The 54,810-nt window shown below is 62.4% G+C and carries 43 protein-coding genes and 3 tRNA genes; 17 read left to right on the top strand and 29 right to left on the bottom strand.

Annotation, left to right across the window (positions count from 1 at the left end):
- Positions 1 to 2: 2 nt before the first annotated feature.
- The 3 genes from VEC01_RS18840 to VEC01_RS18830 form a co-directional block, all read right to left on the bottom strand.
- Complete coding sequence (locus VEC01_RS18840) at positions 3 to 956, bottom strand: AAA family ATPase (protein ID WP_324902448.1); 954 nt, start codon at positions 954 to 956, stop codon at positions 3 to 5.
- A gap of 300 nt (positions 957 to 1,256) precedes the next feature.
- Positions 1,257 to 2,162 (bottom strand): ribose-phosphate pyrophosphokinase, encoded by a 906-nt coding sequence (locus VEC01_RS18835; protein WP_324902447.1) that lies wholly within the window; start codon positions 2,160 to 2,162, stop codon positions 1,257 to 1,259.
- Between the two features lie 116 nt (positions 2,163 to 2,278).
- Positions 2,279 to 3,640: an MBL fold metallo-hydrolase gene (locus VEC01_RS18830; protein WP_324902446.1), complete on the bottom strand. Its 1,362-nt coding sequence runs from the start codon at positions 3,638 to 3,640 to the stop codon at positions 2,279 to 2,281.
- A 491-nt stretch (positions 3,641 to 4,131) separates the two neighbouring features.
- On the opposite strand from VEC01_RS18830, the gene VEC01_RS18825 reads away from it, so the two are divergent.
- The 4 genes from VEC01_RS18825 (at position 4,132) to VEC01_RS18810 (ending at position 9,396) form a co-directional block, all read left to right on the top strand.
- Positions 4,132 to 6,081 (top strand): serine protein kinase, encoded by a 1,950-nt coding sequence (locus VEC01_RS18825; protein WP_324902445.1) that lies wholly within the window; start codon positions 4,132 to 4,134, stop codon positions 6,079 to 6,081.
- A 13-nt stretch (positions 6,082 to 6,094) separates the two neighbouring features.
- Positions 6,095 to 7,267, top strand: a complete 1,173-nt coding sequence (locus VEC01_RS18820; protein ID WP_324902444.1) for a DUF444 family protein — start codon at positions 6,095 to 6,097, stop codon at positions 7,265 to 7,267.
- 5 nt (positions 7,268 to 7,272) lie between these two features.
- The gene (locus VEC01_RS18815; protein WP_324902443.1) at positions 7,273 to 8,676 is read left to right on the top strand and encodes a SpoVR family protein; all 1,404 of its coding nucleotides are present in this window, start codon (positions 7,273 to 7,275) and stop codon (positions 8,674 to 8,676) included.
- Positions 8,677 to 8,931: 255 nt separating this feature from the next.
- Positions 8,932 to 9,396, top strand: a complete 465-nt coding sequence (locus tag VEC01_RS18810; protein WP_324902442.1) for an Rrf2 family transcriptional regulator — start codon at positions 8,932 to 8,934, stop codon at positions 9,394 to 9,396.
- A gap of 30 nt (positions 9,397 to 9,426) precedes the next feature.
- On the opposite strand, the gene serA is transcribed toward VEC01_RS18810, so the two are convergent.
- Positions 9,427 to 10,626: a phosphoglycerate dehydrogenase gene (gene serA, locus VEC01_RS18805; protein WP_324902441.1), complete on the bottom strand. Its 1,200-nt coding sequence runs from the start codon at positions 10,624 to 10,626 to the stop codon at positions 9,427 to 9,429.
- A gap of 83 nt (positions 10,627 to 10,709) precedes the next feature.
- Between serA and VEC01_RS18800 the strand changes: the two genes are divergently transcribed.
- Positions 10,710 to 11,501: a ferredoxin--NADP reductase gene (locus VEC01_RS18800; protein WP_324902440.1), complete on the top strand. Its 792-nt coding sequence runs from the start codon at positions 10,710 to 10,712 to the stop codon at positions 11,499 to 11,501.
- Positions 11,502 to 11,505: 4 nt separating this feature from the next.
- Here the strand turns inward: VEC01_RS18800 and VEC01_RS18795 are convergent, their stop codons facing one another.
- The 13 genes from VEC01_RS18795 to VEC01_RS18735 all read right to left on the bottom strand — a co-directional run bounded on the left by VEC01_RS18795 (position 11,506) and on the right by VEC01_RS18735 (position 28,254).
- On the bottom strand, positions 11,506 to 12,888 hold the full coding sequence (locus VEC01_RS18795; protein WP_324902439.1) for a hybrid sensor histidine kinase/response regulator: 1,383 nt from the start codon (positions 12,886 to 12,888) through the stop codon (positions 11,506 to 11,508).
- A gap of 160 nt (positions 12,889 to 13,048) precedes the next feature.
- On the bottom strand, positions 13,049 to 15,274 hold the full coding sequence (locus VEC01_RS18790) for an EAL domain-containing protein (protein WP_324902438.1): 2,226 nt from the start codon (positions 15,272 to 15,274) through the stop codon (positions 13,049 to 13,051).
- Positions 15,267 to 15,719 (bottom strand): response regulator, encoded by a 453-nt coding sequence (locus tag VEC01_RS18785; protein ID WP_324902437.1) that lies wholly within the window; start codon positions 15,717 to 15,719, stop codon positions 15,267 to 15,269. Before VEC01_RS18785 ends, VEC01_RS18790 begins: the two co-directional genes overlap by 8 nt.
- A gap of 189 nt (positions 15,720 to 15,908) precedes the next feature.
- Positions 15,909 to 17,987 carry a 3-hydroxyacyl-CoA dehydrogenase NAD-binding domain-containing protein gene (locus tag VEC01_RS18780; protein WP_324902436.1) on the bottom strand — a complete coding sequence of 693 codons (2,079 nt, stop codon included), beginning with the start codon at positions 17,985 to 17,987 and terminating at the stop codon, positions 15,909 to 15,911.
- 190 nt (positions 17,988 to 18,177) lie between these two features.
- Positions 18,178 to 18,756 carry a gamma carbonic anhydrase family protein gene (locus tag VEC01_RS18775; RefSeq protein ID WP_324902435.1) on the bottom strand — a complete coding sequence of 193 codons (579 nt, stop codon included), beginning with the start codon at positions 18,754 to 18,756 and terminating at the stop codon, positions 18,178 to 18,180.
- Entirely contained in the window at positions 18,756 to 19,454 is a 699-nt protein-coding gene (locus VEC01_RS18770; RefSeq protein ID WP_324902434.1) for an ABC transporter ATP-binding protein, read from the bottom strand. Before VEC01_RS18770 ends, VEC01_RS18775 begins: the two co-directional genes overlap by 1 nt.
- Before the next feature lie 81 nt (positions 19,455 to 19,535).
- Positions 19,536 to 20,306, bottom strand: a complete 771-nt coding sequence (locus VEC01_RS18765) for an ABC transporter ATP-binding protein (protein ID WP_324902433.1) — start codon at positions 20,304 to 20,306, stop codon at positions 19,536 to 19,538.
- The gene (locus VEC01_RS18760; RefSeq protein ID WP_324902432.1) at positions 20,303 to 21,595 is read right to left on the bottom strand and encodes a branched-chain amino acid ABC transporter permease; all 1,293 of its coding nucleotides are present in this window, start codon (positions 21,593 to 21,595) and stop codon (positions 20,303 to 20,305) included. Before VEC01_RS18760 ends, VEC01_RS18765 begins: the two co-directional genes overlap by 4 nt.
- Positions 21,596 to 21,608: 13 nt before the next feature.
- Positions 21,609 to 22,523, bottom strand: a complete 915-nt coding sequence (locus VEC01_RS18755; RefSeq protein ID WP_324902452.1) for a branched-chain amino acid ABC transporter permease — start codon at positions 22,521 to 22,523, stop codon at positions 21,609 to 21,611.
- 146 nt (positions 22,524 to 22,669) lie between these two features.
- On the bottom strand, positions 22,670 to 23,851 hold the full coding sequence (locus tag VEC01_RS18750) for a branched-chain amino acid ABC transporter substrate-binding protein (protein ID WP_324902451.1): 1,182 nt from the start codon (positions 23,849 to 23,851) through the stop codon (positions 22,670 to 22,672).
- Between the two features lie 367 nt (positions 23,852 to 24,218).
- The gene (locus tag VEC01_RS18745) at positions 24,219 to 25,463 is read right to left on the bottom strand and encodes a branched-chain amino acid ABC transporter substrate-binding protein (protein WP_324902450.1); all 1,245 of its coding nucleotides are present in this window, start codon (positions 25,461 to 25,463) and stop codon (positions 24,219 to 24,221) included.
- Between the two features lie 104 nt (positions 25,464 to 25,567).
- Positions 25,568 to 27,220, bottom strand: coding sequence for a 3-(methylthio)propionyl-CoA ligase (locus tag VEC01_RS18740; RefSeq protein ID WP_324902431.1), 1,653 nt, complete (start codon positions 27,218 to 27,220; stop codon positions 25,568 to 25,570).
- 257 nt (positions 27,221 to 27,477) lie between these two features.
- Complete coding sequence (locus VEC01_RS18735) at positions 27,478 to 28,254, bottom strand: class II aldolase/adducin family protein (protein WP_324902430.1); 777 nt, start codon at positions 28,252 to 28,254, stop codon at positions 27,478 to 27,480.
- 158 nt (positions 28,255 to 28,412) lie between these two features.
- On the opposite strand from VEC01_RS18735, the gene VEC01_RS18730 reads away from it, so the two are divergent.
- The 6 genes from VEC01_RS18730 to VEC01_RS18705 are packed head-to-tail and all read left to right on the top strand — an operon-like array spanning position 28,413 to position 32,787.
- Complete coding sequence (locus VEC01_RS18730; RefSeq protein ID WP_324902429.1) at positions 28,413 to 29,120, top strand: Crp/Fnr family transcriptional regulator; 708 nt, start codon at positions 28,413 to 28,415, stop codon at positions 29,118 to 29,120.
- 21 nt (positions 29,121 to 29,141) lie between these two features.
- On the top strand, positions 29,142 to 30,656 hold the full coding sequence (locus tag VEC01_RS18725; RefSeq protein ID WP_324902428.1) for a protein adenylyltransferase SelO: 1,515 nt from the start codon (positions 29,142 to 29,144) through the stop codon (positions 30,654 to 30,656).
- Positions 30,653 to 31,051 (top strand): peptide-methionine (R)-S-oxide reductase MsrB, encoded by a 399-nt coding sequence (msrB, locus tag VEC01_RS18720; RefSeq protein WP_324902427.1) that lies wholly within the window; start codon positions 30,653 to 30,655, stop codon positions 31,049 to 31,051. Before VEC01_RS18725 ends, msrB begins: the two co-directional genes overlap by 4 nt.
- 13 nt (positions 31,052 to 31,064) lie before the next feature.
- A complete protein-coding gene (locus tag VEC01_RS18715; protein WP_324902426.1) occupies positions 31,065 to 31,685 on the top strand; it encodes a septation protein A in 621 nt (206 codons plus the stop codon).
- Positions 31,682 to 31,957, top strand: coding sequence for a BolA family protein (locus VEC01_RS18710; RefSeq protein WP_324902425.1), 276 nt, complete (start codon positions 31,682 to 31,684; stop codon positions 31,955 to 31,957). Before VEC01_RS18715 ends, VEC01_RS18710 begins: the two co-directional genes overlap by 4 nt.
- A gap of 53 nt (positions 31,958 to 32,010) precedes the next feature.
- A complete protein-coding gene (locus tag VEC01_RS18705; RefSeq protein ID WP_324902424.1) occupies positions 32,011 to 32,787 on the top strand; it encodes a peptidylprolyl isomerase in 777 nt (258 codons plus the stop codon).
- A 154-nt stretch (positions 32,788 to 32,941) separates the two neighbouring features.
- On the opposite strand, the gene purL is transcribed toward VEC01_RS18705, so the two are convergent.
- Complete coding sequence (gene purL, locus VEC01_RS18700) at positions 32,942 to 36,961, bottom strand: phosphoribosylformylglycinamidine synthase (protein WP_324902423.1); 4,020 nt, start codon at positions 36,959 to 36,961, stop codon at positions 32,942 to 32,944.
- A 237-nt stretch (positions 36,962 to 37,198) separates the two neighbouring features.
- Here purL and VEC01_RS18695 point away from each other — a divergent pair, with 237 nt between their 5' ends.
- The 4 genes from VEC01_RS18695 to VEC01_RS18680 all read left to right on the top strand — a co-directional run bounded on the left by VEC01_RS18695 (position 37,199) and on the right by VEC01_RS18680 (position 42,010).
- Positions 37,199 to 38,518, top strand: a complete 1,320-nt coding sequence (locus tag VEC01_RS18695; protein WP_324902422.1) for an amidase — start codon at positions 37,199 to 37,201, stop codon at positions 38,516 to 38,518.
- Positions 38,519 to 38,659: 141 nt separating this feature from the next.
- Positions 38,660 to 39,361 (top strand): ParB-like protein, encoded by a 702-nt coding sequence (locus tag VEC01_RS18690; protein WP_324902421.1) that lies wholly within the window; start codon positions 38,660 to 38,662, stop codon positions 39,359 to 39,361.
- Between the two features lie 290 nt (positions 39,362 to 39,651).
- The gene (locus VEC01_RS18685; protein ID WP_324902420.1) at positions 39,652 to 40,905 is read left to right on the top strand and encodes a D-amino acid dehydrogenase; all 1,254 of its coding nucleotides are present in this window, start codon (positions 39,652 to 39,654) and stop codon (positions 40,903 to 40,905) included.
- On the top strand, positions 40,898 to 42,010 hold the full coding sequence (locus tag VEC01_RS18680) for an NAD(P)/FAD-dependent oxidoreductase (RefSeq protein ID WP_324902419.1): 1,113 nt from the start codon (positions 40,898 to 40,900) through the stop codon (positions 42,008 to 42,010). The genes VEC01_RS18685 and VEC01_RS18680 overlap by 8 nt, the downstream gene beginning before the upstream one ends.
- 21 nt (positions 42,011 to 42,031) lie before the next feature.
- On the opposite strand, the gene VEC01_RS18675 is transcribed toward VEC01_RS18680, so the two are convergent.
- Entirely contained in the window at positions 42,032 to 42,295 is a 264-nt protein-coding gene (locus VEC01_RS18675) for a DUF2249 domain-containing protein (protein WP_324902418.1), read from the bottom strand.
- A 193-nt stretch (positions 42,296 to 42,488) separates the two neighbouring features.
- Here VEC01_RS18675 and VEC01_RS18670 point away from each other — a divergent pair, with 193 nt between their 5' ends.
- Positions 42,489 to 43,997: an NAD(P)H-hydrate dehydratase gene (locus VEC01_RS18670; protein ID WP_324902417.1), complete on the top strand. Its 1,509-nt coding sequence runs from the start codon at positions 42,489 to 42,491 to the stop codon at positions 43,995 to 43,997.
- 52 nt (positions 43,998 to 44,049) lie between these two features.
- On the opposite strand, the gene VEC01_RS18665 is transcribed toward VEC01_RS18670, so the two are convergent.
- Positions 44,050 to 44,733 carry an ABC transporter ATP-binding protein gene (locus VEC01_RS18665; RefSeq protein WP_324902416.1) on the bottom strand — a complete coding sequence of 228 codons (684 nt, stop codon included), beginning with the start codon at positions 44,731 to 44,733 and terminating at the stop codon, positions 44,050 to 44,052.
- On the opposite strand from VEC01_RS18665, the gene VEC01_RS18660 reads away from it, so the two are divergent.
- Positions 44,732 to 45,382, top strand: coding sequence for an arylesterase (locus VEC01_RS18660; RefSeq protein ID WP_414691474.1), 651 nt, complete (start codon positions 44,732 to 44,734; stop codon positions 45,380 to 45,382). The genes VEC01_RS18665 and VEC01_RS18660 overlap by 2 nt on opposite strands.
- Before the next feature lie 130 nt (positions 45,383 to 45,512).
- Here VEC01_RS18660 and VEC01_RS18655 read toward each other — a convergent pair whose 3' ends face one another.
- The 9 genes from VEC01_RS18655 to VEC01_RS18615 all read right to left on the bottom strand — a co-directional run bounded on the left by VEC01_RS18655 (position 45,513) and on the right by VEC01_RS18615 (position 54,626).
- Positions 45,513 to 47,432 (bottom strand): SurA N-terminal domain-containing protein, encoded by a 1,920-nt coding sequence (locus tag VEC01_RS18655; RefSeq protein WP_324902414.1) that lies wholly within the window; start codon positions 47,430 to 47,432, stop codon positions 45,513 to 45,515.
- 169 nt (positions 47,433 to 47,601) lie between these two features.
- Positions 47,602 to 47,678, bottom strand: a tRNA-Asp gene (locus VEC01_RS18650).
- 29 nt (positions 47,679 to 47,707) lie between these two features.
- Positions 47,708 to 47,783: transfer RNA gene (locus VEC01_RS18645), tRNA-Val, on the bottom strand.
- Between the two features lie 97 nt (positions 47,784 to 47,880).
- Positions 47,881 to 48,153 (bottom strand): HU family DNA-binding protein, encoded by a 273-nt coding sequence (locus VEC01_RS18640; protein ID WP_324902413.1) that lies wholly within the window; start codon positions 48,151 to 48,153, stop codon positions 47,881 to 47,883.
- Between the two features lie 268 nt (positions 48,154 to 48,421).
- Complete coding sequence (gene lon, locus VEC01_RS18635; RefSeq protein WP_324902412.1) at positions 48,422 to 50,836, bottom strand: endopeptidase La; 2,415 nt, start codon at positions 50,834 to 50,836, stop codon at positions 48,422 to 48,424.
- A gap of 240 nt (positions 50,837 to 51,076) precedes the next feature.
- The gene (gene clpX, locus VEC01_RS18630; RefSeq protein ID WP_324902411.1) at positions 51,077 to 52,345 is read right to left on the bottom strand and encodes an ATP-dependent Clp protease ATP-binding subunit ClpX; all 1,269 of its coding nucleotides are present in this window, start codon (positions 52,343 to 52,345) and stop codon (positions 51,077 to 51,079) included.
- Positions 52,346 to 52,504: 159 nt separating this feature from the next.
- Positions 52,505 to 53,131 (bottom strand): ATP-dependent Clp endopeptidase proteolytic subunit ClpP, encoded by a 627-nt coding sequence (gene clpP, locus VEC01_RS18625; RefSeq protein WP_324902410.1) that lies wholly within the window; start codon positions 53,129 to 53,131, stop codon positions 52,505 to 52,507.
- A 35-nt stretch (positions 53,132 to 53,166) separates the two neighbouring features.
- Positions 53,167 to 54,510 (bottom strand): trigger factor, encoded by a 1,344-nt coding sequence (tig, locus tag VEC01_RS18620; protein WP_324902409.1) that lies wholly within the window; start codon positions 54,508 to 54,510, stop codon positions 53,167 to 53,169.
- A 29-nt stretch (positions 54,511 to 54,539) separates the two neighbouring features.
- A tRNA-Leu gene (locus VEC01_RS18615) sits at positions 54,540 to 54,626 on the bottom strand.
- Positions 54,627 to 54,810 lie beyond the last annotated feature (184 nt).

Below are 54,810 nucleotides of genomic sequence, written 5' to 3'. Positions count from 1 at the left end.
CTTCAGAAACCGATCCGGCGCCGGGCGGGATCGGTTTTCAGGCGTACGTCCTCCGGCACGAGCGCCGTGCGGCCGGCGGCGACCGCAAAGCCAAGTCCGTCGAGCAGCGTCTTGCGCATCTCGCGCGGCGAAATCGTCGACAGCTTGTCGAGCACGCTGTCCGGCAAGTCCTCATCCAGGTTCTGCAGCTTCAGTTCCTTCAGCAGGCCGGCGTACACGCGCTTTGCGATTCCCGCCGCCTCGTCCGGCGTCGGCGACGGCACTTCGTAAATCGCCATGCGCGACAGCAAGGCGGGCGGAATGCCCTCGAGGCTGTTGGCGGTCAGGACCCAGAATACCTGGCTCGCATCGAGGTCGACATCGATGAACTCGTCGTGGAAGGCGCGCGAGGTCTCGGGTTCGAGCAACTGGTAGAGTGCGGCCATCGGGTCCGACTGGGTGGACCCGGTTGCCTTTTCCACCTCGTCGAGCAGCACGACCGGATTGGCGAATTTGCCGCGGACCAGGCGTTCCGCGACCTTGCCGCACTTGGCGCCCTTCCAGGTGGAAGAGCTGCCGGTGATGACGAAGCCGGCGGACAGCGCATTCATGCTGATGAATTCGAACTCGGTGCCGAGCACCGCCGCCAGCCGCTTGCCGAAATGGGTCTTGCCGACGCCAGGGTCGCCCAGAAGCAGCACCGGCATCACGTTGAAGCCCGCGCCGCCGGCAATCGCCAGGCCGAGGTAGCGGGTCAGGTCATCCAGCACTTCGCTGAAGTTCGGGCAGTCGTCATACAGGGGCTGCAGCGCCGCGGTGGACGACGGCGTGGTCACGAAGCGCTCCGCTCCTTTTTCGAGCATGTCTTCGTAGAAGGCTTCCAGTTCTGGCGATTTCAGTGCGCGCGCCCTTTCCTGGGCGCTTTCGACTGCTTTCACGCTATAAATAGGATGAGAGCGGGCGAGTGTAATCGTCATGGTGAAAAACTCCTGTATCGCACGGCCTTTCAGCTGGTGAAACGCCGCCGCGCCGGTCTTCCTCCAATATCGGCGCTGCGTGACGCAACGACTAAACCGCGCGGCAATACTGATGCCGGTCAGACTCCAATGATGCAAACTTCGTTCCAGCAGGGGAACGAAGCGCATGAAGTTATTCCAGCGAAATTGACTTCGCCTGTCAATTAACGCGTGTGGACGATTACGCAAGTGTTGCGTGCACGCAGGAGATTGGCAACCGCGGGACAGGATTGCTGCTGCCCGCTGCGACAGGGGAAGCAGTCAGCCGTCGATCGGCAGGATATGCATCAGTTCGACCGCAGCCACGGCGAGGGCCTCGGCAATGTCGATCTCGTTCGTCGGATGCGCAATGGTATTGCAGCTGACGATCTTCTCGACGCCGGCGGCGCGCAAGTCCTCGTACGCACTCCCGGCAAACACCGGATGCACTGAAATGCAGACCGGCTTCGGCAGCCCCGCATCGCGAATGCGGCGCACCGCGGCGATCATCGTCTGTCCGGTCGAGGTGATGTCGTCCACCAGCACCGGCGTGCCGCCCTTCCACGCGGTCGTGTCGGGTGCCGACACTTCCACCTCGCGGTCGCCGCTGCGCTTTTTCTCGAGCACGACATACGGGCAGCGCACCGCCTTGGCCACCTGCGACGCCCATTGCTCGCTTTCGGCGTCCGGGCCGACGATCACCGGGTTCTCGATACGTTCGGCGATCCACTCGGCGATGGCGGGCGCGGCATGCACCACCTTGGTCGGAATGCTGTAGATTTCGTTGAGCTTGTGGTGCCGGTGCAGATGCGGATCGACCGTTGCCAGCCAGTCGCAGAAATCGGACACGAAGGCGGCGAAATGCGCCGAGGTGATGCCCTCGCCTTCCTTGAAGCGCGCGTCCTGCCGCATGTAGGCAAGATACGGCGCGACCAGGCCCACCCGGCGCGCGCCCAGCTCGCGCGCCGTCCTTGCAGCAAGATAGAGCGGCATCATTTTTTCGTCCGGCCGGTCCAGCGTGCAGACGAAGATCACGTCGCGCCCATGCACCGCCGACAGCAGGCGGACATAACTTTCTCCGTCAGGAAAGCGGCGCATCTCCATCTGGCCGACCTCGCAGGAGATGGCGCGGTCCAGATGCAGGGTAAAGGCTTCGTTGCCCGGCATTGCGAAAAGAATCGGAATCATTGTTCTCACTCCATCGTGTGCGTCATTCAGCTTGGTGTCGTCTTCGGCGGCTTCGTTGCGCCTTGTATGGTAACCGCACCGCGCTGTCCCTGCCGCCGCCGCGCTCAACGCCGATGTCAGCGCAATTCGATCTTGTCCTGGTATTCGGGCACGCTGCACTGCCAATCCAGCGCTTCCTCGATCCGTTCGCGCAGCGCCCTGGCCGCTTCCGGCTCGCCGTGGGTGATGAAGGTGTGCTTCGGCGGCGCGCTGAAGCGCGACAGCCAGGAGAGCATTTCATCGGCATCCGCGTGGGCGGAAAAGTTTTCGATCTGCACTACCTGCGCCCGCAGCGGCACGTATTCGCCATGAATCTTGATGTTTTCCGCGCCGGCCAGCATCGCGGCGCCGCGTGTGCCGCCGGCCTGGAAGCCGGCAAACAGGATGGTATTGCGCGGGTCGGAAGCAAACGCCTTCAGATGATGCAGTACGCGCCCCCCGGTCGCCATGCCGCTCGCGGCAATGATAACCATGGGCACGCGCATCAGGTTGAGCGCCTTCGATTCTTCCACGGAATTGACGATCTTCGCCACACTGCACATTGCGCGGCATTGCTCGTCGTCGAGATTATGCTCGCCGCGATGCTTGCGATACAGCGCGGTGACGTCGGCAGCCATCGGACTGTTCAGGTAGACCGGCAGCACCGGAGGGATCTCGCCCGCCTGCTTTAGCCGGTCCATGTAATGCAGCAGCGTCTGCGCGCGCCCCACCGCGAACGACGGCACGATCACGACGCCGCCGCGATTGACGGTCTCCCTGACGGTTTTCGCAAGCAGGATCATCGGGTCGGCGGGGTCATGACGGCGATTGCCGTAGGTCGATTCCACCACCAGGTAGTCGCACCGCTCGATCTGCTCCGGTGGCGCCATGACCGGATCGTTCATCCGTCCGAGGTCACCCGAGAACACGATGCGGGTCTGGCCATCGTCCAGCGTCACGTGCGATGCGCCGAGGATGTGGCCGGAGCGCCCCAGTTCGGCGTGCAGGTCGCCGGCAACGGCAAAGCGCCTGCCGAACTTTACCGGGTGGAAGTACCTGAGCGATGCCTCGGCATCCTCCTGGGTATAGAGCGGCAGCGCCGGATCATGCCTGGAGTACGCATGACGGTTGGCGTGCCCGGCCTCCTCCTCGAGAAGGTGTCCACTATCGGGCAGCAGGATGCGGCACAGATCCCTGGTCGCCTCGCTGCAATAGATCCGCCCCTGGAAGCCGTGCTTCACCAGCAGCGGAATATAACCGCTGTGATCGAGATGCGCATGCGTGAGCAGCACGGCATCGATCGCGGACGCATCCACAGGCAGGCCGGCGCGGTTGCGCAGGCGCAGCTCCTTGTAGCCCTGAAACAAACCACAGTCGACCAGTATCCTCGCACTGTCCGAAGTCACGAGATATTTGGAACCTGTGACCGTGCCGGTCGCCCCCAGAAATTGCACCTGCATATCGCTCCCTTCCAGCCGCGACAGGTGTTTTGAATCGCGGCAATCAATTACGCACACTATCACCAATACCCTTTCGGCAACCATTGACTTGGATCAAACTATCCCGAGCGGGTTTGCTGCTGCCGGCGATACGGAAAGCATCGTTCCGCCCGCGTGTAAGTTCTTCAAAGTCATCCTTTCCGATGCGCACTCGCGTGCATCGGGGGACTGGAACCGGCAGCTGCGCTACCCGCTGCCGGGCATGCATGCTGCGATTGACCGCCGCTACATATGCTTGCATGCATCTTGCTACCACTCCGGGTGTCGGGTTGCGTCATGCACTGCGACACGGGGCGAGCGGAAGGCATGCCATTCATTGACCATCCTCATCATTCGCGCTTTTGGCGACGCCCTATACTTAATTTGAGAGTGTTAATCGAGGGTGACAGAAACGTAAACCCAATTCGGCTGTCCATTCTTGGCAATCGAACTACTTACGGGGAGCACATGCAATGACGACTCATAGCGACGTCAATCGTACCGAACAGCAAGACGATCTGCTGAAAAGCCTGATCGAATTCACGAAGGACCATCGCGCAACCTACTGGTCCGGGACGGTTTCCGAGTTCCTCGAAAGGGTGATGGCGGCTGATCCCAAGGGAGCGGCGCGCACGTCGCACCAATACATGTGGGACATGATCCGCTGGATGGGCGGAGAAGATGCGGACGGCAACTTCCGTTGCAAGCTGTTCGACCAGGAATTGTTCGGCGTCGACGAATCGATCGAGCGCGTCGTCGACTACTTCAAGGCTGCCGCGGCCGGCTCGGAAGTCGGGCGCCGGCTGCTGCTGCTGCTCGGCCCGCCGTCGGGCGGCAAATCCACGCTGGTCATCCTTCTCAAGCGCGGCCTCGAGGAATACAGCCGTACCGAAGCCGGCGCAATGTATGCAATCCAGGGCTGCCCGGTGCACGAGTCGCCGCTGCACCTGATTCCGCATTCGCTGCGTCCGCGCTTCCGCGAGACCTATGGCGTCGACATCATCGGCGAGGTTTGCCCGCACTGCCGCACGCGCCTGGAAAACGACTACAGCGGCGATTTCCTGCGCATGCCTGCGGAACGCATCTTCATTTCCGAAGCCGGTCGCGTCGGCATCGGCACTTACGCGCCGCATGATCCGACGACGGCGGACCTGGCCGACCTGGTCGGCTCGGTCGACCTGTCCAAGGTCGCCGAATACGGCGACGAAGGCGACCCGCGCGCCTGGTCCTGGTCCGGCGCCGTTTATGCGGCCAGCCGTGGCATGCTGGAGATGATCGAGATCCTGAAGGTCAAGCGCGAATTCCTCTACCTGCTGCTCACGCTCACGCAGGAAAAGAACGTGAAGGTGTCGCGCTTCCCGCTGATCTATCTCGACGAAACCATTCTCGCGCACACCAACCTGGCCGAGTTCCGCAAGTTCCTGCAGGAGAGCGAGAACGAAGCCCTTCTCGACCGCATGGTGATCATCCAGGTCCCATATACCTTGAATTACAAGGACGAGGCGCGAATTTACAAGAAACTGATTTCCTCCGCGGCGCCCGCGTTCCGCGAAGTGCACCTCGATCCGCATGTGCTGCATGCGGCGGCGGTGTTCGCGATCTTCACGCGTCTGCATGAATCGGACGACAAGGAAGTGGAACTAAGCAAGAAAGTCCGCCTCTACGCTCATGAAGAGGTGGAGGGCTACGCGCATGCGGAGGCCGAGCGCATGAAGCAGCGCATGCCCGACGAAGGGCTGGCAGGAATCTCGCCGCGCTTTGTCATCAATGCGTTGTCGAATGCGATCATCCAGACCAACGTGAAGAGCCTGACCACGATGGATGTGCTGCTCGCTCTCAAGGATGCGATCGACAACGATGCGCGCATCGATCCGAAGCGCAAGCGCAAGTGGATCGACTACCTCGTTCTTGCACGCAAGGACTTCTACAACCGCTGGGTCAAGGAAGACGTGCACAAGGCGCTGTTCGTCTCCTTCGAGCAGGAGGCGCAGGACCTGCTCGACAAGTACCTGGACGAAGTGGAAGCCATGCTCGACAACCGTCAGATCAAGGATCCGATCACCAACGAGGAACGCAAGCCCGACGAGCGTTTCCTGCGCGCGGTGGAAGAAAAGATCCATATCTCCGATTCCGGCAAGACATCGTTCCGCCAGGAGGTGGTACGCAAGGCGATGGGTGCCTACAAGCGCGGCGAGAAGTTCACGCTGGACAGCCATGCGCAGCTGCACAACGCAGTACAGCAATACTTGTTCGAGCAGCGGCGCGAGGTCTTGCGCCTGGTGAGCTCGACGACGCGGCCGGACGAGGAAGTGCGGCAAAAGATTTCCGTAGTCGAGAAGCGACTGGTCGACGAGTACGGATATGACAGCCACAGCGCACGTGAGGCACTGAATTACGTGACCACGCTGATGGCACAGGAATGAGGCGGCATGCTCTATGACTGATCACCACATCACGATTTCTGCTGAAACACCCTGGTATGAGCTGTTCTCCCGGGGCTCGCGCGACTGGCTGCGGCACAACCAGAAGGTACGCGAGGCGGTGCAGCAGAACCTGCCCAACCTGGTGTCCGGGCCGGATGTCATCACCGGCTCGCAGGACCGCACCGTGCAGGTGCCGGTCCGGCTGCTTGAGCACGCGCGCTTCCGGCTCGCGGACTCTTCGCAGCAGAGCTATTCCAGCGCGGGACAAGGCAAGGGCAAGCCGGGCGACGTGCTGCGCCAGGCCCAGCCCGACATGGGCGGTGACGAGGGAGAAGGCGGCAACAACGATGGCGAGGTGAAACTGCTGCTGGAGTTCAAGGTCGACGACATCATCGACTGGCTGTGGGAAGAGTTGCAGTTGCCCGACCTTCAGCCCAAGCGCAACACGGCGGTGACCGATGACGAGTATGTCCGTGAAGGCTGGGACAAGCACGGCGCCCGCGCCCGCCTCGACCGGCGCCGTACCGTGAAAGAAGCGGTCAAGCGCCGTGCGACGCAGGAACGCTTGACCGAAAATCCGGTGCCATTCACCAACGAGGACTTGCGCTTCAAGCAACTGGTGCAGCGGCGCAAGCCGGCCACCAACGCGGTTGTCATCTTCGCGCTCGACGTGTCGGCCAGCATGACGGATGCAGAGCGCAAGCTCGCGAAGAGCTTCTTTTTCTTCGTGCTGCAGGGGATACGGCGCCGTTACGGCAAGGTGGAAACGCGGTTCATCGCGCACACCACCCAGGCATGGGAGTTTTCCGAAAGCGAATTTTTCAATGTCAGCGGCACCGGTGGCACCGGCGCCTCCACGGCTTTCAAGCTTGCGCTGGAACTGGTCGAAACCGAGTATGACCCGTCGCAATACAACGGTTACCTGTTCTACGCGTCCGACGGCGAGAACTTTACCGAGGACCGCGCGGCGGCCACCGAATACCTGGCCAGGCTGGGCAAGCTGCTCAACTACATCGGCTATGTCGAAACGGTGCCGGGTTCGCCGCGTACGTCCGAAACGGAAATGAAAATGCTGTGCGGCGAAGTCGAACGCGGCGGTGCGCCGATTGGCAGCAGCGTCCTCACGCGGCATGAAGACGTGTGGAAGGCGATCCGCAAGTTCTTCGTGCAACAGCAGGAGGGATAAAGCCCATGTGCAACTCCACCCACACCGCGGAAGCGGTCGAACAGCTGAAGGAATATTCGACGAAGATCGAGAAGCTCGCGCGCGACCTCGGCCTCGACTATTACCCGGTCGACTTCGAGATGGTGCCGAACAACTTCATGATGGAAATCGCCGTCTACGGCCTGCCGGTGCGTATGCACCACTGGTCGTTCGGCGTCCGCTACATCCATCAGCTCATCCGCCAGGGAATGGGCCACTCGCGCATCTTTGAGGTGATGTTTCCGGGCGACCCCTGCCGCGCCTACCTGGTCAACGGCAATACCCTTCCCGAGAACGCGCTGGTCACCGCGCATGTGCTTGGGCACGCGGACTTCGCGAAGAACAATCACCTGTTCGCGCAGTTCATGGAAATGGCGGGCGGCCACATCCTGGAGCAGGCGGCCGACCGCGCGCACCGGATCGAAGCCGCGATCCAGGAACATGGCCAGGAACGCGTGGAAGCAGTGCTCGACGCGGCGCTCGCACTGGAACCGCACATCGACCTCAACCGCGAACTGCACCGGCCGCTGTACCCGGTGAACACGCCGAAGGCCGAACCGGAACCGGTACTCGACGTCTTCCAGAAACGCTTCCGCAGCCTGCCCGGCGAAAAACTGCACGTCGAGGCTCCCGCCCCTGCTTCCAGGCGTGCGCCGATTCCACCGCAGCCGGAATACGACCTGTTGTGGTTCATCGCCCACTACGCGCCGGACATGGAAGACTGGGAGCGCGACATCTTCCTCGCAGTGCGCGAAGAGTCCTACTACTTCTACCCGGTGTTCGCCTGCCAGATCATGAACGAAGGCTGGGCTTCGTACTGGCATGCGCGGCTGCTGCGCGAGGCGGATTTTCTGCCGCAGGATCTCTATCTGTCCGCAATCAAGGCGCATTCGGACGTGGTGCGGCCGTATGCAGCGGAAAGACAGCTTGCGCTGGCGGTCAATCCCTACCACCTCGGCTTCTCGATGTGGGAAGACATCATCGAGAAGCACGGGCTGGCGAATGCGCGCCGCATCATGAAGGAAGAGGACGACTTCGGCTTCATCCGCAATTACCTGACCAAGGATTTGATCGAAAAACTGGAGCTGTTCGTGTACGAGGCCCGCGACGACGGCGACATCCGCATATCGGCGATCGAACCGCATGCAGTGCATGAAGCGATCCTCGCGCCGAAGTTCAATTACGGCGCACCGCGCATCGCCGCCAATCACCTGCACGTCGACGGCAGCCTGCAGCTGGTGCATGACCATCAGAGCGACGGCCGCGGCGTCGACCTCGGACGCGCCGAGCGGGTGCTGGAATACATCGGGCGCGTCTGGCGGCGTCCGGTGACGCTGCATACCGTGGGCGACCGCGGCGAAGCGCGCGTCGTCACCAGCAAACGGCTTTGACCTCCCGGGGCCCGTAGCCGGCGGGCCCCGCCAACACTTCCCCGCCGCCCGCACCGACCGGTGCGCGCGCCTCTTTTCCCCGTCTTGACGCAAGCTTGGACAGAGCCGCCGGCCCGTTCGCTCTTTTTACCGTTGCTTTTGCCTGCTGGCAAAGACAATTCGTCCCATCTGGCCCCTTAACATATATAATGAATCCATGTTATTCTGCCTCAACGCAGATATAATTGAATATCTGTCAATATTTTGATCGAAGCCATGCGCCTGACCGATTACACCGACTATTCCCTGAGAACACTGATGTATCTTGGCATGCATCGTGAGCGCCTGGTTACGATCCAGGACATCGCCGATGCGTACGGCATCTCCAAGAGCCACCTGATGAAGGTCGTGCACCAACTGGGCCTGTCCGGGCTGGTCGAAACGATCCGCGGCCGCAGCGGCGGCTTGCGTCTCGGAAAGGAGCCGGAAGAAATCAATATCGGTGACGTGGTACAGGGCACCGAACCGGATTTCGTGATGGTCGAATGCTTCGACCGGCAGACGAACGAGTGCGTCCTTGCGCCCTCCTGTGAGCTGCACGACGTGCTGCGGCGCGCCACCCACGCGTATCTCAGCGTGCTCCAGGGCGTGACCCTCGCCGACCTGCTGCGCAACAGCCCGAGCTTGCGCCGCATTACGAAGGTACAGGTCTATCCGAAGGAAAAGCTGACTGCCGCATAAGACGCGCGCCGTGTGGCGCGCACCGCCCACTCACACCAGTTCGCAGCGTATCGTCGCCGGCGATTCACCCAGCTTGCGCAGCAAGGCCGCCGGAATCGGCGCATCCACGTCGGTAATCACGTAGCCGATCGGGCCGCGCGTCTGCAGGTGCTGCGCCACGATATTCAAACCCGCTTCCGCAAAGTCCGCGTTCATGCGGGCGATGACCCCCGGCTCGTTCCGGTGCACATGCAGCACGCGGCTGCGGGCCTGCTTTTCCACATGCGCGATCTCGGGGAAATTCACAGCGCTCCGGGTGGTGCCCGCCTTGAGGAAACGGGCCAGCTTGTCCGCCACCTCGCGCCCGATGTTTTCCTGTGCTTCCTCGGTACTGCCGCCGATATGCGGCGTGAGGATCACATTGTCGAGGCCACGCAGCGGCGACTCGAATTCTTCGTTGTTGTGGCGCGGCTCCGCCGGAAACACATCGAGCGCCGCGCCCGCCAGCTTTTTCTCGCGCAACGCCTCGTCAAGGGCGCCGATGTCGACCACCGTGCCGCGCGACGCATTGATCAGGACCGCCGTCGGCTTCATTCGCGCCAGGCGTCCGGCGGTGATCATGTCGCGCGTTCCGCTGCCGCCGGGGACATGCAGCGTTATCACATCCGCCTGCTCCAGCAAGGCTTCCAGCGACGGCACAGGCTGGGCATTCCCGAGCGGCAGCTTGCTTTCGATATCGTAGTAGCACACGCGCATGCCCACGCTCTCGGCCAGGATGCCGACCTGCGCGCCGATATTGCCGTAACCGACGATGCCCAGCACCTTGTTCCGTACTTCATACGCGCCTTGCGCCGACTTGTCCCACTGGCCGCGGTGGGTGCGGGCATTCTTCTCGGGAATGCGGCGCAGGAGCAGGATGGCCTGCGCGATCACCAGCTCCGCGACCGAGCGCGTATTGGAAAACGGGGCATTGAATACGGGGACACCAAGCGATGCCGCCGCTGTCAAATCTACCTGGTTGGTACCGATGCAAAAACACCCGATCGCCTTCAGTCCAGGCAATGCTTTCAGGACTTCCCCCGTGATATGCGTGGCGGAACGGATACCGACGGCGTCGGCCTCTGCCAGTGCCGACTTGAGTTCTTCTGCAGGCAACGCACCGGTAAAGCATATGACGTCGGTAAAACCTTCTGCCGACAGGTGCGCCGCGGCGCTGGAATGAATTTTCTCGAGGAGAACGATTTTTGCCATCTCTGACTCCGATTTAAAGATTCAAATACAATACATCTTTAATCGAATCCGTGCACAAGTTGCAATCGACGGAAAGACACGCCATGCTGACGGACCAGAAAATTGCGGAAAAGGCGAGTACCGAAAAAGTACTTCATCTCCATTGGTGGAGCGACAAGCTGCTTAGTTTCACGACGACGCGTCCGCCCGGCTATTCTTTCGTCGCCGGGCAATATGCGCGACTCGGCGTGCGCGACGCCAGCGGCGTGGTGTGGCGTGCCTATTCGATGATATCAGCACCCGCCCAGGATTTCCTCGAGTTCTACGGCGTGCTTGTGCCGGGCGGTTTGTTCACTACGCAGCTGAAATCGCTGCATGCAGGCGACGGCATCCTGATTGAAAAACAGAGCTACGGCTTCATGACGCCGGATCGCTTTTCCGATGGCGAAGACTTGTGGATGCTGGCAACCGGCACCGGCATCGGCCCCTACATTTCCATGCTGCGCGACCCTTATGTATGGGGCAAATTCCGCAACCTGATCCTGGTGCATTGCGTCCGGCACCGCAATGAATTCGCGTATCACGATGAACTTGCCGGATACGCGCGCACGCCGCCATTCGCGCTCCCCTCGCCGGCACGTTTGAAACTCGTCCGGGCGCTCACCCGCGAAGCCACCGGGGACCCGAATCTGCTGCAGGGACGGATCACATCCCTGCTCGAAAGCGGCGCATTGGAACAGGCGGCGGGACAACCGCTGCATGAGCGGACTTCCCGCATCATGATGTGCGGCAATCCGGAGATGATCGAGGACATGCGGGCGCTGCTGCACCGGCGTGGCTTGCGTCCGGTACGGCGCGCCCTTCCCGGGCATTTTGTGACGGAAAACTACTGGTAGGGCATTACTTCTCGTCCGCTGCCGATTCCCGGTACGGCAGCCAGACCATGAACTCCGAACCCTGCTGCGGCACGCTGCTGACCGTCATCAGGCCGCCGTGCAGGTCGACCAGCTGCTTCACCAGCGCCAGGCCCAGCCCGGTGCCCTCGTATTTGCGCGCCAGGCCGCTGTCGACCTGCACAAAGGGACGGAACAGGCGGCCAAGGTCAGGCTCGCTGATGCCGATGCCGGTATCGGTAACGCAAATGGTGAGGTAACGCTCGACGCGCGGCAAGACGTCGTCGCCGACCTTCCTGCGCCCCGCCAGCTGGTCGCGCGACAACGCGCACATGCGCATCGTGACGCTGCCGCCCGCGGGCGTGAACTTGATTGCGTTCGACAACAGGTTGTAGATGATCTGGCGGGTCTTGCGGCGGTCGACGAAAACCGGCCCGATCGCTTCCATCTCCAGCCGCAGGCGAATCTGCCCGGCGAGCGCCTTGTCCTTGAAGACCGTCAGAGTGCTTTGCAGCAACTCCTGGATATCCGTCAATTCCAGCGCCAGCTCCATCTTGCCGGCCTCGATCTTCGACAGGTCGAGAATGTCGTTGATCAGTGCCAGCAGGTGCTTGCCGCTGTCGTAGATGTCGCCGGCCGCTTCGCTCTGCTGCGGCTCGAGCTCGCCGAGCAACCCCTCGCGCAGCGCTTCCGAAAAGCCGATGATCGCGTTGAGGGGCGTGCGCAGCTCGTGCGACATGTTGGCCAGGAACTCCGACTTCATGCGGTTCGCCTGTTCCAGCTCGGCATTCTTGCTCGCGATTTCCCGGTTGGTTGCTTCGAGCTGCGCGGCGTGATGCGCCAGCCGCACGTTGAGTTCATTGACCTGGCGTTCGCGCGCCTGCAGCTGCTCGTTCACCAGCACTGCCTGCTCATAGGTCGATACCAGCAGATCGAGGATCTGCTGACGCTCTGCATTGACGACATGCTTTTCGCCGTTCATGTACAGCGCGATGCCGCCGGTATCCGCGCCGTGCCGCAGGTTCCGGTTCATCAGCACGTGCTCGATGCGCACCAGCAGGTAATCGTCCGCATAGGGCTTGCGGATGAAGTTGTCGGCGCCGCATTCCAGTCCGCGCACGATGTCCTGCGGATCGATCAGCGCGGTTACCAGGACCACCGGGATGCCGCGCGTCTGAGGATCGGATTTGATCGCATGGCACAGGCCGTAGCCATCCATTTCCGGCATCACGATATCGGACAGCACGAGGTCCGGCCGCTGGCGCCGGATCGCGTCGAGCGCAAGCCTCCCGTTGCCGGCCAGCTGCACCCGGTATCCTTTACCTTCGAGCAGGAAGCGCAGCCGCGCCGCCTGGGTCGGGCTGTCTTCGACCACGAGTATGCTGGTCATGTCATGCTCTTTGCCACTGATGGAATCCACCACCCCTGTCCTTCTTCTTGCTGTTGTTTTTTCTGTATGATCGCGCCGCCGCGCGGACGTCCCTGTCCGGCACGTCATTGAGCCCAAGCCGTCGCGACGCCGCCTTGACCCACATCAAGGATACGCGGCATCAGCTTGCCTGCATTGCGAAGCGCCGGTATGCATCCCGCACGCAACCCAGCAACTGCCCCTCCTCCACGGGCTCGGCAAGCACCCGGTAGATTTCACCGCAGTTCACCGCATCCATCACCAGACCGGCATCGGTGCCGGCGGTCAGCAGAATGCGCACCGTGCGCGGGTACATCATGCGCACGCGATGCAGGAACGAAGTGTCGTCCGCGTCGGCTGTTTCCAGACCGGAGATCACGACAGCAATCGCATCGGCGGCGAGCAGGGACAGGGCCTCGTCGGCACTGCACGCGCGCAGCACCTGCCAGTCCGCACGCGACAATGCCTCTTGCAATGCCAGTACGCGAGGATCAGTACCGACCAGCAGGATCGCGTGGCGTTCCACGGCGGCCGCCTGCCGCGACTGCAGCCGCCGTCCTTGCGCCAGCATGTGCGCGATGTCCTCCGGCGGCACCGCCCGGCTGAACAGGAAACCCTGCATTTCATCGCAAGGCTGCTTGCGCAGGTATTCGAACTGGTCCATCGTCTCCACGCCTTCGGCGATCGTCTGCAGCCCGAGATGATGCGCCAGCGCGAGGATGCTGCGCACCAGCGCTGCGCTGCCCGCGTGCACGTTCATCTCCCGGATGAAGGATTGGTCGATCTTGATGCGGTCCACCGGATAGCGGCGCAGGTAGCTCAGCGAAGAATAGCCGGTGCCGAAATCGTCCAGCGACAGGCTCAAGCCGAGCGCCTTGAGCTCGTGCATTGCAGCGATCGTCTGCTCGACGTTTTCCAGGATCAGGCTCTCGGTCAGCTCCAGTTCAAGCCATGCGGGGTCAAGCTCCGCTTCTTCCAGCGCGCTGCGCACCAGGGCGGGCAAGTCGGCCAGCCGGAACTGCAGCGCCGACAGGTTGACGCCCATGCGCAACGGCGGCAGGCCCTGCTCCTGCCATTGCCTGGCCTGCCGGCAGGCCTGCCGCAGCACCCATGCGCCGACTGCCGGCATCAGGCCGCAGTCTTCCAGCAGCGGCACGAAGCCACCGGGACCGACCAGCCCACGTTGCGGATGCCGCCACTGCAGCAGGGCTTCCACGCCGACCATTGCGCCGGAACGGAGGCTGAGCTGGGGCTGGTAATGCAACGAGAACTCACCCCGCTCAAGCGCCCGGTGCAGCTCGGCCTCGGTACGCGCGCGCAGCTCCAGACCACGGTCGATGTCCCGGCTGTATATGCGGAAACCGCCATCGCCGGCATCGCGGTCCGCCGCCGCGCGCGCCCGTCGCAGCAGATGCGCGATATCGGCTTCGTGCAATGGGTAAACTGCGGCCCCGATGCTGGCCCGCAAAAAAACCTCCTTGTCGCCGAGGCGTACCGGCTCCTCCAGCGCCGACAGCAGCGCATGCGCGTGGCGCCCGAGGGACGCGGGCTCCGCGGCTTCCGGCAGCACGAACGCAAACTCATCCTGCCCGAGCTGCGCGACAAAGCCATCGCCGACGCGGCACGCCTCGAGACGCGCCGCGAGCATGCGCAATACATCATCCATCGCGAGGCGTCCGAACAGGTGCAGCGCGCGGTCGAGCCGGTGCAGGCGGATGTCGAGCAGCGTCACGCCGCGTCCGCGTTTTGCCAGCACCGGCAGCCGTTCGTCCAGCAGCGCGCGGTTGGGCAACCCGGTCTGCGCGTCGTAGAACGCCATGTAGTACAGCTTGGACTCGGCGGCCATGCGTTGCTGCTCGCTCAGCATGTGGCCGAGCGAAAACGCGATGTCGTCGCCGACCTCGCGCAGCATCTGCACCACGTCGTCATCGAAGCAGCCTTCCTGACCGGCATACAGCATGAACACACCCGCCGTCTTGTCGCCCTCCTGCAGCGGCATGGCGGCGATCGCGCGATAGCCCCGCCGCGCCAGTTCGGCGCCGTCCATGTCCTGCGGCAGCGCCGACAGGTCGTTGAACACCGCGAGCTGTCCAGTGCGAAGGACGTGTGCGGCGAGCGCATCATCCCGCGCCGCCGGTTCCGGCGTGCGGTCCGTTTCACCATGGCAGGCGAGCATGCGGACGCACCCGTTGATGTCGTCGACCAGACCGATCCATGCGCAGCGGAACAGTCCGCACTCCACCGCAACGCGGCACGCATCCCGGTACAGCCCATCAGGAGAATCGGCACGGATCGCCGCACGATTAATGCCGCTAAGCATCATCAGGCTGCGGTTGCTGCGCGCCACTCCGGAGGCGGCATTACTCATTGTTCCCCGCAACGCGTTTCAGCAGCGCCGACACATGCTGCGACAGCTGCCAGCGATCGACAGGCTTTATGAGGACCTCGTCGGCGCCGGCGGCAAGTGCGCGCTGGCGCGACGCGGGATCATCGAGCGAGGTCACGATGACCAGCGGGATTGCGCGTGAGGATGGATGGTTCTTCAACGCCCGGGCGACCTCGAAACCGTCCATGCCGGGCATCATCATATCGAGGAGGATCAGGTCCGGACCTTCACGCAATGCGACTGCCACCGCATCCTGTCCGCGCCCGGCTGCCAGAGTACGGTAGCCGTCGGCTTTCATGAATACGTCCAGCAACTTGCGATTCCGCTCCTCGTCGTCAACGATCAGGATGGTCGGGGGATTCGGTGCCTGCATGCGATGCGCCTGGTTATTGGTTTCCTTGGCGGCAAGCTGCGACGGTCCTGCCACGCCTTTTCGGAGGCGCAGCTCCCGTTTCACTCTGGCAGCCTGCTGCGAGCGTGCAGCCTATCTTAGCAAGATAAACAAATCTCTTCAGGACATTCGCTTTTGCAGTCCGGAATTGCACGAAGAAAAATGGAGCGACGCCGAAAAAAAACCCGGGCGCGTGCCCGGGTTTGCGCGAATACGCCCGCTGCGTTAATTGAAGGTCTTGCCTTCCGCTGCCAGTTTGGCGAGCAGCGGCGCCGGCTTCCAGGCCTCGCCGTGGCGTCCCTTCGCATATTTTTCCATCGCCATCACGACGTTCTGCAGGCCGACGGTGTCCGCGTAGAACATCGGGCCGCCGCGGAACAGCGGGAAGCCGTAGCCGGTGAGGTAGACCATGTCGATGTCGGACGCGCGCTGCGCAATGCCTTCTTCCAGGATGTATGCGGCTTCATTTACCAGCGCATACACCAGGCGCTCGACGATCTCCTGGTCGCTGATCTTGCGGCGCTCGATGCCGAGCTCGGCCGAGTGCTTGACGATCATGTCATTGACGACCTGCGACGGATACGGCTTGCGGTCGCCCGGCTTGTAGTCGTACCAGCCGGCGGAAGTCTTCTGGCCGAAGCGTCCCATTTCGCACAGCAGGTCGGCCGTCTTCGAGTAGGTGACTTCCGGCTTCTCGATGTAGCGGCGCTTGCGGATGTACCAGCCGATGTCGTTGCCCGCGAGGTCGCCCATGCGGAACGGCCCCATCGCAAAGCCGAACTTTTCGATTGCCTTGTCCACCTGCTCCGGCAGGCAGCCCTCCTCCAGCAGGAAGCCGGCCTGGCGGCTGTACTGCTCGATCATGCGGTTGCCGATGAAGCCGTCGCATACGCCGGACACGACGCCGGTCTTCTTGATCTTCTTCGCCAGCTGCATCGAGGTCGCCAGCACATCCTTGCCGGTCTTCTCGCCGCGCACGATTTCCAGCAGCTTCATCACATTGGCCGGGCTGAAGAAGTGCAGGCCGATCACGTCCTGCGGCCGCTGGGTGAAGGAAGCGATCTTGTTGACATCGAGGGTCGACGTGTTCGATGCCAGGATCGCGCCCTGCTTCATCACCTCGTCCAGCTTCTTGAACACCTGCTCCTTGACGCCGATGTCTTCGAACACCGCCTCGACCACGATGTCGGCCTGAGCGATGTCGTCATACGACAGCGTGCCGGTGATCAGGCCGACGCGCTGCTCGAACTTCTCCTGCGTCAGCTTGCCCTTCTTCATGGTGTTCTCGTAATTCTTGCGGATTGTCGCCAGTCCCTTGTCCAGCGCCTCCGGCTTCATCTCGAGGATCTTGACCGGGATGCCAGCGTTGGCGAAGTTCATTGCGATGCCGCCGCCCATGGTGCCGGCGCCGATCACCGCAGCGCTCTTGATCGCGCGGGCCGGCGTATCTTCCGGCACATCAGGGATCTTGCTTGCCGCCCGTTCGCCGAAGAACGCATGGCGCAGCGCCTTCGACTCGGTGGTCTGGACCAGTTCCACGAACAGGTCGCGCTCGAACTTGATGCCGTCGTCGAACTTCATCGTGACTGCCGCAGCCACCGCATCGACGCACTTGAGCGGCGCCGGGAACGGGCCGGCCATCGCGCGCACCGTGTTGCGCGAGAACTGCAGGAAGCCTTCGTGGTTCGGATAATCGATCCTGATGTCGCGCACCTTCGGCAACGGCCGCGCGTCGGCCACCTTGCTGGCGAAAGCAATCGCGCCTTCCATCAGGTCGCCCTGGATCAATTCATTGAACAAAGCGGTCTTGGCCAGCTTCTCGGACGGCACCGGGTTGCCGGACACGATCATGTTCAGCGCCAGTTCCAGCCCGACGACACGCGGCAGGCGCTGGGTGCCGCCGGCGCCCGGGAGAATACCCAGCTTCACTTCCGGCAGCGCGATCTGCGCGCCGGGGGACACGACGCGGTAATGGCAGCCGAGCGCCAGCTCGAGGCCGCCGCCCATGCAAACGGTGTGGATCGCCGCGATCACCGGCTTGGTCGAATTCTCGACGACGTTTATGACCGTGTGCAGCGTCGGCTCGGCCAGCGCCTTGGGCGAATTGAATTCCTTGATGTCCGCGCCGCCGGAAAAGGCCTTGCCCGCACCGGTGATCACGATGGCCTTCACCGCATCGTCGTTCTGTGCCTGCTTCATTGCCTCGACGATCGCGGAGCGCGTCGCATGGCCCAGGCCGTTGACCGGAGGATTGTTGAGCGTGATGACGGCAACCGCGCCGTTGACCTTGTATTCGGCAGTCATATCTCTTCCTTGTAAATTAGATGTCAGTGGGAGCCTGATGCGGGCTTTTTTTATTTTGGAACGCCTAACTATACCGCAAAATAGAACGATCGTATTATTTTAAGAGAAAAAAATGCGGCGGCGCCGGAAGACACCGCTGCACTGCATTGAGGCAACCTGCAATTGCGCGTTCATCGTGGAAGGCGCGGCCCTATTCTCCGGCCAGCAGCGCGCTCAGCCGCTGCATCTCGGCCATCATCTCCGCCGGGAACGCTGTGTCGTCCCACGCGCGGTAGTTGCCGGATGCGTAGGCCAGCGCGTTCTTGAAGTAGGCATACGCGTTGAGCCGGTTGCGCACGAAATTGTTTTGCGTGCGCGTGACCTTGCCCGGCGCCCCGACGACGATGGAATTCGGCGGCACGATCGTACCTTCCTTCAGGAAGGTATGGCCGCCGATGATGCTGTTCTCGCCGATCACGCAGCCATCCATGATGGTGGAGTTGATGCCGACCAGGCAGTTGTCGCCGATGGTGCAGCCGTGAATGGTGCAGTGATGGGTGATCGAACAATGGCTGCCGATGATGGTATCGGTGCGGTCGCCGATGTGCAGCATCACGAAGTCCTGGATGTTGGTATACGCACCGATCACGATCTGCTTGTGCTCGGCGCGCGCCACCACGTTGGCCCAGATCGACGCATGCTCCTCCACCGTCACCTTGCCGTACAGGTGGGCGGTTTCATGCACGTACGCTGGATTGCGCAGCACCACATCCGGTCCGAATACCGGCATCACACCTCCAGCCATTCCTTGCGGATACTGGCATTGTGCCGCAGGTCGTCCGGCGTGCCTTCGAACACGATCGAGCCGTGCCCCATCACGTAGACCCGCTGCGAAATCTCCAGCGCGATCGCCAGCTTCTGCTCCACCAGCAGCACCGAGATGCCGCGGTTCTTCAGCTCCTTCAGGTATTCCGCCACCAGGTCCACGATCTTCGGTGCCAGGCCTTCGGTCGGCTCGTCGATCATGATCAGGTCCGGGTCGCCCATCAGCGTACGGCACAGCGTCAGCATCTGCTGCTCGCCGCCGGACAGCACGCCCGCCGCGGTATGCTGCCGCTCACGCAGGCGCGGGAACAACTTGTACATGTCGTCCACGCTCCAGCGCGACTTCTTGCCTTTCTTCTCGCCCAGGATCAGGTTCTGCTCGACGGTGAGCGTCGGGAACACGTCGCGGTTTTCCGGCACGTAGCCGAGGCCCCTGTGCGCGATCTCGAAGGCTTTCAGGCCGGTGATTTCCTCACCCTTGAACTTGATCGAGCCTTCCACGTCGACGTGGCCCATCGTCGCTTTCACCGTGGTCGAGCGCCCCACCCCGTTGCGGCCCAGCAGGCTGACGATCTCCCCCTCGCCGACGTTCAGGTCCACCCCGTGCAGCACATGGCTCTTGCCGTAGTACGCATGCAGGTCCTTGATTTCGAGTATTGCCATTTTCCCCTCTCAACTGGTTATGCTGGCTCCACGGTCCGGCTGGCAGGCCGGACCGCTTCCGCGGGAGCAAGGCATGCCTTGCTAAACCCCCGCTTCAGCCACCGGTGCATGGCCGCCGAGGTAGGCTTCCTGCACTTTCTGGTTGTTGCGGATGTTGGCGGGCTTGTCGCAGGCGATCACCTCGCCATACACCACCACCGCGATCTTGTCGGCCAGGCCGAACACCACGCTCATGTCGTGCTCCACCATCAGTAGCGTCTTGCCGACGGTGACCTTGCGGATCAGCTCGACCGCCGCATCCGACTCGGAACGGCTCATGCCCGCCGTCGGCTCGTCCAGCAGGATCACGTCGGCACCGCCGGCAATGGTGATGCCGATTTCCAGCGCGCGCTGCTCCGCATAGGTAAGCAGCCCCGCCAGCGTGTCCCGGCGGCGGCGCAGGCCGATCTGCTCGAGCACCTGCTCGGCGCGCTCATGCGCATCCTTCAGGCCGTTCAGGCGATGCCAGAAGGAGTACTTGTAGCCGAGCGACCACAGCACCGCGCAGCGCAGGTTTTCATACACCGAAAGCCGGTGGAAGATGTTGGTGATCTGGAAGCTGCGCGACAGACCGCTGCGGTTGATCTCGAAGGGCTTGAGGCCAAGGATGCTCTTGCCGTTCAGCAGGATCTCACCGGACGATACCGGGAAGCGCCCCGAGATCAGGTTGAACAGCGTGGACTTGCCCGCGCCGTTGGGCCCGATGATGGCGAAGCGTTCGCCTTTGGGCACTTGCAGGTTGGCGCCGCGGATGATTTCGGACTTGCCGAAACTCTTGCGCACGTCTTTCAGTTCGAGGGCCAGCGCGCTCATGCCTCTGCCCTCCGGATCAGGTGTTCAATTTCGCTATTCACTTCGCCCCACACTCTCTGGAAAGACTTTTTCGCAAGCCAGAACGCGGCACCGCCAGCGGCGAGGAGCGCTCCGGCAACGAGCCACCCGGTCGGCTTCGCGGTATCGACGATAAAGCCGAACAGTTTCGTTTCGGTGCCGTTCACTGACTCCAGCGTCAGGTGATACATCATTTCGATCAACGCCACCAGCCCGAGCGCCGCCACCGCGCCGGTGATGCACACGGCGACCACTTGCGGCCAGATCTGCTTGTACTTGCCGTACTTGGCCACGCGCAGGTTCATCATGATGATGCTGGCGATGCCGCCCGGCGCATACATCACGATCAGGATGAAGAACACGCCGAGGTAGAGCTGCCAGGCCTTGGTGAAATCGGACAGCATCACGGTCAGGAATACGCCGATGATGGCGCCGATCATCGGGCCGAAGAAGAAGCCGACGCCGCCGATGAAGGTAAACAGCAGCACGCCGCCGGAACGCAGCGCGCTGACGTTTTCCGCAGTGACGATCTCGAAGTTGATCGCCGACAGCCCGCCGGAAATACCGGCGAAGAAACCCGACAGGATCAGGGTCAGATAGCGCGCCCACTGGGTATCGTAGCCGATGAATTCCACCCGCTCCGGATTGTCGCGCACCGCGTTGATGATGCGCCCGAGCGGGGTCTGCGTGAATGCGAACATGCCGATGGTGCTGATGAACAGCCATGCGGCGATCAGGTAATACACCTGGATCTGCGGGCCGAAGGTGACGCCGAGGAATTTCTCACCGTACACGCGATTGGTCGAGATGCCGCCTTCGCCGCCGAAGAAACCCGGGAACATCAGCGAGCAGGCAAACACCAGCTCGACGATGCCCAGCGTGATCATCGCGAACGTCGTGCCCGATTTCTTCGTCGTCACATAGCCGAACAGGATGCCGAAGAACATGCCGGCCAGGCCGCCGACCAGCGGAATCAGCGTGACCGGCATCCAGATCTGGCCGCCGGCGGCCATGTTCATCGCATGGATCGCGAAGAATGCGCCAAGGCCGGAATACACCGCGTGTCCGAAGGACAGCATGCCGCCCTGCCCGAGCAGCATGTTGTAGGACAGGCCGAAGATCATCACGGTGCCGATCTGCGACAGGATCGACAGCGACGCGCCGGAATTGAAGATCATAGGCGCGACGATCAGGATCAGCGCGAACAGGCCCCAGACGATCCAGCGCCCGAGGTTCACCGGCTTGTAGGTGAGGGTGTTTGTCATGGTCATCGTATTCATTGGATCAGCCCTCCCGCGTACCCATCAGACCGCGCGGCCTGAAGATAAGGATCAGCACCAGCAGCAGATACGGCATGATCGGCGCGACCTGCGAAATGGTGAGATTGAGCACCGGATAGCCGAAGGTATCCGGCGTGATCACGGCGCCGAAGCTCGTAAACAGCGTTGCGAAGGAGTGGTCGAGCGCAACCGCGAAGGTTTGCAGCACGCCGATCAGCAGCGACGCCAGCAAGGCGCCCGCCAGCGACCCCATGCCGCCGACCACCACGACCACGAAGATGATGCTTCCGACCGTCGCGGCCATGCCAGGCTCGGTGACGAAGGCGTTGCCGCCGATCACCCCCGCCAGGCCCGCCAGCGCGCAGCCGCCGCCGAACACCAGCATGAACACGCGCGGCACGTTATGGCCGAGCGACTCCACCATGTCGGGATGGGTCAGCGCCGCCTGGATCACGAGCCCGATCCGCGTCTTTGTCAGCACCAGGAAGATCGACACCAGCATCAGCACGGCGATCAGCATCATGAAGCCGCGGTAGATCGGGAACGTCGTCGTGTACAGGGTAAACAGCGGCCCGTCCAGTTCAGCCGGAATCGGATACGGAACCGCCGCGCGGCCCCAGATCAGTTGCACCAGTTCGACCAGCACGTAGGACAGGCCGAAGGTGAACAGCAATTCGGGAATGTGCCCGTACTTGTGCACCGAGCGCAGGCCGTAGCGTTCGACCACGGCGCCGATCACCCCCACCAGGAGCGGTGCGACGACCAGCGCCGGCCAGAAGCCGATCTTGATGCTGATCGCATAGGCAAAGTACGCGCCCAGCATGTAAAAGCTTGCGTGCGCGAAATTGAGCACGCCCATCATGCTGAAAATCAGCGTCAATCCGGAAGAAAGCATGAACAGCAGCAGACCGTAGCTCATGCCGTTCAGCAACGTGATTAAAGTAAACTCCACGAGGCACCCCTATAACTTACCTGTCACTTACGAATTCATGTACGACCGTACTATTTTTCGTCCGCAAAAAAGCAGCGTGCGGCGCCCGCCGACACGCTGCCTGCGTAGAAAAATCAGGACGGACGCTTCATCTGGCAGGAGGTCGGCTGCGCACCCACATGGGCGTCCAGCTTGACGTCGGTTTTCCAGCCAAAGCCGGTATTTTCCTGGTCATACTTCACATCCTTGCCGTTGACCTTGGTCCAGGTGGCGATGTACAACGGCTGCTGCAGCTGGTGGTCGGTCTTGCGCATCTCGACCTCGCCGTTCAGGCTGGGCACCTTCAGCCCCTCCATCGCCAGCGCCACCTTCACCGGGTCGGTCGACTTGGCCTGGGTGATCGCCTTGCCCAGCAATTGCAGGCCGGTATAGGTCTGGAGCACATAGTAGTCGTCGTTGTATTTCTTCTTGAAACCCTCGACGATATCCTTGCCGACGAACTTCTCGTTATTGACATTCCAGATGCCGACGTACTTCACGCGCTCGGCGCCGGCGGCGCCCATCGCGGTCGGCACCCCGGTGGTGGAGGCGTAATACGTATAGAAATTGGCTTCGAGGTTCGCATCGCGCGCCGCCTTGATCAGCAGCGCGAGGTCGGCGCCCCAGTTGCCGGTGATGATGGTATCCGCGCCGGAGGCCTTCATCTTCGCGACATAGGGTGCGAAGTCCTTCACCTGGCCGATCGGGTGCAGGTCGTCGCCGACGATCTGCACGTCGGGACGCTTGCGCTTCAGGTATTCCTTGGCCGCACGCGTGACCTGGTGGCCATGCGCATAGTTCTGGCCAATGATGTAGACCTTCTTGATGTTCTGGTTCTTCTCGATGAACGAGGTCAGCGCCTCCATCTTCTGGTCGGAATTCGCATCCAGACGGAAATGCCAGAAGCTGCACTTGCTGTTGGTCAGGTCCGGGTCGACCGCGGCGTAATTGATGAACACCACTTCCTTGCCCGGATTGCGCTCATTGTGCTTGTTGACGGCGTCGATCAGCGCCAGCGCGGCGCCGGAGCCGTTGCCCTGGATGATATAGCGGTAGCCCTGGTCGATCACGGTCTTGAGGACCGACAGCGACTCCTGCGGGCTTGCCTTGTTGTCGAATCCGACGACCTCGAACTTGTGCTCGCCGGCCCATTTCTCGGCGTTCGCCTTCTCGGCGATGAACTGCCAGCTCTTTAGAATGCCTTGGCCCACGGGAGCGAACGGTCCGGACAGCGGGTCGATGAACGCCATTCTTACCGTCTCCGCATGCGCGGTCATCGGCAACGCGAATGCGGCTGCAAGGGAAAGCGGGATGATCAGGGACTTGAATTGAGTAGCCATTGTCTCTTCCTTATAAATGTTATGTGGTTTACAGCATATCCATGGTTAAACCCAGTGTAAAGCGTTGATCAGCTGGTGTTCGTCATGTCTTTTCCCTCCACGCGTGGATCGATGATGTTACCTGCTGCTGCAGGAGTAAGCCCGCGCCGGGCATGGGGAAGGCCCGGGCATTCGACAGCGCGGCGGGGCATCCCCGGCCGGCGCTGCGCGCAAGGTAATTCAACGATGCTGTATTCGCTGCGCCGCAGCGAACTGCGGCATGGCCCCGCTTCGGCGCCATGCCGCGACCATCATGAACAACTGGTCAGGAGGGGCGTGCCGGACGCTTCATCTGGCACGAGGTCGGCTGGGTGGCCACGTAGCTTTCGATCTTCTGATCCATGCTCCAGCCATAGCCGGTATTTTCCTGGTCGTACTTGACCTTCTTGCCGTCCACCTTGGCCCAGGTGGAAATGTAGAGCGGCTGCTGCAGCTGGTGATCGACGGCGCGCATCTCGACCTCGCCGTTGATTGCCTTGACCTTCATGCCTTCCAGCGCGAACGCGACCTTCACCGGATCGGCCGAGTTGGTGTCCTTGGCCGCCTTGGTCACCATCTGGACGACGGTGTAGATATCCTGCACGTAGAAGTCGTCGTTGTACTTCTTCTTGAAGGCTTCGACGATTTCCTTGCCGGCGAAGGTCTCGTTGTTCGGGATCCAGTAGGCGACCTGCTTGACCATGCCCGCGGTGGCGCCGCCCATCGCGGTCGGAACACCCGAGGTGCCGGCGTAGTAGGTATAGAACTTGGCAGTCAGGCCCGCGTCCTTCGCGGCCTTGACCAGCAGTGCCAGGTCGGCGCCCCAGTTGCCGGTGATGACGGCATCGGCGCCGGAAGCCTTGATCTTCGCGACGTAGGGAGCGAAGTCCTTCACCGTGGCGATCGGGTGCAGGTCGTCGCCGACGATCTGCACGTCGGGGCGCTTGCGCTTCAGGTATTCCTTGGCGGCACGCGTGACCTGGTGGCCGTGCGCGTAGTTCTGGCCGATGATGTAGACCTTCTTCAGCTCCTGGTCCTTGGCCATGTAAGAGGTCAGCGCCTCCATCTTCATGTCGGAGTTGGCGTCGAAGCGGAAGTGCCAGAAGCTGCACTTGCTGTTGGTCAAATCGGGATCGATCGCAGAATAGTTCAGGAACACGATTTCCTTGCCCGGGTTGCGCTCGTTGTGCTTGTTGACGGCATCAACCAGTGCCAGCGCGACGCCGGAACCGTTGCCCTGGGCGATGTAGCGATAGCCCTGGTCGATCACCGTCTTGAGCTGATTCAGGGATTCCTGCGGGCTACCCTTGCCGTCGAAGGCGTTCACCTCGATGGTATGGTTGCCACCCCATTTTTGCTGGTTGGCCATTTCCGTGAACATGCGGAAGGTGTTCAGCTGGTTCTGGCCGATCGGTGCGAACGGGCCGGACATGGTTTCGATCATGGCGATCTTGATCGTGTCGGCCTGTGCCGGGGCGGCAAAAGCTGCGGCTACGGAGAATGCGAGAACGAGGGGACGCATCTTCATCATCATTTGTCTCTTTTCCTTTGGTGTAGTTGTTGAAACGATGGCTGATTGGCTTCTGTTCTTGTACATCAAACCCGCCGGGGACGTCTCCGCCCCGGCCGATATCCTTACGCGGTCGGCAGCTTGTACTCCTTGAACTGGTCACGAATGCGGTTCTTGAGCACCTTGCCGGTGGCGCCGATCGGCAGCGCGTCGACGAAGACCACGTCGTCCGGCGTCCACCACTTGGCGATCTTGCCCTCGAAGAACGTGATCAGTTCTTCCTTGCTGACCTCGGCACCCGGCTTCTTCACCACGACTAGCAGCGGGCGCTCGTCCCACTTCGGGTGGTGCACGCCGATGCAGGCGGCCTGCTGCACCGAGGGGTGCGCCATTGCAATGTTTTCCAGGTCGATCGACCCGATCCATTCGCCGCCCGACTTGATCACGTCCTTGCTGCGGTCGGTGATCTGCATGTAGCCGTCGGGGCTGATGGTGGCGACGTCGCCGGTGGGGAACCAGCCGTCCTGCAGCACATCCCCGCCCTCGCCCTTGAAGTAGCTGCTGATGATCCACGGACCGCGCACCAGCAGGTTGCCGTAGGTCTTGCCGTCCCAGGGCAATTCCTTGCCGTCGTCGCCGACGATCTTCATGTCAACGCCGAAGATCGCATGGCCCTGCTTTTCGAGCAGCGCCTGCTTCTGTTCCTCCGGCAGATCCAGGTGACGGCCCTGCAGCGTGCAGGCGGTGCCGAGCGGAGACATTTCCGTCATGCCCCACGCATGCACCACCTCGACGCCATACTGGTGGCGGAAGGTCTTCATCATTGCCGGCGGACAGGCGGAGCCGCCGATCACGGTGCGCTTGAAGGTGGAGAACTTGAGGTTGTTCTGGCCCACATAGGTGAGCAGGCCGAGCCAGACTGTCGGCACGCCGGCGGAGAAGGTCACCTTCTCCTGCTCGAACAGTTCATAGATCGACTTGCCGTCGAGCGCCGGTCCGGGGAAGACCATCTTGGCGCCGGTCAGCGGCACGGAATACGGCAGGCCCCAGGCGTTGACGTGGAACATCGGCACCACGGGCAGCACCGCATCGCGCGCCGAAACATTGAGCGCGTCCGGCATCGTCGATGCGTACGAATGCAGCACAGTGGAGCGGTGCGAATAGAGCGCCCCCTTCGGGTTGCCGGTAGTGCCTGAGGTGTAGCACAGGCTGGACGCCGAATTCTCGTCGAACATCGGCCACTCGAACTGGTCCGAGCTCTTCTCGATCAGGTCCTCGTAGCACATCAGGTTCGGGATCTTCGACTCGGCCGGCATGCGGTCGCGGTCGCACATCAGCACGAAGCCCTTGACCGTCTTGCAGTGTGCCGCGAAGGCCTCGACCAGCGGCACGAAGGTCAGGTCGAAATACAGGTACTGGTCTTCCGCATGGTTCACGATGTACGCGATCTGCTCGGGATGCAGGCGCGGGTTAATCGTGTGCATCACTGCGCCCGAACCGGAGATCGCGTAATACAGTTCCATGTGCCGGTAACCGTTCCACGCGAGCGTCGCGACGCGGTCGCCCAACTTCACGCCGAGGCCGGCCAGCGCATTGGCCATCTGGCGCGCGCGGCGGTGGCAGTCGCGATAGGTGTAGCGGTGGATATCACCCTCGACGCGGCGCGACACGATTTCGTTATCGCCGAAAAAACGGTCCGCATGTTGGATGATGCTGGAGATAAGCAATGGGCGGTCCATCATCTGGCCCATCAAGGGGCTCTTCGGGTACTGCGACATCCTGCCTCCTCGGGTGTGGTTAGAGTGTTGCCACTAAATTAGCAGTGATTTTTGAACGACCGTACGAAAACCGTCAATGACTTTCGATGGTGCGCCGCATCAATGTCACGTATGCGACGTTTCGCCCCGCACCGACAGCGTCCGGCGCTGTTCCAGAATACGTGATTACGCGGCGCAGCATCGCGTGCAGATCAAGCTTTGGTGAAAAGCGGACCGCGGGCGCGGGGAGCGCCCGCCACATGTCACGCGGCCTTCATTCAGGTCCGGTAGGACGGGTCGATGCGATCGAGACGGCGCAGCAGGCCCGGCCACGCAAGCATGCCGCCCTGCGCCTTGGTGACGGCCTTGGCCTGCTTCTGCGCCCCTTCGATGATCGCGTCGGGTATCGGGATGAGCTCGCCGCCGCCCGCCTGCGCCCTCACCTGGATCATGCACGCAGCCTCGAACACATACATGTTGAGGAAGGCATCCGCGATGGTCGGACCGAGCGTCAGCAGGCCGTGGTTGCGCAGCATCAAGAACGACTTGGCGCCGAGGTCGGCGACAAGCCGCGGCTTTTCATCGGCGTTCAGCGCCACGCCTTCGTATCCGTGATAAGCCAGGCTCGAGAGCACGAAGATCGACTGCTGCGACAGCGGCAGCAGTCCTGCCTTCTGCGCCGATACCGCCACACCGTTGACGCTATGCGTATGCAGCACGCACAGCGCGTCGTGGCGGACCGCGTGGATGGCGGAGTGGATCGTGAACCCGGCCGGGTTGACGGGGAACGGCGATTCATCCAGCTTGTTGCCGTCGAGGTCGATCTTCACCAGCGAGGAGGCGGTGATTTCATCGAACATCAAGCCGTAGGGATTGATCAGGAACTGGTCGTCGGTGCCCGGCACGCGCGCGGTGATATGGGTGAAGATCAGGTCGCTCCAGCCGAACTGCGCGACGAGGCGGTAGCATGCGGCGAGGTCGGTGCGGACCTGCCATTCCTCCGGAGAAACCCGGTCTTGCAAGGATGGGATCGCCAGCTTTTCGGGGGCGTTCATGTGGGGTCTCCTCTTCTCTGTCAAAATAAGGTGCCGGTTTCGGCAGTCGAATGGCTTTGCAGTATCGGCACACCACGTTCCGCAACACTGTCAACTTCTTAACAATCGCTATGGCTATCCGTGCTGTCACTGACATCGATAAAAGCGCCCTGCTTCGCATGTCATGGCTCTCTGGCTTCCCTGATGATGTCATTGCCGACGCCGCCGGCTGCGGCAGCCTGCGCATGTTGGAAGGCGGCACGCTGCTGCATGCGCGCGGCGCCGAGGCGGACGGCTTCTACACCATCGCCAGCGGCTCGGTCCGCTTCACGAGGACAACCGCGGACGGCCACGCGACCACCATCGGCGTGCTCGACGCGCCCAACAGCTTCGGCGAGATTTCGCTGTTCGATGGCCTTCCGCGCTCGCACGACGGCTACGCGGTCGGGCCGACCGTCGTGCTGTTCCATGCGAAGAGCGATTTCCTGCACCTGCTGGCCCGCCACCCGTCGATCTACGCGCGCTTCGCAAAAATGCTCAGCCTGCGCCTGCGCGCCACCTTCGACCTGGTGGAAGAAGCCGCGGTGTCGCCGCTGCAGCAGCGGCTGGCGCGCCGACTGCTCGAACTGGCGCACCTGCGCCCCTCGGCAATGAATGCGGCAACGAACACGCGCGGCCGCGAGGTGCCGCTCACGCAGGAAGAACTCGGGCAGCTCCTGGGCAAGTCGCGCCAGAGCATTTCGAAGACCCTGCATGTATGGGAACAAAACGGGTTGATACAGACCAAATATGGCCGTGTCTCGATCAAGCAACCCGACGCGCTGCGCAAGCTCGCCTATCCCGAAGCCGAGCGCGTACCGCGCAAGACCAGCGCCGCCGCCCGCTAGCGCGCGCAGCAAGGATATTTCATGAACGCACCCGAGAACCCCGTCCGCCGCCTCGCGGCAGATGCCCTGTCATTCGAAAACTCATATGCCTCGCTGCCGCCCGACTTCTATACGCGGCTGCGTCCCACGCCGGTACCCGACCCCTGCCTGGTCGGCGCCAGCGCTGCCGCCGCGCAACTGATCCATCTCGATCCGGCCGAGTTCGCACAGGACAGCTTCGTGCAGGCCTTCGCCGGCAATCGCCTCCTGCCTGGTTCGATTCCGCTGGCGGCGGTTTATTCCGGCCATCAATTCGGTGTCTGGGCCGGACAGCTCGGCGACGGCCGCGCCATCCTGCTGGGCGACGTGCCGGCTGCCGGGCCGTCGGAAGACAATCCCTCCGGCCGCATCGAGGTGCAACTGAAGGGATCAGGCCTGACGCCGTATTCGCGCATGGGCGACGGCCGCGCGGTGCTGCGCTCGTCGATCCGCGAATTCCTTTGCTCGGAAGCGATGGCCGCGCTCGGCATCCCCACCTCGCGCGCGTTGTGCGTGGTGGGCACTGACATGCCGGTGATGCGCGAGTCGCTGGAAACCGGCGCGATCGCCACCCGCATGGCGCCGACCTTCATCCGCTTCGGCTCCTTCGAGCACTGGTTTTACAACAACCGCAAGGATGCGCTGCAGACGCTCGCCGACTATGTGATCGACCGCTTCTATCCGGCCCTGCGCGCCGCCGCCAATCCCTACCAGGCGCTGCTGGCCGAGGTCACGCGGCGCACCGCCGAACTGATCGCGCAATGGCAGGCAGTCGGCTTCATGCATGGCGTGATGAATACCGACAACATGTCCATCCTTGGCCTGACCATCGACTACGGCCCCTTCGGGTTCATGGAAGCGTTCGATGCGCGCCACATCTGCAACCACAGCGATTACCAGGGCCGGTATGCGTACCAGATGCAGCCGCGCATCGGCCAGTGGAACTGCTTTGCGCTCGGCCAGGCGCTGCTGCCGCTGATCGGCGAGGTCGAGGACGCGCAGGCGGCGCTGGAGGGGTACAAGCCGGCATACGACGCGAAGCTGGAGGCGCTGCTGCACGCGAAGCTGGGCCTGCGTGCGGCGCAGGCGGACGATGGCGCGCTGATCGATGCGATGTTCGCGCTGATGCAGGACAACCACGTCGACTTCACCCAGTTCTTCCGGCGCCTGGGAGATCTGGAGGTCGACAACCCGGCGTCCGACGAACCGCTGCGCGACCTGTTCATCGACCGTCCCGCATTCGATGCCTGGGCCGCGCAGTACCGGCAACGGCTGAAGCAGGAAAACAGCGTGGATGCCGCGCGCCGGCCCGCAATGCATAGCGTCAACCCGAAATATGTACTTCGCAATTACCTTGCACAAGTGGCGATAGAAAAGGCGCAAAATAAGGATTTTTCTGAAGTTGACAAATTGCTCACGATTCTTGAAAAACCCTTCGACGAGCAGCCGGAGAACGACCGCTACGCCGAACTGCCGCCCGACTGGGCAAGCCATCTGGAAGTGAGTTGCTCATCATGATGAACAAGGTAACCAAGTCCGACGCCGAATGGCGCGCAGAGCTCGACCCCATGGAGTACAAGGTCACGCGCGAGGCGGCGACCGAGCGCGCCTTCACCGGCCGCTACTGGGATCACCACGAGCATGGCATCTATACCTGCGTCTGCTGCGGCACGCCGCTGTTTGAATCGGACGCCAAGTTCGACTCGGGCTGCGGCTGGCCGAGTTATTTCAAGCCCCTCAACCCCGAGCACGTCGCCGAGCGCGTTGACCGCACTCATGGCATGATACGCACCGAAATCCTGTGCAATGTATGCGATGCGCATCTCGGCCACGTCTTTCCTGACGGACCGCCGCCGACCGGCCTGCGCTATTGCATCAATTCCGCGGCACTGCGTTTCGATCCCAGCAACTGAAGGATAACTATCGATGAAGTTCCTGTTCGACCTGTTTCCGGTCATTCTCTTCTTCGCCATGTTCAAGTGGGGCGAAGCCAACCCCGACGCGGCCCTGGCGCTCGCGCAGAAATTCCTGAGCGGCGTGGTCGCCGGCGGTGAAGCGAGCGCGGCCCAGGCGCCGATCATGCTCGCCACCGGCATCGCGATCGTCGCCACCTTTGCCCAGATCGGCTACCTGCTGCTGCGCGGCCGCAAGGTCGACACCATGCTCTGGGTTTCGCTCGCGATCATCACCTTGTTCGGCGGTGCCACCATCTATTTCCACAACGAGACATTCATCAAGTGGAAGCCGACGGTTCTCTACTGGCTCTTTGGCGCCGCATTGCTGTTCGCGCAGCTGGCGCTCGGCAGGAACCTGATCCGCCTGATGATGGAAAAGCAGATTACGCTGCCCGATGATGTCTGGCAAAAACTCAATTTGTCCTGGGCCGGATTCTTCAGCGTCATGGGCCTGGTCAACCTGTATGTCGCCTACACGTTCCCGACGGCGTTCTGGGTCAACTTCAAACTGTTCGGCTTTACCGGGATGATGATCGCCTTCGTCATCGCGCAAAGCATGTTCCTGTCGAAATATGTGAAGGATTCGCGATGAGCGAACGCATCGAAAAAATCCGGAGCCGGCTGACCGCAACTTTTGCGCCGGTGGAATGTCAATTGGTGGATGATTCGCACCTGCATGCCGGCCATGCAGGCGCTGCCTCGGGCGCAGGTCATTACAGCGTGCGCCTGGTTTCCGACCGTTTTGATGGGTTAAATCGCGTGGCGCGCCACCGCCTGGTGTATGATTGCCTCCGCGACATGATGACCAGCGACATACACGCTCTCAACATCATTGCACTGGCGCCGTCGGAAGTATCACAATAATGATTGATGCGCCCCGTTTTTAACCTTCCATCCTCTGTAATTAGGAACGAATAATGACTTTGAAACCCGCTCGCTTGCTGATGCTGCTTGTTGCCGCAGTCGCATTGCCCGCCTTCGCACAGAACCTCGCAGTGGTGAACGGCAAGCCCGTGCCCTCCTCCCGCGCCGACGCGATGGTCAAGCAGCTTGCCGCGCAGGGCCAGCCCGACACGCCGCAACTGCGCGCAATGGTCAAGGAAGAGCTGATCAACCGCGAGATTCTGATCCAGGAAGCCGACAAGCTGGGCCTGTCGAATTCGCCGGACGTCAAGAACCAGGTGGAGATTGCCCGCCAGTCGATCGCCATCCGCGCGCTGGTCCAGGACTACCTGAAGAAGAACCCGGTCAAGGACGCCGAGATCCAGGCCGAATACGACAAGTTCAAGGCGCAGGCCGGCGACAAGGAATACCACGCCCGTCACATCCTGGTGGACAAGGAAGACGAAGCCAAGGCCATCATCACCAAGCTCAAGGGCGGCGCCAAGTTCGAGGACCTCGCCAAGCAATCCAAGGATCCGGGCTCCGCTGCCAACGGTGGCGACCTCGACTGGGCATCCCCGGCCTCCTTCGTGAAGCCGTTCTCCGACGCGATGGTCGGCCTGCAGAAGGGCCAGATCACCGAAACCCCGGTCAAGACCCAGTACGGCTACCACGTGATCAAGCTGGAAGATGTGCGCGCCGCAAAGCTGCCGCCTCTGGAAGAGGTCAAGCCGCAGATCGCGGAATCGCTGCAGCAGAAGAAGCTGCAGGCTTTCCAGGACGACCTGCGCAAGAAGGCGAAGATCCAGTAAGCCTGGTCCGCATGAATAAAAAAAGCCGCGCATTGCGCGGCTTTTTTATTGTCCCGGCGTCGCCCGCCTGCTGCGTCCGGCGCAGGCGGGGCCGGGCTTCTCCGGCATTCCCGCTTGCGCCGCAACGTCGGCCGCTCGCGCTACGCGGCGCGCATCATCCCACCCACTTCCGCGCATTGCGGAACATGCGCATCCACGGCGAATACTCGCCCCAGTTATCCGGATGCCAGGAGTGCTGCACCGTGCGGAATACCCGTTCCGCATGCGGCATCAGCACGGTAAAACGGCCGTCCGGCGTCGTCACCGAAGTGATGCCGCGCGGCGACCCGTTCGGGTTGTACGGATAGGACTCGGTCGCCTGACCCTTGTTGTCGATCCAGCGCATCGCGGCGATCGCGCGGTCGATGTTTCCAGTCTGCGAGAAGTCCGCATAGCCTTCGCCGTGCGCCACCGCGATCGGGCTCTGGGTGCCGGCCATCCCGTTGAAGAAGATCGACGGTGAATCCAGCACCTCCACCATCGCGAATCGCGCTTCGAACTGTTCCGACTTGTTGCGGGTGAACTTCGGCCAGTCCTGGGCGCCGGGGATGATGGATTTCAGGTTGCTCATCATCTGACAGCCGTTGCAGATGCCGAGCGCAAAGGTATCGCCGCGGTTGAAGAAGCCGGCGAACTGCTCGGCCAGCTTCGCGTTGAACAGGATGGTCTTGGCCCATCCTTCGCCCGCCCCCAGCACGTCGCCGTAGGAGAAACCGCCGACCGCGATGAAGCCCTTGAAATCGTCCAGCCGCGCGCGGCCGGCAATCAGGTCGCTCATGTGCACATCGACCGCCTCGAAGCCGGACTTGTGCATCACGTACGCGGTCTCCACATGCGAATTCACGCCCTGCTCGCGCAGGATCGCGACGCGCGGTTTGCTGCCGGTGCCGATGTACGGCGCGGCAATGTCTTCCTGCGGATCGAAGGCCAGCTTCGGCGTCATGCCGGGATCGGCGGCGTCCAAGATGCGGTCGTATTCGGCATCGGCGCAGGCCGGGTTGTCGCGCAGCCGCGCAATGCGCCAGCTGGTTTCGCTCCACAGGCGCTGCAGCTCGACGCGCGGCTGCTGGTAGACCACTCTCGCGTCGCGCGTGAACTCGATCGCATCGCGGTCATTCAGCTTGCCGATGATGTGGCTGCAGGCGCCGAGCTTGAACGCGCGCAGCACGTTCATCACATCCGACTTCTGCTCCGCCCGGACCTGGATCACCGCGCCCAGCTCTTCGCTGAACAGGCAGCGCAGCGTCATGTCGTTGCGCCGCTCGGCGACCTGGCCGGCCCAGTTCTTCGCCTCGCCGGAGTCGGATGCATGCTCGCCTTCCATGGTCAGGATGTCGAGGTTCACCGACAGGCCGGTGCGGCCGGCGAACGCCATTTCGCACAGCGTCGTGTACAGGCCGCCGTCGGAACGATCGTGGTAGGCGAGCAGCTTGCGCTCCGCGTTCAGTTGCTGGATCGCGTTGAAGAAGGCTTTCAGGTCTTCCGGATTGTCGATGTCCGGCGTATCGTTGCCGATCTGCTGCATCACCTGCGCCAGCGCCGACGCGCCCATCCGGTTCCTGCCACGGCCGAGGTCGATCAGGATCAGTGCCGTTTCGCCCTGGTCCGTGCGCAACTGCGGCGTCAGCGCCAGGCGCACATCGGGCACCGGCGCGAACGCCGACACGATCAGCGATACCGGCGAAACCACTTCCTTGCTGCCTTCCGCATCCTTCCAGGTGGTGCGCATCGACAGCGAATCCTTGCCCACCGGGATGCTGATGCCGAGCGCCGGGCACAACTCCATGCCGACCGCCTTCACCGTGTCGAACAGCGCGGCATCCTGCCCCGGCTGTCCGCAGGCCGCCATCCAGTTGGCCGACAGCTTGATGTCGGAGATGTCGGCGATCGGCGCGGCGGCAATGTTGGTGATCGCCTCGCCCACCGCCATGCGGCCGGAGGCGGCGGCATCGATCACCGCAACCGGCGTGCGCTCGCCCATTGCCATCGCTTCGCCGAGATAGCCGTCGAAACTCATCGTGGTCACCGCACAGTCCGCGACCGGCACCTGCCACGGCCCGACCATCTGGTCGCGCACCGTGGTCGCGCCCACCGTCCGGTCGCCGATGGTGATCAGGAAGGACTTGTCCGCCACCGTGGGCAGGCGCAGCACGCGCTGCGCCACATCCGCCAGTTCCATGCCGGTCAGGTCGACCGGCGGATAATCGTTTTTCACATGCGCGACGTCGCGGTGCATCTTCGGCGGCTTGCCGAGCAGGACATCCATCGGCATGTCGACCGGATAGTTGTCATGTTCCGGATCGATCACCTTCAGCTGGCGCTCTTCGGTCGCCACCCCGACCACCGCGAACGGGCAGCGCTCGCGATCGCACAGGTAGCGGAACAACTCGAGGCTCTGCGGCGAAATCGCCAGCACATAGCGTTCCTGCGACTCGTTGCTCCAGATTTCCTTGGGCGCCATGCCGCTCTCTTCCAGCGGCACCTTGCGCAGGTCGAACACCGCGCCGCGCTTGGCGTCATTGGTCAGCTCGGGGAAGGCATTGGACAGGCCGCCGGCGCCGACGTCATGAATGGACAGCACCGGATTGTCGTCGCCCATTGCCCAGCACGCATTGATGACTTCCTGCGCGCGGCGCTCCATTTCCGGGTTGCCGCGCTGCACCGAGTCGAAATCCAGGTCAGCGGTATTGGTGCCGGTCGCCATCGAGGAGGCGGCGCCGCCGCCCATGCCGATGCGCATGCCCGGGCCGCCGAGCTGGATCAGCAGGCTGCCCACCGGCAGCTCCTGCTTTTTCGTATGCTTGGCCGAGATGTTGCCCATCCCGCCCGCAATCATGATCGGCTTGTGATAGCCGTAGACCTTGCCCGCGACGTTCTGCTCGTAGGTGCGGAAATACCCGGCGAGATTGGGCCGGCCGAACTCGTTGTTGAATGCGGCGCCGCCGATCGGGCCGTCGATCATGATCTGCAGCGGCGACGCGATGCGGTCCGGCTTGCCGTAGATGCCGCACTGGCCGCGCGCTTCGCGCTGCGCCAGCGGTTCGGTCGCGTCGCGCGCGTTTTCCCACGGCTGTACCGCGTGGGTGAGCATCAGGTTGGAGACGGTGAAGCCGGTCAGGCCCGCCTTCGGTTTGGCGCCGCGGCCGGTTGCGCCTTCGTCGCGGATCTCGCCGCCGGCGCCGGTCGACGCGCCGGGAAAGGGCGAGATCGCGGTCGGGTGGTTGTGCGTTTCCACCTTCATCAGGATGTGCGTGAGTTCTTCCGACTCCTGGTAGACGTTGCCGTTCTTCGCGCCGTTCGGATAGAAGCGCATCACCGTGCCGCCCTCGATGACGGACGAATTATCGCTGTACGCAACCACCGTGCCCTTCGGGTTCAGCTGGTGGGTGTTGCGGATCATCGCGAACAGTGACTTGTCCTGCTTCTCGCCGTCGATGGTCCAGTCGGCGTTGAAGATCTTGTGGCGGCAGTGTTCGCTGTTGGCCTGCGCGAACATCATCAGCTCGACATCGGTCGGATTGCGCTTTGCCTGGGTGAATGCATTGAGCAGGTAATCGATCTCGTCGTCCGACAGCGCCAGGCCAAGACCGGTATTCGCACTGACCAGCGCGTCGCGGCCGCCGGCGAGCACATCGACGAATTCCAGCGGCCTGGCTTCCAGCTCGCGGAACAGGCCGGCTGCGTCGTTCGCATCGCGCAGCACGGTCTCGATCATGCGGTCGTGCAGCAGGGCGGCCACTTCCTGGGCCGCGCTGTCCGAAAGTTTCTTCGCGCCGCCGAGCAGGCCCGATTTCAGCTGCACCCGGTAGGACACGCCGCGCTCGACGCGGTGGATATGGGTCATGCCGCAGTTGTGCACGATGTCGGTCGCCTTGCTGGCCCAGGGCGAAATCGTGCCGAAGCGCGGGATCACCACGAACTGCTCACCCTCTTCCGCGGCAGCGAAAGGTTCACCATAGGTCAGCAATGCATTGAGGCGGCCGATCTCATCCTGGCTGGGAGCGGCGGCGGCATCGACAAAATGCAGGAAACGCCCGCTCACGCCGACGATGGCCGGCTCGACTGCTTGCAGTTGTGACAAAAGACGCTGGGTACGGAAGGCAGACAGGGCGTTGGAGCCCGGCAGAATCAACATGGCGGCAAGAGAATTGATGCGGCGCGCGCCTGCCGGAACGCTCCGGCGCAGCTGCTGGGCCACTGGTTAAATCGGAAACCGCGATTATACCGCGACGCCGCATCATGGCAGCTTGTCAATGCACCACGGCGGCGCCTTGACCCGGGTTCGCATGAAGGGCGGCAAGGCTTCATGAAAATCCGCCCGGTATGCTATTGTTGCCGGGCCAAGTCAATCTGGAAACCATCGTCCTGCCGCATGAACCCGCTCACCGCCAAATCGATCCCCGCCCTCGCCCGCTACTCCCGTTATTCGCTGGTGGAAATCAGCCTGGAGGAAGCCGAAAAATCGAGGTCCGTATTCACCCGGCTCTATCCCGAGGCCGCCCGCGCGGCCGGCGAACATGCTGACCGGATGCGCGCCGCAGGCGTCGAGGTATCGCCGCTCGCCGGGCTTTCCGTATCGATCAAGGACCTGATCGACGTCGCCGGCGAAACCACGCTGGCCGGTTCGACGGTACTGCGCGGCGCGGCGCCGGCGAAATCGGATGCGCCGGTGGTCAAGCGCCTGCGCATTGCCGGCGCGGCGATCATCGGCAAGACCAACATGACGGAATTCGCGTTCTCCGGCGTCGGCATCAATCCGCACTACGGCACGCCGGCCAATCCGGCGGACAAGGAAGTGGCGCGCATTCCGGGCGGTTCCTCCTCGGGCGCCGCGGTGTCGGTCGCCACCGGGCTGTGCGTGGCCGCGATCGGTTCGGACACCGGCGGCTCGATCCGCATTCCGGCCGCGCTGTGCGGCATCGTCGGCTTCAAATCGACCGCGCGCCGCGTCCCAACGACGGGCGCGCTGCCGTTGTCGACGACGCTCGACACGGTGTGCGCGATGACACGCTCGGTCGATGACTGCATCCTGGTCGACAGCATCATCGCCGACAATCCCCTGAGCATTCCCGAGCTGCCGCTGGCGGGCGTGCGCCTCGCGGTACCTCAGACCGTGATGCTCGACGGCCTCGATCCGCATGTCGCCGCGTCGTTTGCCAGCGCGCTGTCGCGCCTGTCAGCCGCCGGCGCAAAGATCGTCGACGCGCCGTTTGCGTTGCTGCGCGAAGCGGCGGACCTCAACAAATTCTCCGGCCCCGAATCCTTCGCCTGGCACCGCGCCATGCTCGCAGAGCGCGAGGCGGAATACGATTTCCGGGTTGCCAAGCGGATCAAGATGGGCGCAACGGTGCTGGCGGCCGACTACATCGACCTGCATCGCCGCCGGCGCGACTGGGTCGCCCGCATGGAAGATGCGCTCGGCCCATTCGACTCGCTGATCATGCCGACCGTGCCGCTGGTCGCGCCGCCGATCGCGGAGCTGGAAGCGTCGGAGGAAACGTTCTTCAAGGCCAACGGCCTGCTGCTCCGCAATCCGTCCACCATCAACCTGCTCGACGGCTGCGCAGTCTCGCTGCCCTGCCACGAGGATGGCACGCTGCCGGTCGGCCTGATGGTCGCCGGTCCGGCAATGGCCGACCGCAAGATCCTCGCGGTAGCGCGCGCGATCGAGCACACCCTGCGGCCGCAATGAAAAAAGGCGTGAGCGCCGCTCACGCCTTTTTCCCGATGTCGCCGTCTTTCCTTGCGCGTGGATCGGCTGCCGGACATTCCCGCCGCCGCAGCTGCACCGTTTGCTATCATCCGTTCTGTCGTTTTCTTCCGCGCACCCACGATGCTTCGTCTGCCCCTCTCATTGCTCGTCCGTCCGTTGATCGCCATCGCTGCGCTCGCAGTTGTCCATGCCCGCGCCGAGCCGCCTTGCAACCGCGCGGTACCGGTCGAGGAAAAGTGCGAAATTGCGTTGTCCGAGCTGCATCCCACGCAATCGGCCGTCGGCATGATCCAGGTCGAGGAGCGCGCCGCGCGCATGCAGGGCGAAACCGACTTCATCAAGTACACGCGCCAGCGGCCGGTGCCGGTGGTGGAGGCGCCGGACGGCGCTTTCTACCTGACCGACAGCCATCATCTTGTCAGCGTCCTGTCCCGTATCGGCGCCACCAGGGTCACCGCCCGCATCATTGGCCGTTTCGACAATCCGGACACCTTCTGGCAGGAGATGGAAACACGCCGCTGGGTCTATCTGTTCGACCCGAAGGGCAACCCGATTCCACCTTCCGCGCTGCCCAGGCGCATTACCGATATGGCCGATGATCCCTACCGCGCGCTTGCCGGCTATGCAGAGGATGCCGGCTACTTCCATAAAACCGACGCGTACTTCATGGAGTTTCACTGGGCGCGCTATTTCGGCTCGCGCATGGACTGGCGCCCGGTGCACCGGATGAACCTGCTGGAAGCGCTGCAGGCCGCCGAACGCCTGGCGTGCGAGCCGCAGGCAAAGGATCTGCCGGGCTATGCCGGGCCTTGTCGACCGTAATTTCATTGTTTCATCGTCAGGCTGCGAGGAAACGGCGGCTCGCGCAATCGTCGGGACCGCGGGTAAGTTTCCTGGCAAGTTTAGCGGCAAAGATAACGCCGCCGCGCGAAAAAACCGCCGGGTCGCAGCCCGGGACGTATCGCACTACGGCCGCGACGGAATAAAATGACGCCTCGAACTAGAAATGTGTCCGGCGGTCTACATTTCCCGGACACGCGGCTGCCTGCTCGCCGTATGATTCCCAGATGTATTCGTACCGCGACAGCGGCTCATCGCAATCAGGTTAATCCGTGACACAAAAACAAATCGCAGTGGTCGGCGGCGGCGTCGTCGGTGTCTGCACCGCCTACTTTCTCGCCCAGGCTGGCCACGAGGTATCCGTCATTGAACGGCACCAGAACGTGGCGCAGGAGGCGAGCTTTGCGCATGCCGGCATCGTCTCGCCCGGCTATTCCACGCCCTGGACGGTACCGGGCATGCCGCGCAAGATACTGTCGCATCTTTTCAAGTCGGAGGCCGCGGTAAGCGTCAAGCCGACGTTCGACCGGGCGATGTGGCGCTGGGTGCGCCGCTGGCTGTCCGAGTACGAGCTGGAGCGCTACCGCATCAACAGCGAGCGCATGCAGCGCATGGCCTACTACAGCCGCGACATCCTGCGCCAGCTGAGCGAGTACTACCAGCTCGATTACGAGCAGACCCGGGGCGTGCTGCAGCTGCTGCGCACCGAAAAGGACCGCAAGCTGGCCGAACCGGCGCTGGCGCTGCTGGCGGAAAACGAGGTGCCGCACCAGGTGCTGGACCCGGAGGGCGTACGCGCGATCGAACCCGCGCTCGCGTCGAACACGCCGCTCGCCGGCGGCATCTACCTGCCCGAGGACGAAGCCGGCAACTGCCCGTTGTTCACCAAGCGCCTGAAACAGATCGCCGGCACGGCCGGCGTGCAGTTCCACTTCACCAGCACGGTGCGCGCGATCGAGCCTGAATCGCGCGGCGTCGCGCTGCAGATCGACGACGGCCGGTATGCAGCCGACGCGGTGGTGATCGCCGCCGGCATCGACAGCGTCGGCTTGCTCAAGGCGCTCGGCATCGAGGTGCCGATCTACCCGGTCAAGGGCTATTCCGCGACGGCGCTGATCAAGAATTTCGACCGCGCGCCGCAGTCGGCGCTGATGGACGAGGCCTACAAGGTTGCCATCACGCGGCTCGGCGGCCGCATCCGCATCGCCGGGACCGCCGAACTCGGGGCCAGATCGGATGAACTGCGCGAGCGGGCGCTGCGCACGCTGGTCAAGGTCGGCGGCGACTGGTTTCCGGATGCCGCGAACTATGCGCAGGCCAACTTCTGGTGCGGCACCCGTCCGATGCTGCCGGACGGTCCGCCCCTGATCGGCGCGACGCCGATCCGCAACGTGTATGTCAACATCGGCCACGGTTCCTGCGGCTGGGCGATGGCGGCCGGGTGCGGCAAGGCGCTCGCCGACATCATCTCGGGCCATGCGCCGGATATCGATATCGACGGCCTGACAATGGCGCGCTATGGATAGGGTCGGTTGCGTGGTGATCGGCGCCGGCGTCGTCGGCCTTGCGATCGCACGCGAGCTCGCGCGCCAGGGGCGGGAGGTGCTGGTGGTCGAGCGGCATGGCGCCATCGGCGTGGAAACCAGTTCCCGCAACAGCGAAGTCATCCATGCCGGCCTTTATTACCCGACCGGCAGCCTGAAAGCGCGCCTGTGCGTTGAAGGCCGGGACATGTTGTACCGCTACTGCGGGGAGCGCGGCGTTCCGTACCGGCGCTGCGGCAAGCTGGTGGTCGCAACGTCCGGTTCTCAACTGCCGGAACTCGACGCTATCCACGCGCAGGCTCATGCGAACGGCTGTGCCGAAGTGCGGCGCCTGAGTGCCGACCAGGCGCGCTCGATGGAGCCCGCACTGTCCTGCGTCGCGGCCCTGCTGTCACCCGCAACCGGCATCATCGACAGCCATGCCTACATGCTCGCGCTGCAGGGCGATGCGGAAAACGCCGGCGCATTGTTTGCGTTCGACAGCGCCGTGACAGGCGCGCAAATGCTGGATGACGGCATCGCCCTCGCGGTGCGCGCCGGCGACGGCACGCAAACCGAGCTGCACGCGGAACGCGTCGTCAATTGCGGGGGATTGTGGGCGCCGCGGATTGCGTCGCGGATCGACGGGCTCGACCAGGCCGCCACGCCAGGGGCGTGGTTCGCGAAGGGAAACTACTTTTCGCTGTCCGGCAAGGCGCCGTTCTCGCACCTGATCTATCCGGTACCCGAACCCGGCGGGCTCGGCGTGCACCTGACGCTTGACCTTGGCGGCCAGGCGCGCTTCGGCCCGGACGTCGAATGGCTGGAGGCGCCGCAGGACGACATCGATTACGCCGTGGATGCACGGCGCGCCGCAGGCTTTTACCGGGAAATCCGCGCCTACTGGCCTGCGCTCGCCGACGGCGCGCTGCAGCCTGCGTACGCGGGCGTGCGCCCGAAGATCGCGCCGCCGGGCACGCGGACGGAAGACTTCCGCTTTTCCAACCACGGCAACCCGCACTACCTCGGGCTGTACGGCATCGAGTCGCCGGGCCTGACCGCCTCGCTGGCGATTGCGCGGCACGCGGCGGACCTGCTGGCCCGCTGAGCCTGCCGCTTCACGCTTTCTTTACGAAGCGACCAGGAAGTCGATCACGATCTCGCCGGGTTCGCGCTTGACATATGCCATCTTGATGCGCGGGCCGAAGATGTTGTCGATCTGAGCCAGCAGCGGCAACGGATCGTGGTCATTGCAGAAGCGCATCGTCTCTCCCGGCTCCAGCGAGTCGAGTGCGCCGAAAATCGCCGCATGACGGAAACGCTTCGCGACGCCGCGCGCGTCGAAGGGATAAATACCGCCGGAAACTACCGGACGAGAACAATCGTGAGGCATGTCGACTCCTTCATCAAAAAAATTCGGTACGGCCCCTGCTCTCTTCCCTTTCAGAGCCCGCGCTTCTTAAGATTCATAATAAATGAATCTTTAACCCGAGGCAACCAATCACCTGCGCGCGGCAGGGTTAATTCGCATAAAATCAGACGAAAACAACACTCCTTTCCGTCCGCAGGTTTTCCACGTCAAGCCCATGCCGCAAGCGCTCTACACCGTATCGGAGATTCGCGAAATCGAACGCGAAAGTCTTGCCAGCCTGCCGCCGGGTACGCTGATGCAGCGCGCCGGCAAGGCGACTGCGCGCGCCGCGCTCGGCCTGCTGCATGCATCACCCGCCGATGCGCGCGTGCTTGTCCTGGCCGGGCCGGGAAACAATGGCGGCGACGCGCTCGAAGCGGCAGCCTCGCTTGCGGAAAACGGCGTGGATGTCACCGTGCTGCTGTGCGCAGACAGCGGCCGCCTGCCAGCCGATGCTTGCCGCGCGCTGCAACGCGCACGAAGCGGCAACGTCCGTTTCGCCGACGCCAGCACCGAGTCCGTACAGTCCGGCGCATGGACGCTTGCGATCGATGGCTTGTTCGGTATCGGCCTCGCCCGTCCGGTTTCCGGTTTGCACCGAACGCTGGCCGATGCCATCAACGCGCTCTGCTGCCCGGTGCTCGCCATCGACGTGCCGAGCGGGCTGGATGCGGATACCGGCGGCATCGTCGGGGATGACGGGATCGCGGTGCGCGCCACGCATACGATCACCTTCATCGCCGACAAGCCGGGCCTGCATACGCTTGATGGCCGCGACCATGCCGGCGAGGTGACAGTCTGCGATCTCGATATCGACGCACGCCATTTCAGGCCGGCGCGCATGCACCTGAACGATCCCGCGCTGTTCGCCGCCTGCCTGAAGAAACGCCCGCACAATTCGCACAAGGGAAGTTATGGCGACGTGATCGTGGTCGGCGGCGCGCAGGGAATGGCCGGCGCCCCGCTGCTGGCCGCACAGGCGGCTGCCAAGTGCGGCGCCGGGCGGGTGTACGCCGCCTTCATCGGCGACGCGCCTACTCACGACAGCATGCATCCGGAACTGATGTGCCGCAGCGCCGCCGATTTCGACCTCTCGGCGGCCACGCTGGTCGCAGGCCCTGGCATGGGCACCGGGCGCCTGGCCGGCGACATGCTTGCCCGCCTGCTGGCGGCACCCGCGCCGCTCGTGCTCGACGCCGACGCACTCAACCTGATCGCCGCCGAACCAGGCCTGCAGCATCCGCTCCGAACCCGCGGCGGGGGCACGGTAATGACGCCGCACCCGCTCGAAGCGGCACGCCTGCTGCAGTCGTCGACGAAAGAGGTCCAGTCCGACCGGCTGGCCGCTGCCGCCCGCATTGCGCAGCGCTTCGGCGCGGTGGTGGTACTGAAGGGCTCGGGCAGCGTGGTGGCGCGGCCGGATGGCACGGCGGTCATCAACCCGACCGGCAACCCGGCGCTGGCGACTGCAGGCACGGGCGATGTGCTGGCGGGGATCTGCGGCGCGCTGCTGGCGCAATCGTTTCCGACGTGGGAGGCGGCTATCGCCGCCGTGTGGCTCCACGGCAAGGCAGCTGACGTACTGGTTGAACAAGGGATCGGTCCGATCGGCCTGACCGCAGGCGAACTCATTCCCTGCGTGCGCACGATCCTAAACAGCGTTACGAAGCAGTACGCCCGCTAGCGGGCAGTTTCGCTTCAAGCACAGCTCGCGGCAACAGTATGTGCGAGTCCGGCTAGCCGAGCTGGCCGGCTGCGATGGTAATGGTGCGCCGGCAGCGCGCCGCGATCGACGGGTCGTGCGTCACAAGCACAAGGGTCGAGCCGCGCTCCTCGTTGAGCTCGAACATCAGCCTGATCACGGATTCGCCGGTGGCTGCGTCGAGGCTTCCGGTGGGTTCGTCCGCAAACAGCAGCGGCGGCTCGGTGACGAAGGCGCGCGCCAGTGCGACGCGCTGCTGCTCGCCACCCGACATGTATTTTGGATAGTGCCGCAGCCGGGAAGACAGCCCGACCCGGCCCAGCATTGCTTCGGCCTTCGCCCTCGCGTCGTCATCGCGCCGCAGTTCGAGCGGCAGCATCACGTTCTCCAGCGCGGTGAGATGCGCAAGCAGCTGGAAGGATTGGAAGACAAACCCCAGCTTCGCCTGGCGCAGGCCGGCCCGCCCATCCTCGGTCAAGGCGAAGATGTCGACCCCGTCCAGGCGCACCGTGCCCTCGCTCGGCGTATCCAGCCCGGCAAGCAATCCCAGCAGCGTCGACTTGCCGGAACCGGAGGCGCCGACGACCGCCAGCGTCTCTCCGCGCCGGACGGTAAAATCGATGTCACGAAGGATGGTCAGCTCCCCGGTCGCATCCGCGACGCGCTTGCTCAAATGAATGACTTCAATCGCAGTGGACGTCGGGGCGGATTCAGGCATGCAGGATAACGAGAGGAAATTGGGAATGTCGAATCGATTGCTCAGGTGGTTTGCAGCATGGGCGCTCGCCCTTTTTGCAACGTGCGCTTATTCTGCACCAAAAACGGTGCTTGTGCTTGGCGACAGCCTGTCGGCGGAGTACGGCATCATGCGCGGCCAAGGCTGGGTCCCGTTGCTGGAAAAACGGTTGCAGTCCGAGCGCATCGACGCCGGGATCGTGAACGCGAGCGTGAGCGGCGAGACCACGTCCGGCGGCAAGGCGCGGCTGCCCGCTTTGCTCGGCCAGCACCGTCCATCGGTGGTCGTCATCGAACTCGGCGGCAATGACGGCTTGCGCGGCTTGCCGCTGTCCGCCGCCGAGGCCAACCTGCGCGCGATGATCGCGGAATCGCTGAAGGCGAACGCGAAGGTGCTGCTGGTCGGCATGCAGATCCCGCCGAACTACGGCCGCGACTATGCGGAGAAGTTCGCCGGCATGTACCGCAAGCTGTCGCAAGAAACCAAGGTGCCGCTCGTGCCCTTTCTGCTCGAGGGCGTCGCGAGCCGGCCGGACCTGTTCCAGGCTGACCGCATCCATCCCTTGGCCGAAGCGCAGCCCCTCATGCTGGAAAATATCTGGCCCCACCTGAAGCAGCTGCTGATGCGCTAACGAAGAGCAACCCGGCGCGCGCGGCGCAGGCATTCCCCGTACCATGCCCGGGCCCCGCGCACCAACGAAAAAAAAAGCCGCTCGTTTTATCGAGCGGCTTTTTTGCTTGCCGTGACGCTGGAGCCTGCCGTCAGTTTCCTTCATCCTTCGGCGCAGCGGGCCGCAGGATCTCGACCTTGGCCTTCTTCTTCAGCACTTCCAGATAAGTAAAGGCCTCCTGCTGCGCCAGTGCATTCGCGATCTGTTGCTGTTCGGCCTGACGGCGCGCGGCGTCGACCGCTGCCGGCTGCTGCACCTTGTTGATGCGATACACACCATATCCCAGGCCCTGGATGTCGACACCGACATAAGCGGGAAGGCTGGTGACGTCCGCCTTCATGATTGCGGACAGCGCTTCCTGACGCACGCTCTGCGGCTTGACGCGGGACACGAGCTTCGCATCGCCAAAGCCCGACGCATTGCCCGCTTTCGCCGCCGCGAGTTTTTCCTCGCCGGCCTTCTTCGCCAATGCCGCCGCCTCGGCTTGCGTCACGCGTTCGCGCACGATCGCCTGCACTTCCTCGAACGGCCGCCGCGTCACCGGCTTGTGTTCCAGCACTCGGCCTGCCACCAGCACGCTCGGCGCGACTTCGACGGCTTCGGTATTGCGCTTGTTCTTGACCGCTTCGTCGGAGAACAATGCGCTCAGGAACTTGGGATTGTTATAGGGGGCTGTCGGCGGAACGGCCGGATTAGGCGTGCGGCTCAATCCCGCCGCGGTCTCGATCTTCAGCTGCAGCTTGTCGGCAACCGGCTTCAGGCTGTCCGACTGTTCATACACCATGTTGGTGAATTGCTCGGCCATTTCCGAGAACTTCTTCGCTGCAAGCTGTTTCTTGATATCCGCTGCGATCTGGCCCTTCACCTCATCCAGGCTCTTCACCGAGCCCGGCTTGATACCGGTGAGCTGGACGATGTGATAACCGAATTCGGACTGCACGACGTCGCCGATCTCACCCTGCTGCTTCAGCTTGAATGCCGCGTCCTCCAGTGCCGGCGACGCGGTCATGCCCTTGGTGAAGAAGCCGAGGTCGCCGCCCTGCTCGGCGGAAGCGGTATCAGCGGAGTTCTCCTTCGCCAGCTTCGCGAAATCGGCCGGGTTCTTCTGCAACTGTGCCAGCAGCTTGTCCGCCTTGTCCTTCGCGGCCGCCTTCTCGGCGGCCGACGCGTTCTTGTCCACCTTGATCAGGATATGGCTCGCGCGGCGCTGCTCTTCATCGGTATAGCGCTTGGCGTTCTGCTCGTAGTAGGACTTGATGTCGGCATCGCTCACCGAGATCTGTGCCGCCACCACCTCGCTATTGAGCACCACGTATTCCGCCTTGATCTGCTCCGGCACCTCGAACAGGCTGCCGTTCTTGTCATAAAACGCCTTGAGCATGTCGTCGGTAACCTTCACCTGTGACGCGAAGTCCTGGGTCTTGAACAATGCCTCCTGCACCTCGCGCTCCTGGTCGTTCAGGTCCGACAGGCGGGCGGCGACCGTCTTCGGGGCGAACGCGGTGCCCTGGATTGCGCCGGCAACCTGCTGCAGCATCAGCTCGCGGCGCAGCAGAGCCTCGTATCCGGTCGGCGTCATGCCCTGCCCTGCCAGCAGCGACTTGTAGCGTTCGACATCGAACTTGCCATCCGGTCCGGTCAGGCCGGGCGTCGACAGGATGTTCTGCTGCAGTGCCTGGTCGCTTACCGACAAATTGTTCTTTGTCGCTTCGGCGGCAAGCACGCGCTGCTCGATCAATCCTTCGAGGATTTCCTGCTTCGCTTGCGGCGTGTCGAGCATCTTGGGATCGAACTGCGGCCCCAGCATCTGGCGGAACCGCTCCATCTGTTCACGCTGCGCCGCATCGAGTTCTTGCTGGGTAATCGAGTGGCCGGCTACCTTGGCCACCGCGTTGTCGCCTTCACGGAAACTCGTATAGCCTTCGAGGCCGAAAAACACGAATGATGGAAAAATGAGCAGCAGCAGTATGAACTGCATCAAGCGCTGATGCGTGCGGATAAAATCAAACATGGTCGGTCAGCCTAGAGACGTACAGTACAGACATACGGACGGATGGCGAAACACATTCCGGCGGTCCCGGCTCGCCAAGCAAGCCGGTACGCGTCGAGATGCGGCTGCGGCAAAAAAAATCCTGCCGCATAAGAAAAAAGGCGAACTCGCGTTCGCCTTTTTTCGTTGTTGGCGGAGTGGACGGGACTCGAACCCGCGACCCCCGGCGTGACAGGCCGGTATTCTAACCGACTGAACTACCACTCCTGAAACTCTACTGCTTCATCTGGCTGTATTGGTGGGTGCTGAGAGGCTCGAACTCCCGACCTACGCCTTGTAAGGGCGCCGCTCTACCAACTGAGCTAAGCACCCTGAAACCACGCTTAGTCAGCCAGACGTTTTGACGTTTGTCACCACGTCGTAAAAAGCAAGATTATACAGCAGCTTTCCGCAAGATGCACTACCTAAATCAGTTAAGCGCGTCCTTGAGTGCCTTACCCGGACGGAATTTCGGCACCTTTGCCGCCTTGATCTTGATCGCATCGCCAGTACGCGGATTGCGGCCGGTGCGTGCTGCGCGCTTGCCCACGGAGAAAGTACCGAAACCGACAAGCGTCACGGATCCGTTCTTCTTCAACGTGGTTTTGACCGCACCGATCAGCGCGTCGACTGCGCGTGTCGCAGCAGCCTTCGAAATGTCCGCGTTGCCGGCAATGTGGTCGATGAGTTCGGTTTTGTTCACTAACGCCCCCTTAGTAAGTTGGATTTTTGCGATGCCGATATTTGCTCTATTTATTGCTCTTTTTGGTAGCAGCATCGTCATAGAAATGCAGATTGGAAATTTCTGCAGCCCGTATTAAACAAGTGGCATAGCCTTGTGTCAAGCGGTTCCCGGTGTGCCGCGCCGGCCGCGACGCCATGCGCCAGGCGGCGAGACGCGTGTTATTTGTGCACGACTGAAAGTAAAAAAAAGCGCCCCGAAGAGCGCTTTTTCCTTGCCTGTTTTGCGGTCAGTGCTTGACGACGGTGGGGTCGGCCTGCCCCGCTGCCTGAGTGACGGCCGTGTCGACCGGCGCGTCGACGTCGGCCAGCGGCACCGGCTGCCTTTCGAGCGCGACCTCCAGTACCTTGTCGATCCAGCGCACCGGAATGATCTCCAGCTTGTTCTTCACGTTGTCCGGAATGTCCGTGAGGTCCTTCACGTTCTGCTCCGGAATCAGCACCGTCTTGATACCGCCGCGATGCGCCGCCAGCAGCTTTTCCTTCAGGCCGCCGATCGGCAGCACTTCGCCGCGCAGCGTGATCTCGCCCGTCATCGCGACATCGGCGCGCACCGGAATGCCGGTCAGTACCGACACCAGCGCGGTCGTCATCGCGATACCTGCGGACGGACCGTCCTTCGGCGTCGCGCCTTCCGGCACGTGGATGTGGATGTCGCTCTTGCCGAACAACTCGTTCTTGATGCCGAGCCGCTTGGCGCGGCTGCGCACCACGGTACGCGCGGCTTCGATCGACTCCTTCATCACGTCGCCCAGGGTGCCGGTGCGGATGATGTCACCCTTGCCCGGCATCGTCATCGCTTCGATCGTCAGCAGGTCGCCGCCCACTTCCGTCCAGGCGAGGCCGACCACCTGGCCGATCTGGTTTTCCTTCTCGGCGATGCCGAAGTCGTAGCGGCGCACGCCGAGGAACTTGTCGAGGTTCTTCGACGACACCACGATCTTCCGATCCTGCTTCTTCAGCAGCAGCATCTTGACCACCTTGCGGCAGATCTTCGAGATCTCGCGCTCGAGGGAGCGCACGCCGGCTTCACGCGTGTAGTAGCGGATGATGTCCCGGATCGCCGATTCCGACACCTGGATCTCGTCTTCCTTCAGGCCGTTGTTGGTGATCTGCTTTGGCAGCAGGTAACGCAGCGCGATGTTGGTCTTCTCATCCTCGGTGTAACCCGACAGGCGGATGACTTCCATCCGGTCCAGCAGCGCCGGCGGAATGTTGAACGAGTTCGAGGTGGCGACGAACATCACGTCGGACAGGTCGAAGTCGACTTCGATATAGTGGTCCGAGAAAGTGTGGTTCTGCTCCGGATCGAGCACCTCGAGCAGCGCCGATGCCGGGTCGCCGCGGAAGTCCTGGCCGAGCTTGTCCACTTCGTCGAGCAGGAACAGCGGATTGCGCACGCCAGTCTTGGCCAGGCTCTGCAGGATCTTGCCGGGCATGGAACCGATGTAGGTGCGGCGGTGGCCGCGGATCTCGGCCTCGTCGCGCACGCCGCCCAGCGCCATGCGGACGAATTTACGGTTGGTCGCCCGGGCGATCGACTGGCCGAGCGAGGTCTTGCCGACACCCGGAGGACCTACCAGGCACAGGATCGGCGCCTTCACCTTGTCGACGCGCTGCTGCACCGCGAGATATTCCAGGATGCGTTCCTTGACCTTCTCCAGGCCGTAGTGGTCGCCCTCGAGCACCTTCTCGGCATTGGCGAGGTCGTTGTTGACCTTGGACTTCTTGCGCCACGGCAGGCTGAGCAGGGTGTCGATGTAATTGCGCACCACGGTCGCCTCGGCCGACATCGGCGACATCAGCTTGAGCTTCTTCAGCTCGGACTGCACCTTTTCCCGCGCTTCCTTCGGCATGCGGGCGGCAATGATTTTCTTTTCGAGTTCTTCGAGATCCGCGCCCTCTTCGCCTTCGCCGAGTTCCTTCTGGATCGCCTTGACCTGTTCGTTCAGGTAGTACTCGCGCTGCGATTTTTCCATCTGGCGCTTGACGCGGCCGCGGATGCGCTTTTCGACCTGCAGGATGTCGAGTTCGGCTTCAAGCTGGCCAAGCAGATGCTCATGGCGCTTGGCCACATTGAAGATCTCGAGAATGATCTGTTTTTGCTCAAGCTTAAGCGGCAGGTGTGCTGCTATGGTATCTGCTAGGCGACCTGCATCGTCGATCCCGGCTAACGAAGTAAGGATCTCCGGGGGAATTTTCTTGTTCAGCTTTACATACTGGTCGAACTGCTGAACGATGGCGCGGCGCATCGCCTCCACTTCCGATTCGTCGCCCGGCTCGGATTCGACCGGCGTGAGTTCGGCAACAAAGTGGGTATCGAGTTCGCTGATGTGATGAATGTGCGCGCGCTGCGCACCTTCAACCAGCACCTTTACGGTGCCGTCCGGCAGCTTCAGCATCTGCAGGATGTTGGCAACGCAACCGATTTCGTAAATGTCGGACGCTGATGGTTCGTCCTTGGCCGCTGCTTTTTGGGCGGCAAGCATGATGCTCTTGCCTTGCTCCATTGCTGCTTCCAGCGCCTTGATCGACTTGGGGCGGCCAACGAAAAGCGGGATCACCATATGCGGGAAGACAACAACGTCCCGCAACGGCAATAGCGGCAGTTGGGTGTGGTCAGTTAGTGTTGTAGAAGTCGTCATGGCGAACCTTATCTAAGAGCTTGTTAATGATGTAGGCGCGAGCAGCCAAAACTCAAGTCCAAGCGGCAACAAAAATCACTCGTTTCAACCCTTTCTTTCAAAGTTCGCAATAAAAAAAGCCACACACGAAGTCGCCCTCGGGTGGCTTTACGATGGAAGCCTGAAGTGATTCCGGTCTGTTCAAATTCTACTGCTTCTGGAAGAAAACGGGCCTGGCTCCATGTGCGTTTGGCTTGTCGGCTACTTCGCCCCTGAAACCTTGGGCTGCTCGTGATAGATCAACAGGGGTTTCGCTCCGTTGACGATGCAGTTTTCATCAATCACCACCTTGGCGACGTTCTGCTGGCTGGGCAATTCAAACATTACCTCCAGCAGAGCATGCTCCAGGATGGAGCGCAACCCGCGCGCACCAGTCTTGCGCTCCAGCGCCTTTCTGGCAATTGCGTGCAATGCTGCTGGCCGAACCTCCAATTCCGCCCCTTCCATCTGCAGCAGCTTCGCATACTGCTTGATCAGGGCATTCTTGGGTTCAAGCAAGATTTGGATTAGGGCGTCCTCGTTTAGTTCACTCAGGGTCGCCACAACCGGCAGACGGCCGACCAGCTCCGGAATCAGGCCGAACTTGATCAGGTCTTCCGGCTCCACGCCAAGCAGCACGTCGCTTGCATTGCGCTCCTGCTGGCTCTTCACCGACGCGGAGAAACCGATGCCGCTTTTTTCCGAACGGTTGGAGATGATCTTGGCCAGGCCGTCGAACGCCCCGCCGCAGATGAACATGATGTTGGTCGTGTCGATCTGCACGAAATCCTGGTTCGGATGCTTGCGCCCGCCCTGCGGCGGCACCGACGCCATCGTACCTTCGATCAGCTTCAGCAGTGCCTGCTGCACGCCTTCGCCGGACACGTCGCGCGTGATGGACGGGTTATCCGACTTGCGGGAGATCTTGTCGATTTCGTCGATATAGACGATCCCCTTCTGTGCCTTTTCGACTTCGTAATTGCAGTTCTGCAAAAGCTTCTGGATGATGTTCTCGACATCCTCGCCCACGTAACCGGCCTCTGTCAGCGTCGTCGCATCGGCGATCACGAACGGCACGTTCAGCATGCGCGCGAGGGTCTGCGCCAGCAGCGTCTTGCCGGAACCGGTGGGGCCGATCAGCAGGATATTGCTTTTCGCCAGTTCGACGTCGTCTTTCTTGCCGAGGTGTTTCAGGCGCTTGTAGTGGTTGTACACCGCCACCGACAGGATGCGCTTTGCCGTCTCCTGGCCAATCACGTACTGGCCCAGCAATTCATAGATTTCCTGCGGCGTGGGCAGGTCGGACTTGGGACCGGAAACCGACTCGATGCTCGACGCCTCGTCGCGGATGATGTCGTTGCACAGGTCGATGCACTCGTCGCAAATGAACACCGACGGGCCCGCTATGAGTTTCTTTACCTCGTGTTGGCTCTTACCGCAGAAGGAGCAGTAAAGCAATTTTTCGCCGCTGGAGGATTTTTTGTCAGACATAAAGCAAATTATGGGTGGAGATTGAACTGATATTACCTGCGAAATCCAAATTCGTCACGACAGCGCGCAATAAATTGGGGAATTCCACGACATCCGAGGCGTAAAACAAAAACGCCCGGACGGGCTTTCGTCCGGGCGTTTTTTCGCGGGACAACCGCGTCAGACGCGCGACGTCAGCACCTTGTCAATCATGCCATACTCGGCCGCATCCGCGGCAGACATGAAATTATCTCTGTCCGTATCCTTGCTGATTTGTTCCACGCTCCGGCCGGTTTTTTCAGCCAGGATGTGGTTCAGACGGTCGCGCAGGTACAGGATCTCGCGCGCCTGGATCTCGATGTCCGCCGCCTGCCCTTGGGCGCCGCCCAGGGGCTGGTGGATCATGATGCGCGAGTTCGGCAACGAGTAGCGCTTGCCCTTGGCGCCCGCGGCCAGCAGGAAGGCGCCCATGGAAGCCGCCAGGCCGGTGCACAGGGTGGACACGTCCGGCTTGATGAACTGCATGGTGTCAAAGATCGCCATGCCGGCCGAGACCGACCCGCCGGGGGAATTGATGTACAGCGAAATGTCCTTGTCGGGATTTTCGCTTTCCAGGAACAGCAGTTGCGCGACGATCAGGTTGGCGCTGTGGTCGTTGACCGGCCCCACCAGAAAGATCACGCGCTCCTTCAGCAGGCGCGAGTAAATATCGTACGCGCGCTCGCCGCGGCCGCTCTGTTCAATCACCATCGGCACCATACCGAGCATTTCGGTATCGAGTGCGGAATTTCTAAACATGCCTGACATGTGCTTTTTCCTCATGGAGTTCGCACCGGCCGGAATCAGCCTTGTGCGGTATTGCCCATCAATTCGTCGAATGCGACCGGCTTCTCGGTCACCTTGGCCTTGCCAAGCACATAGTTAACGACATTATCCTCCAAAACAAGGGCTTCCACTTCGGCGAGGCGGCGACGGTCGCTGAAGTAGAACTTGATCACCTGTTGCGGATCTTCGTAGCTCTGTGCGAATTCCTCGACCTGGGCCTTGACCTGCTCCTGGGTCGCTTCCAGCTTGTTGGCCTTGACCACTTCGGCCAGGATCAGGCCGAGGCGCACGCGGCGCTCTGCCTGCGCGGTAAACAGTTCGGGCGGGAACGGCATGTCCTTGACGTTCATGCCACGTTGCGCCATGTCCTGGCGCGCCATTTCGATCAGGCGCTCGACATCCTGGTCCACCAGCGCCTTCGGCACGTCCAGTTCGGCAACCTTGATCAGGGCGTTCATCACGCTGTCCTTGGTGCGCGCCTTGACGCGGCCGTTGACTTCGCGCTCGAGGTTGACCTTGATGTCTTCGCGCATCTTGGCCAGGTCGCCGTCGGGAATGCCGAGCGATTTGGCAAAGTCGGCGTCGACTTCCGGCAGGTGCGCCCACTCGACCTTCTTCATCGTGATCGTGAATTCGGCGGTCTTTCCGGCAACATCCTTGCCGTGGTAATCCTCGGGGAAGGTCAGCGGAAAAGTCTTGGACTCGCCGACCTTCAGGCCGCGCGCGGCGTCTTCGAATTCCTTCAGCATGCGGCCTTCGCCGAGCACGAACACGAAATCGTCTGCCTTGCCGCCCTGGAATTCCACGCCGTCGATCTTGCCGACGAAGTCCACGGTGACGCGGTCGCCATCCTGTGCCGACTGGTCCGCACCGCCGTCGCCATGCGCGCCGTGCTCGCCCTTGGTGTGGTAATGCACGCGCTGCTTGCGCAGGATGTCGACGGTCTTGTCGATTTCGGCGTCGGTCACTTCGCTCTTGACCTTCTCCACTTCGGCGGTGGACAGGTCGCCCATCTTCACCTCGGGATACACCTCAAAGGTGGCGTCGAAGGCCACGACGTCGTCGCCGGTGCCGGTCTTGGGCTCGATCTTCGGATAGCCCGCCACGCGCAGGTTGTTCTCGCTGGCGGCTTCGCTGAACGCGCGGCCGACCTTGTCGTTCAAAACCTCGGACTCGACCTGGTAACCGTACTGCTGGGCGACCATCTTCATCGGCACCTTGCCCGGACGGAAGCCGGGGGCCTTAGCGGTGCGCGCACGGATTTTCAGGCGCTTTTCCACTTCCGCCTTCACATCTGCCAGCGGCACGGTGATGGTCATGCGACGTTCGAGTTTTTCCAGGGTTTCGACTGCAGTTGCCATTTGAATCGTCCAAAAAATGTTGTTCTCTATGGTGCGAGGAGGGGGACTCGAACCCCCACACCATTGCTGGCGTCAGGACCTAAACCTGGTGCGTCTACCAATTTCGCCATCCTCGCGCGGCTTTGTATTGATTATGCACAAAAGCAAAGGGCGACCCTGAAGTCCGGTCGCCCACCTAGGTGTCCGCGGACACCGCCTTTGTTATTAGCTCTTCAACTTCAACCCGGCATTTTACTGGATTTTTATCCCGGCTGTCCCGAATTTTCGCTGCGGGAATGGGAGGAGCCGCGCCGGCATGGC

This window comes from Noviherbaspirillum sp. (genome assembly GCF_035627455.1).
Classification (GTDB): Bacteria; Pseudomonadota; Gammaproteobacteria; order Burkholderiales; family Burkholderiaceae_D; genus Noviherbaspirillum.
The sequence above is the reverse complement of the archived record's forward strand: the minus strand, read 5'-3'. Positions and strand labels throughout refer to the sequence as shown.

What these genes read in the sequence shown, in the direction of transcription:
- VEC01_RS18840 (WP_324902448.1), bottom strand. Translation starts at nt 956, where the DNA reads ATGACGATTACACTCGCCCGCTCTCATCCTATTTATAGCGTGAAAGCA.
- VEC01_RS18835 (WP_324902447.1), bottom strand. Translation starts at nt 2,162, where the DNA reads ATGATTCCGATTCTTTTCGCAATGCCGGGCAACGAAGCCTTTACCCTG.
- VEC01_RS18830 (WP_324902446.1), bottom strand. Translation starts at nt 3,640, where the DNA reads ATGCAGGTGCAATTTCTGGGGGCGACCGGCACGGTCACAGGTTCCAAA.
- VEC01_RS18825 (WP_324902445.1), top strand. Translation starts at nt 4,132, where the DNA reads ATGACGACTCATAGCGACGTCAATCGTACCGAACAGCAAGACGATCTG.
- VEC01_RS18820 (WP_324902444.1), top strand. Translation starts at nt 6,095, where the DNA reads ATGACTGATCACCACATCACGATTTCTGCTGAAACACCCTGGTATGAG.
- VEC01_RS18815 (WP_324902443.1), top strand. Translation starts at nt 7,273, where the DNA reads ATGTGCAACTCCACCCACACCGCGGAAGCGGTCGAACAGCTGAAGGAA.
- VEC01_RS18810 (WP_324902442.1), top strand. Translation starts at nt 8,932, where the DNA reads ATGCGCCTGACCGATTACACCGACTATTCCCTGAGAACACTGATGTAT.
- serA (WP_324902441.1), bottom strand. Translation starts at nt 10,626, where the DNA reads ATGGCAAAAATCGTTCTCCTCGAGAAAATTCATTCCAGCGCCGCGGCG.
- VEC01_RS18800 (WP_324902440.1), top strand. Translation starts at nt 10,710, where the DNA reads ATGCTGACGGACCAGAAAATTGCGGAAAAGGCGAGTACCGAAAAAGTA.
- VEC01_RS18795 (WP_324902439.1), bottom strand. Translation starts at nt 12,888, where the DNA reads ATGACCAGCATACTCGTGGTCGAAGACAGCCCGACCCAGGCGGCGCGG.
- VEC01_RS18790 (WP_324902438.1), bottom strand. Translation starts at nt 15,274, where the DNA reads ATGAGTAATGCCGCCTCCGGAGTGGCGCGCAGCAACCGCAGCCTGATG.
- VEC01_RS18780 (WP_324902436.1), bottom strand. Translation starts at nt 17,987, where the DNA reads ATGACTGCCGAATACAAGGTCAACGGCGCGGTTGCCGTCATCACGCTC.
- VEC01_RS18775 (WP_324902435.1), bottom strand. Translation starts at nt 18,756, where the DNA reads ATGCCGGTATTCGGACCGGATGTGGTGCTGCGCAATCCAGCGTACGTG.
- VEC01_RS18770 (WP_324902434.1), bottom strand. Translation starts at nt 19,454, where the DNA reads ATGGCAATACTCGAAATCAAGGACCTGCATGCGTACTACGGCAAGAGC.
- VEC01_RS18765 (WP_324902433.1), bottom strand. Translation starts at nt 20,306, where the DNA reads ATGAGCGCGCTGGCCCTCGAACTGAAAGACGTGCGCAAGAGTTTCGGC.
- VEC01_RS18760 (WP_324902432.1), bottom strand. Translation starts at nt 21,595, where the DNA reads ATGACCATGACAAACACCCTCACCTACAAGCCGGTGAACCTCGGGCGC.
- VEC01_RS18755 (WP_324902452.1), bottom strand. Translation starts at nt 22,523, where the DNA reads ATGAGCTACGGTCTGCTGCTGTTCATGCTTTCTTCCGGATTGACGCTG.
- VEC01_RS18750 (WP_324902451.1), bottom strand. Translation starts at nt 23,851, where the DNA reads ATGACCGCGCATGCGGAGACGGTAAGAATGGCGTTCATCGACCCGCTG.
- VEC01_RS18745 (WP_324902450.1), bottom strand. Translation starts at nt 25,463, where the DNA reads ATGATGAAGATGCGTCCCCTCGTTCTCGCATTCTCCGTAGCCGCAGCT.
- VEC01_RS18740 (WP_324902431.1), bottom strand. Translation starts at nt 27,220, where the DNA reads ATGTCGCAGTACCCGAAGAGCCCCTTGATGGGCCAGATGATGGACCGC.
- VEC01_RS18735 (WP_324902430.1), bottom strand. Translation starts at nt 28,254, where the DNA reads ATGAACGCCCCCGAAAAGCTGGCGATCCCATCCTTGCAAGACCGGGTT.
- VEC01_RS18730 (WP_324902429.1), top strand. Translation starts at nt 28,413, where the DNA reads ATGTCATGGCTCTCTGGCTTCCCTGATGATGTCATTGCCGACGCCGCC.
- VEC01_RS18725 (WP_324902428.1), top strand. Translation starts at nt 29,142, where the DNA reads ATGAACGCACCCGAGAACCCCGTCCGCCGCCTCGCGGCAGATGCCCTG.
- msrB (WP_324902427.1), top strand. Translation starts at nt 30,653, where the DNA reads ATGATGAACAAGGTAACCAAGTCCGACGCCGAATGGCGCGCAGAGCTC.
- VEC01_RS18715 (WP_324902426.1), top strand. Translation starts at nt 31,065, where the DNA reads ATGAAGTTCCTGTTCGACCTGTTTCCGGTCATTCTCTTCTTCGCCATG.
- VEC01_RS18710 (WP_324902425.1), top strand. Translation starts at nt 31,682, where the DNA reads ATGAGCGAACGCATCGAAAAAATCCGGAGCCGGCTGACCGCAACTTTT.
- VEC01_RS18705 (WP_324902424.1), top strand. Translation starts at nt 32,011, where the DNA reads ATGACTTTGAAACCCGCTCGCTTGCTGATGCTGCTTGTTGCCGCAGTC.
- purL (WP_324902423.1), bottom strand. Translation starts at nt 36,961, where the DNA reads ATGTTGATTCTGCCGGGCTCCAACGCCCTGTCTGCCTTCCGTACCCAG.
- VEC01_RS18695 (WP_324902422.1), top strand. Translation starts at nt 37,199, where the DNA reads ATGAACCCGCTCACCGCCAAATCGATCCCCGCCCTCGCCCGCTACTCC.
- VEC01_RS18690 (WP_324902421.1), top strand. Translation starts at nt 38,660, where the DNA reads ATGCTTCGTCTGCCCCTCTCATTGCTCGTCCGTCCGTTGATCGCCATC.
- VEC01_RS18680 (WP_324902419.1), top strand. Translation starts at nt 40,898, where the DNA reads ATGGATAGGGTCGGTTGCGTGGTGATCGGCGCCGGCGTCGTCGGCCTT.
- VEC01_RS18675 (WP_324902418.1), bottom strand. Translation starts at nt 42,295, where the DNA reads ATGCCTCACGATTGTTCTCGTCCGGTAGTTTCCGGCGGTATTTATCCC.
- VEC01_RS18670 (WP_324902417.1), top strand. Translation starts at nt 42,489, where the DNA reads ATGCCGCAAGCGCTCTACACCGTATCGGAGATTCGCGAAATCGAACGC.
- VEC01_RS18660 (WP_414691474.1), top strand. Translation starts at nt 44,732, where the DNA reads ATGCAGGATAACGAGAGGAAATTGGGAATGTCGAATCGATTGCTCAGG.
- VEC01_RS18665 (WP_324902416.1), bottom strand. Translation starts at nt 44,733, where the DNA reads ATGCCTGAATCCGCCCCGACGTCCACTGCGATTGAAGTCATTCATTTG.
- VEC01_RS18655 (WP_324902414.1), bottom strand. Translation starts at nt 47,432, where the DNA reads ATGTTTGATTTTATCCGCACGCATCAGCGCTTGATGCAGTTCATACTG.
- lon (WP_324902412.1), bottom strand. Translation starts at nt 50,836, where the DNA reads ATGACGACTTCTACAACACTAACTGACCACACCCAACTGCCGCTATTG.
- clpX (WP_324902411.1), bottom strand. Translation starts at nt 52,345, where the DNA reads ATGTCTGACAAAAAATCCTCCAGCGGCGAAAAATTGCTTTACTGCTCC.
- clpP (WP_324902410.1), bottom strand. Translation starts at nt 53,131, where the DNA reads ATGTCAGGCATGTTTAGAAATTCCGCACTCGATACCGAAATGCTCGGT.
- tig (WP_324902409.1), bottom strand. Translation starts at nt 54,510, where the DNA reads ATGGCAACTGCAGTCGAAACCCTGGAAAAACTCGAACGTCGCATGACC.